Raw genomic sequence first — 57,671 nt, 5'->3', positions numbered from 1 at the left:
TGGTAAGTATTTGTTTGAAGAAGTAGTTGCAGGGATTGCTGGCTACGGAAACTGTATCGGTATTCCAACAGTAGGTGGCGAAATTCAATTCGATCCATGCTATGAGGGGAATCCACTTGTAAACGCAATGTGTGTTGGCCTAATCGACCATAAGGACATTCAGCGCGGAATTGCTGCTGGAGTTGGTAACACAGTGATGTACGTTGGTGCTAAAACAGGTCGTGATGGAATTCATGGTGCGACATTTGCATCGGAAGAACTGTCAGAAGCTTCAGAAGAAAAGCGACCAGCAGTTCAAGTTGGGGACCCATTCATGGAAAAACTTTTACTTGAAGCATGTCTAGAGGTTGTAAAGTCAGATGCTCTTGTAGGAATTCAGGATATGGGTGCAGCAGGTCTTACTTCATCGTCAGCAGAAATGGCTTCAAAAGCTGGTTCTGGCGTGGAAATGAATTTAAATCTAGTACCTCAACGTGAAACAGGAATGACAGCTTACGAAATGATGTTATCTGAATCACAAGAACGCATGCTACTCGTTGTGAAAAAAGGGCGCGAAGATGAAATCAAAGTGATTTTTGAAAAATACGGTTTAGATGCTGTAGCAATTGGCCGCGTTACAGATGATAAAATGCTTCGTTTATTACATAAAGGAGAAGTGGTTGCAGAGGTTCCTGCTGATGCGCTTGCTGAAGATGCACCAGTTTACAATAAGCCATCACAGGAGCCTGCATACTTTGCAGAGTTCCAAGCAATTGAAAATAGTGAACCAGAAGTAGTTAACTATAAAGATACTTTACTAGGATTGCTTCAGGCACCAACAATTGCTTCTAAAGAGTGGGTTTACGACCAATATGATTACCAAGTACGTACAAATACAATTGTTGCACCTGGATCAGATGCGGCTGTATTACGTGTTCGTGGTACAAATAAAGGTCTTGCAATGACAACTGACTGTAACTCTCGTTATATTTTCTTAGATCCTGAAATGGGTGGGAAAATTGCAGTAGCAGAAGCCGCACGTAATATCGTTGCTTCAGGTGGGCGACCACTTGCAATCACGGACTGTCTAAATTTTGGGAATCCAGAAAAACCAGAAATCTTCTGGCAAATTGAAAAATCAGCAGATGGTATCTCAGCAGCATGTACAGCACTGAATGCACCAGTAATCGGTGGGAACGTATCCCTTTATAACGAGCGTTCTGGTGAAGCGGTGTATCCAACACCAACAATTGGTATGGTTGGTTTAGTAGAGGATTTGGCACATGTAACTACTCAACAAGTTAAAGCTGCTGGCGATGTTGTTTACTTAGTAGGCGAGACGGCTACTGAGTTCGGTGGATCTGAGCTACAAAAGCTGGTCTACGGCAAAATCTTCGGTAAAGCACCTTATATTGATTTAGAGGTAGAAGCAAGCCGTCAAGAATCAATTTTAACTGCAATCCGTGAAGGGTTATTACAATCTGCACATGACGTTTCAGAAGGTGGCGTAGCAGTAGCTTTAGCTGAGAAAGCGTTTGGAGCAGCGGGCTTAGGTATAGACGTAACTTTAGAAGGCTCTGCTGTAACGGCTTTATTTAGTGAAACTCAATCACGTTTTGTTGTGACAGTAAAAGAAGAAAATGCAGCTGCATTTGAAAAAGTAATTCCTGATGCGAAGAAAATCGGTATTGTAACAGCTGATGCAAATATTACAATCAACGGTGATACTGGCGTTCTTTTAGAAGGTACAGTGGAGGAATTCCGTTCTGCTTGGAAAGGAGCTATCCCATGCTTGGTGAAATCAGAGGCTTAAACGAAGAATGTGGTGTATTCGGAATTTGGGGACATCCTGATGCTGCACAACTTAGCTACTATGGTCTACATGCACTTCAACACCGTGGTCAAGAGGGAGCAGGGATCGTCGTAACTGACGGTCACTCTCTTCGTGCGGTAAAAGGTGAAGGACTAGTAAATGATGTATTTAATGAGGCAAACATAAGTGCTGCCAAAGGTAACTCGGCAATTGCCCATGTTCGTTACACTACTGCCGGTGGTGGGGGAATTGAAAATGTACAGCCATTATTATTCCGTTCCTCAACTGGTACATTAGCGATTGCCCATAACGGGAATTTAGTAAATGCTAATCATTTAAAGCAGCATTTAGAGCGCTCGGGAAGTATTTTTCAATCTACTTCTGATACAGAAGTTGTTGTCCATTTGATCAAGAAAAGTAAAAAGCCAGGCTTCCGTGAACAAGTAAAGGAATCACTTTCTCTATTAAAAGGTGCTTTTTCATTCTTGATTCTTACAAAGGAAGGCATGATGGTTGCCCGTGATCGTAATGGTTTACGTCCTTTGTCTCTTGGTAAATTAGGAGATGCATATGTTGTCGCATCGGAAACCTGTGCATTTGATTTAATTGGTGCTGAGTTTGTAAGAGAAGTAGAACCAGGGGAGCTATTGATCATTACAGATAATGGTATTGAAGAGGATCGCTTCGTTCAAATGGAAAAACGTGCAATGTGTGCGATGGAGTATGTATACTTCGCTCGTCCAGATTCCAATATCGATGAAATAAACATTCATGCTGCACGAAAACGTATGGGGAAACAATTGGCGAAAGAGTGCTTTGGAATTGAAGCAGATGTTGTAACAGGTGTTCCTGATTCATCAATTTCAGCGGCAATTGGTTTTGCTGAAGAAAGCGGCATCCCTTATGAGCTTGGTTTGATCAAAAATCGCTATACTGGTCGTACTTTCATTCAGCCTACACAAGAGCTTCGTGAACGTGGAGTGAAGATGAAGCTTTCGCCAGTCGTACAGGTGGTTAAAGGGAAGCGTGTCATTATGGTGGATGATTCCATTGTACGCGGCACTACATCACGTAGAATTGTGAACATGCTAAAAGAGGCTGGGGCAACAGAAGTCCATGTTCTCATTTCATCACCGCCGATGAAAAATCCTTGCTTCTATGGTATAGATACGTCAACAAGCGAAGAGCTTATTGCGTCCAATATGAGTGTAGAGGAAATGCGTGAAGCCATTGGTGCGGATACGTTAACCTTCCTTTCAGCAGATGGACTGGTAGAAGCTACTGCACGTGCATTTGAGGACGAAACTCGCGGACTTTGCATGGCGTGCTTTACAGGGGATTATCCAACAGAGATTTTCCCAGATACAGTATTACCACATGTGAAGGAATTGCAGCATTAAACACTTGCCCTGATACTTCTACATCGCGGCGAAATGATTAAGAGGAGGATTCAACAGTCATGTCAAAAGCATATGAACAAGCGGGCGTTAATATTGAGGCTGGATACGAGGCCGTAAACCGAATGAAATCCCACGTAGAACGTACAAATCGTTTAGGTGTAATGGGTACATTTGGTGGCTTCGGAGGCATGTTTGACTTGTCCTCTTTAAACTTAAAGGAACCGGTTCTAATTTCAGGTACTGATGGTGTTGGGACAAAATTAAAGCTTGCATTTATGGTCGATAAACACGATACAATTGGCGTTGATTGTGTGGCAATGTGTGTTAACGACATCGTTGCTCAGGGTGCAGAGCCACTTTATTTCTTAGATTATGTGGCAGTTGGAAAAGCTGAACCTGCGAAAATTGAACAAATCGTAAAGGGCGTAGCAGATGGCTGTGTGCAAGCTGGATGTGCTTTAATTGGCGGGGAAACAGCTGAAATGCCAGGACTTTACGAAGAAGATGAATATGATCTAGCGGGGTTTGCAGTAGGGGCTTGTGAAAAAGCGAATGTCGTTACTGGAGAGAAAATTGCAGAAGGTGACGTTCTAATTGGTCTAGCTTCAAGCGGTGTTCATTCCAACGGTTATTCGCTAGTTCGTAAAATTGTCTTTACTGATAATGGATTCGCAGTTGACGAGGTTGTGGATGGCTATGAGGATCTTGGTCCAATCGGCGAAGCCTTGCTTGTACCCACTAAAATATATGCAAAGCCTGTGCTCGAAATCTTGAAGCAAGCAGATATTCACGGTATGGCCCATGTTACAGGTGGCGGTTTCTATGAAAACCTTCCTCGTATGATGCCTGAGGGATTAGCTACTGAAATCGAGCTAGGCTCTTGGCCAGTTTTACGTATATTTGATTTTTTACAGGACAAAGGTGCTTTAGCTGATAAAGATTTATATAACGTTTTTAATATGGGCATTGGATATGTTCTTTCAGTTCCAGCTTCCGAAGCGGACAAGGTTCTTGCCATTGCAGAAGAAAATGGTGAACAAGCTTACAAAATTGGTCGTGTCGTTAAAGGAGAAGGTGTCGTATTTAACGGGTCACATGATGGGAGCTTGAAATAATGACTACCAAAATTGCCATATTTGCTTCTGGTAGCGGGAGCAATTTTCAAGCAATCCAAACAGCTATCGAAAACGGGAAGCTAGATGCAGAGATTGGAGTCGTCGTAACGGATAAACCAGATGCTTACGTTGTAAAACGTGCAGAAAATTTTGGCATTCCAGTATTCTCGTTCGTTGCAAAGCAATATGAATCAAAAGCAGATTATGAGCAGGAAATTATTAATATTCTAAAAGAGCATGAAGTACAATGGGTAATTCTTGCTGGATACATGCGTTTAATAGGTAACACTTTACTGTCTGCTTATTCGAATCGAATTGTGAATATTCACCCCTCCTTACTCCCTGCGTTTCCGGGCAAAGATGCTATTGGACAAGCATTAGAGCATGGTGTCAAGGTTACGGGCGTAACGGTTCATTTTGTTGATGAGGGTTTGGATACTGGTCCAATTCTTAGTCAGGCGGCAGTAGATGTTGTAGAAGGAAATCGTTCTGCAACAGAAGCCAAGATTCATGCACTTGAGCATGAGCTTTACACAAGCACATTGCAAAAGCTGTTTAAAAAGGAAATTAAATTATTTCATTAATTTATAAAAGTTCCTAAGAGCTGTTAATTTCGAGCCGAGCTTCATTATTTGATGCTCCCGAAATACTGTACTTAATTTATTTACATAATTGGAGGTCTTTTTCGTGGCGAAACGTGCACTTATTAGTGTTTCTAACAAAGATGGTATTTTAGAATTTGCAAAAGAATTGGTAGCATTAGATTACGAGATTTTATCAACTGGTGGTACGAAAAAAATGCTGCAGGATAACGATGTACCTGTAACGGCTGTTGATGAAGTAACAAAATTCCCTGAGATTCTAGATGGGCGTGTAAAAACCTTGAACCCATTAATTCACGGGGGTTTGTTAGGCAAATTTGACGATCCTTCTCACCAAGCACAAATGAATGAACATGGTATCGAACCGATTGAAATTGTTTGTGTAAATCTGTATCCGTTTGTAGAAACAATTTCAAAACCGAATGTAACCTGGGATGATGCAATCGAAAATATCGATATCGGTGGTCCAACAATGTTACGCTCTGCAGCGAAAAACCATCAATATGTAACAGTAATCGTAGACTCAGATGACTATGCAAAAGTACTTGAAGAACTAAAAGCACAAGGGTCTACAGGTCTTGAAACACGTAAACGTTTGGCAGCAAAAGTATTCCGTCATACAGCAGCTTATGATTCATATATCTCGAATTACTTAACTGAAGAAGAGTTCCCTGAAAATTTAACAATGACATATGAGTTAAAACAAACTTTACGTTACGGGGAAAATCCACATCAAAAGGCTGCATTCTATCAAAAACGTTTAGGCTCTGATTTTTCATTAGCCTATGCTACTCAATTACACGGTAAAGAACTATCCTATAATAATATTCAAGATGGCAATGCGGCTCTACAAATCGTGAAGGAATTTGATATTCCTTCTGCTGTTGCAGTTAAGCATATGAATCCTTGTGGAGTAGGTACTGGTACGACTATTGAGGAAGCTTTTGATAAGGCTTACGAGGCGGATCCGACTTCTATCTTTGGAGGAATTATCGCCTTAAACCGTGAAGTAGATGTTGCTACAGCTGAAAAATTAAGCGGCATTTTCTTAGAAATCATTATTGCGCCTTCATTCACAGAGGAAGCTCTAGCAATTTTAACTCAAAAGAAAAATATTCGTTTAATGACTATTAACTTCGCACAGGAAAACCAAGACAAGTTAAAAGTGGTTTCTGTTGAAGGTGGTTTATTAGTTCAAGAAGACGATGCTTTCGGATTCGCGGAAGCAGACGTTAAAGTTGTAACAGACCGTGAGCCTACTGAAGAAGAGTGGGCAGCTTTAAAACTAGGCTGGGCTGTAGTTAAGCACGTGAAATCGAACGCAATTGTTGTAACGGATACTCAAATGACATTAGGTGTTGGTGCTGGTCAAATGAATCGCGTGGGCTCTGCAAAAATTGCTCTAGAGCAAGCAGGTGAAAAAGCAAAGGGTGCAGCTTTGGCATCTGACGCGTTCTTCCCGATGAACGATACTGTTGAAACAGCTGCTTCAGCGGGTATCACAGCAATCATCCAACCAGGAGGCTCTATCAAGGACCAAGACTCTATCGACAAAGCCAATGAATACGGAATCGCTATGATATTTACAGGTGTACGTCATTTTAAACACTAATTTAGAATAAGAGTATGAAGTGGTATTGAAACGCTCGGCGATGAGCCGGGCGTTTTTTAGGGGTAACTAGGTGTTTGTTGGCTTTGTGCTGGGAATAGGAAATAGGATGGTAGGGTGCCAGCAAACTATTTGAAGTGGCAAGTAACCTAACGAAAGTCGCAAGTATTCTCTTAAAACTCTCAAGTAATCGAGCAACCAAAGCGCAGCGCTCATAACTAAGTAAATTAAAAACATAAATATAGGAGGCATTTCACATGAACATTCTTGTAATTGGTAGTGGTGGACGTGAACATGCTATTGCAAAGAAATTTAATGACTCTCCTTCAGTTGAGAAGGTGTTTGTTGCACCTGGAAATGATGGGATGAGGCAGGATGCTGAAATCGTTGCTTTAGATGCGATGGATTTTGCAGGACTTGCTCAATTTGCAAAGGAGAATGAAATCGATTTGACGTTTGTTGGACCTGAGCAACCTTTAGCAGGAGGAATTGTAGACTTCTTCCAAGCAAGAGGGCTACAAATTTTTGGGCCAACAAAAGCGGCAGCTTTTATCGAAGGCAGTAAATCCTATGCTAAAGAAATTATGCAAAAATATAATGTCCCAACTGCTGCATATGAAACCTTTACGGATGTCAAAGAGGCTGTAGAGTATGTTCAACAGCAGGGTGCACCAATTGTTGTGAAAGCGGATGGATTAGCGGCAGGGAAGGGTGTTATTGTCGCTATGACGGAGCAAGAAGCAATCGATGCTATTAACGATATGATTGGCAATCAACGTTTTGGTGAGTCGTCATCTCGTGTGGTAATTGAAGAGTTTTTAGACGGGGAAGAGTTCTCCTTCATGTCATTTGTTCATAAGGGTCAAATTTATCCAATGGTAATTGCACAGGATCATAAGCGTGCTTACGATGGAGACAAAGGGCCAAACACAGGTGGAATGGGAGCATATTCACCAGTTCCTCAAATCACACAAGAGTATATTTCCAGAGCATATATCGAGATTGTTGAGCCAACTGTTAAGGCGATGGAAGAAGAAGGAGTATCCTTTACGGGAATCCTGTATGCAGGCTTGATATTAACGAAGCAAGGTCCAAAAGTAATTGAATTTAATGCCCGTTTCGGTGACCCTGAAACGCAGGTAGTTCTTCCACGTATGGCCTCAGACTTTGGTTTATTCATGAAAGCCATGATGGAGGAAAAATATTTTGATCTACAGTGGTCTGACGAAGCAATGTTAGGTGTTGTTATTGCAGCAGAAAACTATCCAGGTGATGTAGAAAAAGGGAATCCACTTCCGGACTTAAATAGTTTAACCGAAAATTATGAGGTTTATCATGCTGGAACTAAACTCGTAGAGAATCAATTTGTGGGCAATGGAGGCAGAGTTCTTTTGGTTGCAGCAAAAGCAGCTACATTAAAAGAAGCACAAGAACAAGTATATGAAGGCATTGAACAACAAAAATGGGATAAATTTTTCTATCGTAAAGATATAGGCTGGAGAACTTTCCAGGACTAATAAAAATGGCAAGAGGAATAGACGCCTCTTGCCATAATTTATCTTATCGGGCAAAAGCCAATACTAAAAATAATATATTAGCGTTAGCTCTTATCCGTTATTTTGAAGAGTGTGTATTTTTCCCTGAACCAGCACCGGCAGCAGTTTTTACCGCCTGTGAAGCAGTATTTTTTAAGGAGTCATTTTGCGTTGTATTCGATACGATTTGGCCAATGTCATTAGCCGCTTTTTCAATACTAGAGCCAGTGTTAGACTGACCACCGCTAGAATCTGAAGCTCCTGTACCCCATTTTTCTGTATAGAAGTCGTTATAGGCACTCATAAGGTGATCGCCATCTAAGTAATCATTAAAGGATGTTGCAACGGCTTCTTTTACATTAGAATTAATTAAAGCTTTTACGGGACAATAAAGGAAAATGCCTTCTGCCACCTTCATGGCACCTGCTGCGACGAAAAGAGCACCTATGCCACGATTACCGGATTCCTTTGAGAGGTGAGCAATTCCGCATGCTGTTAAACCTGTACCCAGAGCTAAACGGACAAAACCATTTCTTTCTGAAATATTCTCTTCCATGTAAAGTCACTCCCCTTATAAAAGTTATTGAGTAGCAAATTTAAATCTTTTCTTTAAAAAAATGCTGTGATACGATAAAAACACTATATTTTTTCTAAATACTCAATTAATATTTGAACATTTTTTGAGCAAAGTTAGTATGTGCGTATAAAAGTCGATTAACCAAAATAAATTTTATAAGTAATAGAAGGGAGTGTTAAAAATGCCAGAATCTACCTGGAGGATTCACGAAATTCGAAAACAAGTGGCTGTAATCGATGGAAAACTAGCACCATCAATGGTTTTAAAAAATGCTCGCTTTCTACATAGTGTGCTAAAAAAATGGCTAGTAGGAAACATATGGATTTTAGGGAATCGAATTGTATATGTAGGTAATGAGATGCCAATAGAGATGTCTAAAACGGAAGTCATTGATTTGGATGGAAAAGTAGTTGTACCTGGATACATTGAGCCACATGTACATCCAACACAATTGTATAATCCACATTCATTTGCAGATTTTGCTGCTCAAACTGGAACAACAACATTCATTGCTGATAACATGACATTCGCTCTTTCATTGTCAAATCAGAAAGCGTTTACAATTATGGATCAATTAAAAAAATTGCCGTTTTCATTTTACTGGTGGGCGAGATTTGATTCACAAACAGAGCTACAAAATGAAGATGAAATTTTTACTAATAAATCTGTTTTAGAATGGCTAGGGCGGGATGATGTGCTTCTAGGTGGCGAGTTAACTGGATGGCCACGTTTAGTTCGTGGAGATGATCTAATGCTAAGCTGGATTCAAGCGGCGAAAATGAAAGGGAAAAAGATTGAAGGTCATTTTCCCGGTGCATCAGAAAAGACAATCGCTCGTATGAAGCTTTTTGGAGCAGATAGTGATCATGAAGCTATGACGGTTGAAGAAGTAGAGAAAAGAATTCTGCATGGTTTAGATGTGACATTACGTCATTCTTCAATTCGTCCAGATTTACCGCAATTACTAAAAGGGATTTTAGATAAGGAGCTAGACATATTTGATCATTTAATGATGACGACAGATGGTTCTACTCCTGCATTCCATGAGGATGGTGTCATGGATAAATGTATTCGTATTGCACTAGAAGAGGGTGTCTCGCCAATTGATGCCTATAATATGGCTTCATACAACATTGCCCGTTACTATAATAAATCACATTTACATGGGTTAATTGCAACTGGGCGTTTTGCTACGTTGAATATTCTGAAAAATGAAAAGACACCAAATCCTGAATCGGTTTTATCTAAAGGCGTTTGGCTAAAAAGGGATGATAAAAAGGTAAATGCTCTTCCAAAAATTAAATGGGACCAATACGATACCTTTACAATTCCTTTTGATATTTCAGATGATGATTTTCAATTTTCAATGCCTATAGGAATTCATTTGACTAATGAGGTTATTACCAAGCCATATTCTATTAATCTTCAGTTTAGTAAAAAGGAGCTTCCTCTAGACAATGATGAAAGCTATCTTATGCTAATCGACAGAAAAGGCAAGTGGCGTGTTAATACTATGCTCAAGGGATTCGATACGCATATTAAAGGATTTGCTTCCTCTTATTCAAGTACTGGTGAAATTATTTTAATAGGAAAAAGCATAGAAGATATGAAGTTCGCATTTAATGAACTAAAGAGAATAAATGGTGGAATTGTTCTAGCAGAAAATAAAGAAGTAGTTGCATCAATCCCGCTTAAAATAAACGGCAAGGTTTTTGATGGTGAAGTAGAAGAGTTGATACAATATGAGAAAAAGCTATCAAAAGCTCTTAACGATAGAGGATATAGTCACTCAGATGCAATCTATACCTTATTCTTTTTACAATCCACACATTTACCATATATTCGTATCACTCCACAAGGTATATATGATGTCATGAAAAAGAAAGTGATGTTGCCTGCTGTGATGCGCTAAAGGAGCGAATTCTATGCGTGTAAATCAAGTTTTTCCAGTGCTTGCCTGTCTATGCTTATTAGCTGGATGTGGCGACAAAGAGAAAGTCGTAGAAGCAAACACAAACAATACTAGTGAAGAAGTAGTGCCTGTAACAGGAGAAGAAAGCACGTTCCCCTATTTTGCACCATTTACAGGCATGGGTGTTGCAAATGAGATTACCCAGCGCCCTATTCTAGCAACTATTAATAATTATCCTGATGCACGTCCACAATCAGGTTTAGAATCGGCTGACGTGATTTATGAAATGCTCGCAGAAGGTGATGTTACTAGATTACTAGCGTTATATCAATCGGAAATTCCAGAATCGATTGGACCAATACGTAGTGCGCGGGATTACTTTATTGAATTAGCTGCAGGGCTCGATGCCTTTTACATTGCCCATGGCTATAGCCCAGAAGCTCAGCAGCAATTAGTCAATGGGTTTGTTGACAATGTAAACGGTATGCAATATGACGGAATCCTATTTAAACGTTCGTCTGACCGTGTTGCACCACATAATTCTTACTTCCCTGGTGAAAATTTAGAAACTGCTGCGGATAAAGTGAACGCTTCACTTCTTTATCAGAAAAAAGTATCGTATACTTATTATAAAGAGGATGAAAGTGTTAAAATAGGGACTGAGGCAGAATCAGTAGCTATTACTTATAGTAATAATGACATGTTTAATAGCTTATACACTTATGATGGTGAAAGTAATACCTATACACGACAATCAGGAAATGCAGAAACAATCGATTATTTAACAAATAAGAAGGTAGAGCTTTCGAATGTCTTGTTTTTTGAAATGAGCCATTCCATTATAGACAGTGAAGGTCGTCGCGAAATTGATTTAACTTCTGGTGGGACTGCTTATGTTTTTCAGCAAGGCTTAATGCGGGAGGTACGCTGGGAAAATAGAGATGGCGTATTAAAAGCAGTTGAAGAGGATGGTAGTGAAGTGAAATTAACCCCAGGAAAAACATGGGTTCATTTCGTACCGACAAAACCAGGAATTACTACATCGGTAAAATATTCGTAGCAAATGCGAAAGGATGAAGATTATAAATGCAAATCGATAAAATTCGTGGGCATCAAACTGAACAATTATTTAAGGCTGTATTAGAGTTGAAGGATATAGAGGAATGCTATAAGTTCTTCGATGATTTATGTACGATCAGTGAAATTCAATCATTAGCACAACGATTTGAAGTAGCTCATTTATTGCGTCTAAAGAAAACGTATGAATCCATTAAAAAGGAAACAGGTGCATCGACTGCAACGATTTCACGTGTGCGACGCTGTTTTGATTATGGAAATGATACTTACGATGAAATGTTGGGACGTCTTTATCCAGACGAAAAACCGTTTCAGGCTTCAAAATAATAATCGATTAAATAAAAATAGGCTGTTTAGTTAGTCAAAGAACAAGACTTGCTAAATAGCCTTTTACCATTCTTTAAAGTAATACATAGGATAAAACTGCATGGATTTTAGAAGAATGAAAACTTTTTGATTTAGTGCACTTTACGTTATACTTGAAGACGAATATTAAGAGTCAAAACATATAAATATTAGGGTTGATAGGTGGGAAGTAAGGAATATGGAATATAAAAATTGGCGACATGTGTTCAAAATTGATCCTGCAAAAGAGCTGTCAGAGGAAGCATTAGAGATGGTATGTGAATCTGGAACTGATGTCATATTAGTTGGCGGTACAGATGATGTAACACTAGAAAATGTGATAGATATATTACTTCGTGTACGACGTTTTTCAGTACCGGTTGCACTGGAAATTTCCAATGTAGACGCAATTTTAGCTGGCTTTGACTATTATTTTATACCAAGTGTATTAAACAGTCAGGATACAAAATGGGTAAAGGATTTGCATCATGAAGCGATTAAAGAATATGGTGATATTTTAGTTTGGGATGAGCTGATTGCTGAAGGCTATTGTGTGTTAAATCCAGATTGCAAGGTAGCCCAGGTAACAGACGCGAAGACGGATTTAACGAAGGATGACGTGATTGCTTACGCACGCTTAGCTGAAAACTATTTTAAATTACCGATTTTTTATCTTGAATATAGTGGTGCTTATGGTGACGAAGAGATTGTTGCTTCTGTAAAGGAAGTTTTAGACGAGACTCGACTTTTCTATGGCGGTGGTATTACTGGTCCGGAGCAAGCGGCTGAGATGGCTCGTCTTGCAGATACAGTCGTTGTAGGGAATATTATTTATGATGATTTAAAACAAGCCCTGAAAACAGTTGAGGCGGTAAAGAACGTTACTATTTAAATATAAAATTCACAAGCTAAAAGAAATTCGTTATAATAAAAACAGAACAAATGTTTGTGTAGAAGGCGGTGCATCATGGAACAAATAACGAAAAATTTACTTAATGGAATGAATCCACAACAGGCTGAAGCGGTAAAAACAACAGATGGCCCATTGTTAATTATGGCGGGGGCGGGATCTGGTAAAACTCGTGTTTTAACGCACCGTATTGCTTATCTAGTTGTTGAGAAGGAAGTCTATCCTTCTAAAATATTAGCTATTACATTTACCAATAAGGCAGCTCGAGAAATGCGTGAACGTATCGATAACCTGCTTGGAAACGGTACGACACAAAGTATGTGGGTATCAACCTTCCACTCAATGTGTGTACGTATTTTAAGACGTAATATCGATCGAATTGGTATTTCAAAAAACTTCTCTATTTTAGATTCAAGTGACCAGTTAACTGTAGTGAAAAATGTGTTAAAAGAATTGAATATTGATTCAAAACGTTTTGAGCCTAGAGCTATCTTAAATGCTATTAGCTCTGCCAAAAATGAATGTATCACTGCAGATATGTACAAGGCTAACAGTAATCCTAGTAATCCATATGAAAAAGTAATTTCTCAGGTCTATGAAGGCTATGAGAAAAGACTGCGTCGAAACCAATCATTGGATTTTGATGATTTGATTATGACGACAATTACACTTTTTGAGCGTGTACCAGAGGTGTTGGAATTCTACCAAAATAAATTCCAATACATACATGTAGATGAGTATCAGGATACCAACCATTCACAATATAAGCTTGTTCAATTACTAGCACAAAAATTTAAAAACATATGTGTCGTAGGGGATTCCGACCAATCGATTTATCGTTGGCGTGGAGCAGATATCGGCAATATTTTATCCTTTGAAAAGGATTATCCAAAAGCTAAAGTCATTCTTCTTGAGCAAAACTATCGCTCGACAAAACGCATTCTAAAGGCTGCTAATGATGTCATTGAGCATAACGAAAGCCGTTATCCAAAGAAATTACGTACAGAAAATTTAGATGGTGAAAAGCTTGTTCATTACAAGGCTTCAAATGAGCAGGATGAAGCACAATTTGTCGTGCAGACAATCCAAAAGCTTATGGAAAAGGAAAACCGCTCATTAGATGATTTTGCGATTCTTTACCGTACCAATGCCCAGTCCCGTGTGATGGAGGAAGTGCTCGTTAAGTCGAATATGACCTATCAGATCGTTGGCGGAACTAAGTTCTATGACCGTAAAGAGATTAAAGACTTGTTAGCTTACTTACGATTGATAGCCAATAATGATGATGATTTATCTTTGGCAAGAATTATTAACGAGCCGAAGCGAAGCATTGGAGCAACTTCCTTTGAAAAGATTGCCTCTTACGCAATTGGACAAGACCGTTCAATTTTTGATGCCATGAAGGAAGTGTTATTCATGGGGATTACAGGAAGAGCGGCAAGCAGTGTGGAGAAATTCCATCAGTTAATAGAAGATTTCACTAAAATGCAGGACTATCTGTCAGTAACAGAGCTTGTTGAACAAGTTATCGAGAAATCTGGCTACCGAGCTATGCTGGAAAACGAAAAAACGATTGAAGCAGAAAGTCGTTTAGAAAATATAGAAGAGTTTTTATCTGTTACGAAGGCTTTTGAAGAGCGTAGTGATGACAAGTCGCTAATTGCTTTTTTAACAGACTTAAGCTTAATAGCAGACATTGACTCATTAGATAAAGAAGATACATCAAAAGGTACTATTATTCTAATGACAATGCACTCTGCAAAAGGATTAGAATTCCCAGTAGTATTTATTATCGGAATGGAGGAGAATATTTTCCCGCATTCACGTTCATTGGATGATGCCGCTGAGATGGAAGAAGAACGTCGTCTAGCTTATGTTGGAATTACCCGTGCTGAACAAAGATTGTATTTAACCTGTGCTGGTTCCCGAACATTGTACGGACGCTCAAGCTTCAATATGCCTTCTCGATTCCTGCAAGAAATATCAGAAGACATCATTGAACAAATTTCAAAATCAGGCAATCGCTTTGATGAGGATGAATTGCCATTTGGTGCAGGAAGAAGCCGTGCACAAAGCCAAAGACGTCGTACTATCGGTGATGTCCAAACGAAGCCTCAAATTGCAAGCCTACAAGCTACAGGTGGAAACCAAATGGAATGGAGAGCTGGCGATAAGGCGGTCCATGGTAAGTGGGGAACAGGTACTGTAGTAAGTGTTAAAGGTGAGAATGATGGCCTTGAGCTGGATATTGCATTCCCGAACGTAGGCATTAAGCGTTTATTGGCTAAATTTGCACCAATTACAAAAGGTTAATTAACAAAGTATTGATGTGATGATGGAGGAATAACATGAACGAAATCGAAAAACGAATTGCCGAGCTAAATAAACTGCTTCATGAGTATGGGCATGCTTACTACGTAATGGATAAACCACTTGTGTCAGATGCTGTCTATGATCAGCTTTTACATGAATTAATCGCTCTTGAAAAAGAGAATCCATCATTGATTTATCCTGATTCTCCGACAACTCGTGTTGGGGGCGCTCCACTTGGAGGCTTTAAAAAGGTAACCCATACTTATCCGATGCTCAGTTTATCGAATGCATTTGGTGAAGAGGATCTAAGAGATTTCGACCGAAAAATTCGCCAAGCAATCGGTGATGACTTTTCATATGTTTGTGAGCTGAAAATTGATGGGTTAGCCATTTCCCTGCGCTATGAAAACGGTGTGTTTGTACAAGGTGCTACGCGTGGAGACGGGACTGTTGGTGAGGACATCACGGCTAACCTAAAAACAATCCGTGCTATTCCTCTTCGTTTAAAGGAACCGGTAACAATCGAAGTGCGCGGTGAAGCTTACATGCCTAAAAAATCCTTTGAAGCATTGAATCAAGCCCGTAGAGAAAAGGGTGAAGAGCTTTTTGCCAACCCGCGTAACGCGGCTGCAGGCTCACTTCGTCAGCTTGATCCCAAAATTGCTGCCAGCCGAAATCTATCAACGTTTATTTACTCGATTGGTGGAGATGGTGAAGCATATGGAATTGATTCGCATGCGGAAATGCTAGATTATTTAGAGACATTAGGCTTCCCATCAAATAAAGAGCGTGAGTTTTGTGAAACAATTGAGGACGTACTGTCGTTTATAAATAAGTGGACAGATAATCGCCCTAGCCTTCCTTATGAGATTGATGGAATTGTCGTAAAGGTAAATCGCTATGCCCACCAAGATGAGCTAGGATATACGGCAAAAAGTCCTCGTTGGGCAATTGCTTACAAATTTCCTGCAGAAGAGGTTGTTACAACAATTACAGGAATCGAGTTAACAGTAGGACGTACAGGAGTGATTACGCCAACCGCTATTTTAAATCCTGTACAAGTAGCTGGAACAACTGTAGGAAGAGCTTCACTTCATAATGAAGACTTAATTCGTGAAAAGGATATTCGAATTGGAGATACGGTTATTATTCATAAAGCAGGTGATATTATCCCAGAGGTTGTAGGGGTAATCCTTGAACAACGACCTGAAGAATCTATTCCTTTTGAAATGCCGACCAATTGTATTGCATGTGGAAGCGAATTAGTACGTATTGAAGGAGAAGTAGCCTTACGCTGTGTAAATCCTACTTGCCCTGCACAAATCGCAGAGGGAATTAAGCATTTCGTTTCGCGTAATGCTATGAATATCGATGGACTTGGCGAAAAGGTAGTAGAACAGCTCCTTCGAGCAGAGTATATTCGTGATGTTGCTGACCTTTATCATCTAGAAAAGGAGCAGCTTGTAAAACTTGAACGTATGGGTGAGAAATCCGCTACCAATTTAGTAGAAGCCATTGAACGTTCAAAAGAAAATTCAGTAGAGCGTTTGCTATTTGGTTTAGGAATTCGTCATGTTGGAGAAAAGGCTGCAAAACTTTTAGCGGAACAATTTGAATCGATGGATGCTCTAATGCTCGCAAAAGAGGAAGATGTCACTGAAGTTCATGAAATTGGAGATAAAATGGCTGATTCCATCGTTACTTATTTTACTAGTGATGAAGTGAAAGAGTTAATCGAACGACTAAAAGCTGCTGGCGTCAATATGCTGTACAAAGGGAAAAAAGTACAGGTTGAAGCAGGCGAAAATCCATTTGCAGGCAAGACAATTGTTTTAACAGGTAAATTATCACAATTGACACGTAATGAAGCAAAGGCGAAAATAGAAGAGTTGGGCGGAACCGTTACAGGTAGTGTTAGTAAGAAAACAGACCTTGTAATTGCAGGCGAGGATGCCGGTTCAAAGCTAACAAAAGCAACAGAACTAGGTATCGAAGTTTGGGACGAAGACCGCCTAGTTGAACAATTACAACAGTAAAGGAGTTTCAAACGATGAACCGATTTCGCTGGATTCCGGCGGTGGTCGTTGTTGCAATGCTAGCAGGTTGTGTGCCTTCCTTTAAAGAAGATACAGAAGTGTTAAAAGATACAGATGAAACTGAAAGCGTAATTGAAACGACAATCATCCCAAGTATGCAATTGAATGATAATTATTATAGAACGCTAGTACCTTATAAGGAAAGTGCTAGCCGTGGATTAGTCGTGTCAAATTTATATACAAAATATGACATTAAAGAAGTAGAAGAAGGTTTAATGCGACTTTCACAAAACGTATATGATACAGATAACTATTACTTCCAGGAAGGTCAGTATTTAGATACGGATACGGTTAAAAACTGGCTTGCAAGAAGTAATCAAAATCAAGATCAATCAGAAGAGCTACGAGGGTTAAATCCTCCTGATGTGGATGCAAATGGAACAGCATTAGATCCTGTAACAAGAGCACAAGAAGCACCGATCTATTTGGCTCACGTGATTGAACAAAATTATCTAGTTAAAACAGATGATAATAAAGTAAAGCTTGGTGGGATATCCATCGGTCTAGCCTTAAATTCAATTTATTACTACCAAAAAGAGCAATACGGCGATACATTTGAAGAACCAATTCCGGATACAGAGCTTGAACAAAAGGGCAAAGAGATTGCTGAACAAGTAATTTCGAGACTTCGTCAACGTCCAGAGCTTCAAGATGTACCAATTGTGATTGGTCTATTTAAACAGGCAGCTAATAACTCAATCGTTCCTGGAAGTTATTTTTCATTTAGCGTTTCGGACAAAGGTCAAAATGCTTTAGGAGATTGGCAGGGTATTAACGAGAAGTATGTGACCTTCCCAATGTCTTCACCAGAAGCACTCTATCGTGATGTAAATGACAGCTTCCTGAAGTTTAAGCAGGATATCGATGAATACTTCTCAAATTATACGAGTGTAATTGGTAGGGGCTTCTATCAAAACAATACGCTTCGTAAGCTATCGATCGAAGTGCCAATCCAATTTTACGGAACGACCGAAATCATTGGATTTACGCAGTATATATCAGGTGTCATCATGCAACATCTACCTGTTGATGTAGATATCGAAGTAAGCATCACATCCATTAATGGAGCGGAAGCATTAATCATAAAAGAACGAAACGAACAAGAACCCTTCGTTCATATCTACGACTACTAAAAAAGTGTAGCCCAACGCGGCTACACTTTTTTTGTGGTGAATTGTTTGTGTGCCAGGTACGTGGATAATTCGGAATATTCGAAATGTAATATGTACCTGGCACACAAACAGCACACAAACAATTTCAAATTCATATGTTTGAATTTATGGAAGATAAGGCGATAATAGAGTTTGATTCAATGTATTAAAATGGCAGAGTGAATTAATTATTTCCTATTGTGACGGACATTGACAGATAACTTCGGGATTTATCAAATTTCATGATTTATTTCACTGATATGATATTAAATGGAGTATTTGGATATCGGTATAAGAAAAGCCTGATTTCGCTATAATTGGCGAAAATCGTGTTTTTCTAAAACTAAAAATGGTACAATTAATGATTATTGCCACGTAGAGATTATCGGAGGTGTAAAGTTATGGCGAAATTATCAAAAGAAGAAGTAAAACACGTAGCACATTTAGCTCGTCTTGCTATTACTGATGAAGAGGCGGAAAAATTTGCAGACCAATTAGGGAAAATTACTGACTTCGCACAAACATTAAATGAGCTGGATACTACTAATGTGGAACCAACATCACACGTTTTACCTATCGTTAATGTAATGCGTGAAGACGTTGCACAAAAAGGTCTAGACCGTGAAGTAATGATGCAAAACGTTAAAGAACAAGTAGATGGTCAAGTAAAAGTACCAGCAATCTTAGAAGACTAATATAAGAGCAAAGGGAGGTAGCCTCATGACGTTATTCAAACTTTCATCAAAAGAATTACAAGAAGGCTTACATAACGGCGAATTTAAGATCGCTGATTTAACGAACGAAGCATTTGCTCGTATCGAAAACCTAGATAACGATGTACAAGCTTTCTTAGCTTTAAATAAAGAAAAAGCAACGGAACAAGCTGCTCAAATGGATCAAGTGCCATTCGAACAACGTGGTCCATTATTTGGTTTACCAATCGGTGTAAAAGACAATATTGTAACAGAAGGACTTGAAACAACTTGTGCTTCTAAAATTTTAGAGGGCTTTATGCCAATCTATGATGCAACTGTAGTTAAAAAACTACGTGAAGCAGGCATGGTAACGGTTGGAAAGCTTAACATGGATGAATTCGCTATGGGTTCTTCAAACGAGAACTCTGCATATAAAACAACTAAAAACCCTTGGAACCTAAATCATGTACCAGGTGGATCTTCAGGTGCATCTGCAGCTTCAGTGGCAGCAGGAGAAGTACCATTCTCATTAGGCTCTGATACTGGTGGTTCAATTCGCCAGCCAGCAGCTTATTGTGGTGTTGTAGGAATGAAGCCTACTTATGGTCGTGTATCTCGTTTTGGATTAGTAGCATTCGCTTCTTCGCTAGACCAGATCGGACCAATTACACGCAACGTCTATGATAATGCACTTCTTTTAGAAGCAATCGCTGGTGTAGACCCTAGCGACTCAACTTCAGCAGACGTACCGGTACCTAACTATGCATCGAAGCTAAATGGCGACATTAAAGGCTTACGTATTGCAGTACCAAAAGAATACCTTGGTGAAGGTGTTAAAGAAGAGGTTAAAAATTCAGTATTACAAGCCCTTGAAGTACTAAAAGGCTTAGGTGCTACGGTTGATGAAGTATCACTACCTCATTCTAAATACGCTTTAGCAGCTTACTATATTCTTTCTTCTTCTGAAGCTTCATCAAACCTTTCTCGTTTTGACGGTATCCGTTATGGCTTCCGTGCTGAAAACGTGAAGAACTTAATGGAGCTTTATAAAGAAACACGAGCACAGGGCTTTGGTGACGAAGTGAAACGTCGTATTATGCTAGGAACTTACTCATTAAGTGCTGGTACTTATGATGCTTACTACAAAAAAGCACAACAAGCACGTACTCTAATCAAACAAGATTATGATAAAGTGTTTGAAAACTATGATGTTATTATTGGACCAACTGCACCAACAGCAGCGTTCGAAATTGGCGCAAATATTGATGATCCAATGACGATGTATGCAAACGACATCTTAACGATTCCGATTAACCTTGCTGGCGTTCCTGCGATTTCAATTCCATGTGGATTTGATAATGGACTTCCATTAGGCTTACAAATTATCGGCAAACATTTTGACGAGGAAACAATCTATCGCACTGCTTACGCTTATGAGCAAGCAACAGATTTCAATACTCAAACTCCTCAAATTTGGGAGGGTAAATAATTATGAACTTTGAAACAGTTATTGGTTTAGAGGTACACGTTGAGTTAAAAACAAATTCTAAAATATTCTCTCCAGCACCAAACCATTTCGGTGCAGAGCCAAATACAAACACTACAGTAATCGACCTTGGTTACCCAGGTGTATTACCTGTATTGAATAAAAACGTTGTAGATTATGCTATGAAGGCTGCTCTTGCACTTAACATGGATATCAACCAACAAACAAAATTTGACCGTAAAAACTATTTCTATCCTGACAATCCGAAAGCATATCAAATCTCGCAATTTGATAAACCAATCGGTGAAAATGGCTGGATTGAAATTGAAATCGAAGGTACAGATGGTCAACCAGGCTATACGAAAAAGATCGGTATTACTCGTCTTCATATGGAAGAAGATGCTGGTAAACTAACGCATGGCGATGGCTATTCATTAGTAGACTTTAACCGTCAGGGAACGCCACTTGTGGAAATCGTATCTGAGCCAGATATCCGCACAGCAGCAGAGGCATATGCATATCTTGAAAAATTAAAAGCAATTATTCAATATACAGGTGTTTCTGATGTACGTATGGAAGAGGGGTCACTTCGTTGTGATGCCAATATTTCGATTCGTCCTTATGGTCAAGAAGAATTCGGTACAAAAGCCGAGCTTAAAAATTTAAACTCATTCAACTTTGTACGAAAAGGTATCGAGCATGAAGAAGTTCGCCAAGCAGAAGTATTAATGTCTGGTGGCGAAATCCAGCAAGAAACTCGTCGTTTTGATGAGAAAACGGGTAAAACAATCTTAATGCGTGTTAAAGAAGGAACAGATGATTACCGTTACTTCCCAGAGCCAGACTTAGTGGACCTTAATATCGATGATGAATGGTTAGAAAGAGTTAGAGCTTCTATTCCTGAGCTTCCAGATGCTCGTAAAAAACGCTATGTTGAAGAACTTGGCTTAAATAACTACGATGCAAGCGTTCTTGTTGTTAACAAAGTCATTTCAGATTTCTTTGATGAAATGGTAGCACTTGGAGCAGACTCAAAGCTTTCTGCTAACTGGTTAATGGGTGACGTGTCAGCGTACTTAAACGCAGAACAAAAAGAGCTTGCTGATACACCATTAACACCTGAAAACTTAAGCGGTATGGTGAAGTTAATTGCAGATGGAACGATTTCATCTAAAATCGCGAAAAAAGTATTCACTGAGCTTGTGAAAAATGGTGGAGATGCTAACGAAATCGTAAAAGCAAAAGGATTAGTTCAAATCTCTGATGCATCTGTTTTACTTGGTTTAGTTACAGAAGTTCTTGATGCAAATGCTCAATCTATTGAAGACTTTAAAAACGGGAAAGACCGTGCGATAGGCTTCTTAGTAGGCCAAATCATGAAGGCTTCAAAAGGACAAGCAAACCCACCAATGGTGAACAAAATCTTGCTTGAAGAAATCAATAAAAGATAGAATCAATTACCGTTCTAAATAAGCCTCTATGAGCTAAAAAGTGAATTTAGCTTATAGGGGCTTTTCTCCGGTTACAAACAGAAAAATTGTATTTCTATAAAATCCAATGCAAAATGGAATTATTAAGGAAAAGGAGGTTCATTTATGAAAACTGAACAACAATATTTTGAAGAATCATTGACAATGGCTGAATACATGGAGCAAATGACGACTAAATTAAAGGAACCTAGCTTTAAGGTTTATGAAAGCTTCAACGTCAATTCAGAAGATGAAGTCATTCAATTATTACAAGCAAAAAAACCACATATTTTAGCAATAACTGAAGACTGGTGTGGGGATGCTATGTTAAACAACCCAGTAATCCGCAAAATTGCAGAAGCAGCTGAATTAGAAATTCGTTGTGCATTCCGTGATGCAGATACGGATTTAATCGATCGCTATTTAACGAATGGTGGACGAGCAATTCCAATTTATCTATTCTTGAACGATCAAGGTGAAGTAATTGCGAAATGGGGGCCTCGTGCACCAGAATTACAGCAGCTTGTAATGGAAATGCGTGCTGAGCTTCCAGAAAAAGACGACCCTTCATTTGAACAAAAACAAAAAGAGTTGTATACTAACTTGCAGGTGAAATTTGTAAAAGACCCACAATGTGCTACTTGGGTTTACGAAGATGTAAAGACGGTCATTTCGAAAGCGTTATTATAATATAGAGTTAGGTGAAGTTCTCTTCAATTTCAAAAATATTTTCTGCGATTGAAGGGAACCTTTTTACGCCTAAATATGTTTTTACATAATAAAAGGTATAGGATGGAAAAAATATGAGAAGAGCGAGAATCATTTATAATCCGACATCGGGGAGAGAGCTGTTTCGAAAGAATTTGCCTGAGGTATTAGAAAAACTTGAAATAGCAGGCTATGAAACATCTTGTCATGCAACAACCTGTGAAGGGGACGCGCGAGTAGCTGCTGCCCATGCTGTAGAACGTGGTTTTGATATTATTATTGCTGCTGGCGGTGACGGTACATTAAATGAAGTTGTAGCTGGAATGAGCCCTTATGAAAAGAGGCCAAAGTTAGGCATCGTACCAATGGGAACAACAAATGATTTTGCCCGAGCAATCCGAGTTCCTAGAAAAATTGACGAAGCAATCGATATTATTGTTAAAGGCGACACAATTCCAGTTGATGTTGGATTAATAAATGATGACCGCTACTTCATCAATATTGCTGCAGGTGGTCGCATTACTGAGTTAACTTACGAAGTACCAAGCAAAATGAAAACGATACTGGGACAGCTTGCCTACTACTTAAAGGGTATCGAGATGATCCCATCCATTAAAGCGACAACAATGCGAATTGAATACGATGACGAGGTATTTGAAGGTGAAGCCATGATGTTCTTATGTGGTCTCACGAATTCAGTAGGTGGATTTGAAAAAATCGCCCCAGATGCAAGTATTAATGATGGTCTCTTCACAATGATGATTCTAAAAAAATGTAACATCGCAGATTTTATAAGAATCGCATCACTGGCTTTACGCGGAGAGCATCTAAATGATCCAAACTTAATCTACAAAAAGGCAAGTGTCGTTAAAGTTACATCAACAATCGACGAAGAAGAGATTCACATCAATCTAGATGGTGAATACGGAGGCGATGCACCTGTAACCTTTACCAACCTAAAAAGACATATCGATGTGTTCGTCCCATTAGAAGACATCCGAGATTTAGATCGAGTGGAATAAAATAACAAATCTAACCCATATAGCAGTTGAGCGGCTCGGCTCACTGTTGTATGGGTTTTTAATTTTTGAGGAAACACACCGGGGTATTATCGGATGGTATTGGATGAAACGCATTGAGAAGGTGGGGTTTGGAGGAGATGCATTTCATAAGGTGGATGAACTGCGTTAGGGTAGTGAATTTTTGATTGAGATGCGTTTCATAGAGTGGTTGAAACGTGTTGGGAAGTGAATTTTTGGTTGAGGTGCGTTTCATAGAGCGATGAAACGTGTTGGGAAGTGAATTTTTGATTGAGATCCGTTTCATGAGGTGGATGAACTGCATTAGGGTAGTGAATTTTGATTGAGATGCGTTTCATAGATCAGGTGAAACGTGTTGGGAAGTGAATTTTTGAATGAGGTGCGTTTCATAGAGCGGTTGAAACGTGTTGGGAAGTGAATTTTTGATTGAGATCCGTTTCATGAGGTGGATGAACTGCATTAGGGTAGTGAATTTTGATTGAGATGCGTTTCATAGATCAGGTGAAACGTGTTGGGAAGTGAATTTTTGAATGTAATGCGTTTCATAGGGTAGATGAAACGCTGTAAGAGAGAGTTTTTTCTACCATGTGGAGCGACTTACGTTCTGAATCGTAGTAAAGAGACTGGCTTTGCTACAATGTAAAGTGGTTTGCGTTCTGAATCGTAATAAAGTGACTGTTTTTGCTACCGTGTGGAGCGGTTTACCGCTTGAATCGGAGTAAAGAGGCTGGCTTTGCTACCATGTGGAGCGGCTTACGTTCTGAATCGTAGTAAAGAGAATGTTTTTGCTACCATGTGGAGCGACTTACGTTCTGAATCGTAGTAAAGAGACTGGCTTTGCTACCACGTAGAGTGGTTTGCATTCTGAATCGTAGTAAAGTGACTGGTTTTGCTCACAGTTGTATGTTTTTTCTTCAAACTAAAGTTATTTTGCGCCTGCCGTAAGCTTTCGGCGCAGAAAAAAATTCAACTCAATTACTGTTGAGTGTTATTAAGTTAATAAATTTTTTATAATAGAATTCAACTTTTCATTAAAAGTTATTTTGCGCCTGCCGCAAGCTTTCGGCGCAGAAAAAGAACTCAACTCAATTACTGTTGAGTGTTATTAAGTTAATGAATTTTTTATAATAGAATTCAACTTTTCATTAAAAGTTATTTTGCGCCTGCCGCAAGCTTTCGGCGCAGAAAAAGAATTCAACTGAATTTACTTTTGAGTGTTATTGAATCAATGAATTCTTTAGGAAAGAGTTCACTTTTCATTTGTTGATTTTTTGCGCCTGCCGCAAGCTTTCGGCGCAGAAAGAGAATTCAACTCAATTACTGTTGAGTGTTATTAAGTTAATAAATTTTTTATAATAGAATTCAACTTTTCATTAAAAGTTATTTTGCGCCTGCCGCAAGCTTTCGCCGCAGAAAAAGAATTCAACTGAATTTACTTTTAAGTGTTATTAAATCAATGAATTTTTTAGGAAAGAGTTCACTTTTCATTTGTTGATTTTTTGCGCCTGCCGCAAGCTTTCAGCGCAGAAAAAGAATTCAACTCAATTACTGCTGAGTGTTATTAAGTTAATAAATTTTTTATAATAGAATTCAACTTTTCATTAAAAGTTATTTTGCGCCTGCCGCAAGCTTTCGGCGCAGAAAATAAATCCAACTCAACTTACTGTTGAGTTGGATTTATTTTTGCTACAATAGAGTAACTGAAATGGAGGACGGAAGATGGTAGCACCAGTTAAGAAGAATGATCGTATGACGGTATATATAGAAGATTTGACGCATGATGGGAATGGCGTGGCGAAGGTTGATGGGTATCCTTTGTTTATTCAAGGGGCATTACCTGAGGAAACGGTTGAAGTTCATGTGCTAAAAACGTTAAAGAACTACGGTTTTGCGAAAATCGTAGATATTATAAAAGAATCACCTGACAGAGTGAAGGCGCCTTGTATTTATTTTGGTCAATGTGGAGGTTGCCAGGTTCAGCATTTGTCGTATGAAGGGCAATTGAAGTGGAAGGAAAGTATGGTTCGCAATGTGATGCAACGAATTGGCAAGATAGATGCGCCTGTACTGCCTGTAAAAGGGATGCAGGATCCTTGGAATTACCGAAACAAGTCTCAAATTCCATTTTCAATGACCGAAACCGGTCCTATTGCAGGCTTTTACAAATCTAAGTCACATGAAATTGTGGATATGGAACGTTGTTTAATTCAGGTGAGTGAAGCAGATACCATGATGGCTACCTTGAAAAAAGAGCTTATGGAAATCGGATTGCAGCCTTATAACGAAGCTTCTCATCAGGGAATGCTGCGCCATGTGGTTGTTCGTAAAGGTCGTGCAACTGAGGAAGTAATGGTAGTTCTCGTTACAAATAAACATAAATTCTCTCAAAAAGATGAGGCAATTGCATTAATTCAAAAGCTTATTCCGAATGTAACTTCGATTGTTCAAAACATTAACATCGAAAAAACAAATGTCATTCTTGGAAATGAAACAGTGACACTTTGGGGGAAAGATTTCATCGAGGATACGATTGGCGACGTTCGCTTTGAAATTTCAGCTCGATCGTTCTATCAAGTGAACCCAGTTCAAACAGAAGTTCTATACAAGCAGGCATTAGATTATGCGCAGTTGACGGGAAATGAAAGAGTAATTGATGCTTACTGTGGCATCGGAACAATTTCTTTATTCCTAGCACAAAAAGCAAAATCTGTTATGGGTGTTGAAATCGTTGAGCAAGCTATTGAAGATGCAAAACGCAATGCGGAAATCAACGGATTCACTAACACTTACTTTGAAGCTGGACCAGCAGAAGAAGTAATCCCACGCTGGTACGCAGATGGGAAAGAAGCAGACGTTCTAGTAGTCGATCCACCTCGCAAAGGATGCGACGAAGCATTGTTATCAACAATCATCGAGCAAAAGCCAAAACGTGTAGTGTATGTATCGTGTAACCCAGGAACATTAGCCCGTGATCTTCGCTTCCTAGAAGACGGCGGCTATAAAACAATGGAAATCCAACCGGTGGACATGTTCCCTCAAACAACGCATGTCGAGTGTGTTGCGAAGTTGATTTTAGAAGAAAACTGAAGCTTAATAAAATATATTGAAATTTGAGACTCGAATACGATTATTGTATTCGAGTTTTTTTAGTGGTAAAAATGCTTTTGTACGTTGAATTGTGAGTTTAATGGGATTAAAAGGTTTCGCTCTCATAGATTGGGAGGGAAGATTGAGAGCCAGGTTTGTAAAATAGAAGGGAAAATTTCGCTTATTTAAAAAATATAGTGAAAAATAGTCTAAATAGCCGAAGAAAATTCCCTTAACGTCTTGAAAAATGAGGAAATGAGTGATTTTTCTTATGATAAGCGGAAAATATTCCCTTATTTACCTTCAAAACGAGTTTTATTCTGCAAATAACCGGAAAAATTACGCTTATTTACTTTCGCTAGTTACATTGTTACATATTTAAAATTCATTAAGCTTATTGAAAAAGAAATGAGATGGAAGGGTATCATTCAATCTGTTTGTTATCTTCATAGAAAACCTTATTAAATGCTCGCATCCAACTTTGCTGCTGAAATTTTAGGAACGATAGAAGATAAACTCTGTCATTGTATCAGATTGGAACGGTTTGTTTGAGTTTTTCAAGATGAATGTTCGGTCTGAAATTCTTGTTATTCACTCTCAAGATCTTTCTGAATATTGTTTCGGTAGTTTATCTACCGTCAGGAAGTAAACTTACTCAGTAGTGAGTATGTTCATCTCTTATTAGCTTGGTTTCTTAAATATCGTTGGGATAGATTTTTAAAGAGCATTCCAGAAATTTTGAGGCTTTTAGGAGGCATTTATTTCGTAGCTATTTTAATGATTAAAGAGAATAAATTTCCATTTTACCTCACAATGAATTTTGCTGTCAACAAGAAATTTGTAAAATCTTCAGAAAAATGTTATAATAGTCTTACAATTGTTTTATTCAATCGTATTCGTAATTCCGGTGTATTGAATTATGGATACGTTTTTTTATATCCATTTTAATATCAAAGAATAATTTAAACAGTTGTGTGCACTTGAAACGAAGTTAGTGGAATGAAATTATCAATTTACTATCAAAGTAACCGAATTTCTATTCTACAAGGAGGATTTTAATAATGAATCTAATTAATAAGAAAGTAACACACAAGCGTTTTGGCATGGGGAGTATAGTTAAACAAAATGAGTCTAGTATTGAAATAAATTTCGCAACGGAAAATAAAAAGTTTATTTTTCCAGATGTATTTGGAAAGCACCTACAATTACATGACAAAAATGTTGCGGACTCACTTGAAAAAATTATACAAAAAAAGGAAGTTGAACTAAGGGAGGAAGAATGGAGGAAGAGAGAGGAAAAAAAGCTATATCAAAAAAATAGGGAACTTCGCTTGGAGCATGAAAAACTTATGAAAAATCATAAACTCCATCCAGAATCACAAATGGTTTTTTGGTGTGACACAGAAGAACAGATTAGTTCTTTTTCTGAGTGGAAAGTTTTTTCAGGTGTAATAAAGAGCGGTAATAATAAGGGGAATACAGTCAAACCCATCCGCTTGTACCAAAATAGCGCCGTCCTGTTAACCGAAATTGATTCAAGCGGGACTGAAAAAAACAGACGTATTTTAGGTGTCTATATGGTAAAAGAAGATTTTATTGGTAAGCTTTGTAAAGATGGAAATATTCCTGCCCATTCAAAATACAGACTCAAGCTTTCAGAACAGGAATCGGATCAGATGCTTTTTTGGAATTATTACGTAAATGAAAAATCCCCCCACAAAATGACATGGAATACAGGTAAACACCGTTATTTTGATAATTTAAGGATGGCTCAAATTTTAATCGATATAGTTGAGTTGAAAAGTGACCCAAAGGAACGAGAACTTGCACAACAATTTTTAAAACATTTTTGTAAAATGAATCAGATATCAGTCCAAGACATACCGAAGCCGGATGGAGCATTGATGCATATTTAGCTATTAACATAAAAATTAATATGAAACATTCGAATCCAACCTATTGCATATTTTGCTATTTAAAAATAAAGACCATAAAATTTAGAACTTAACTCCGCCCCATATTGTTCTACCAAATGCAGGCTAGATACTGTGGAAGAGTTATAATTTGAATAGAAAAGCAGTTGTTATAGGCAAAAATCTATATCATCTGCTTTTTTGTTTAAAAAAATACCATTCAGAGCAGATTTTCGTTAAAATAAAGATTGCCGAATTTCGCAGCTTAGTTTTTTCGTAAATGATTTAAGTTTAAATAGAGTAAAACAATTGGTTTGGTATTTTTGGCAGATGGTTTAAAGTTTTCACCATAGTGAGAGGATTTGAGTTAGAAATGATAGATAATTTTTGGCGTGACTTGCCACGACCGTTTTTTGTACTTGCACCAATGGAGGATGTGACGGATGTTGTTTTTCGTCATGTAGTTAGTGCGGCCGGTCGACCAGATGTATTTTTTACAGAGTTTACAAACTCGGATAGTTATTGTCATCCAGAAGGCATGAAAAGTGTTCGTGGCCGGTTGACTTTTACAGAAGATGAGCAGCCAATGGTGGCGCATATTTGGGGAGATAATCCTGAATATTTTCGTCAAATGAGTATTGGTATGGCAGAGCTTGGCTTTAAGGGTGTTGATATCAATATGGGATGTCCTGTGCCGAATGTTGCCTCTAGAGGGAAGGGCAGTGGTCTTATTCTACATCCAGAGACTGCAGCAGAACTTATTCAAGCGGCAAAAGCGGGTGGACTTCCTGTCAGCGTGAAAACAAGACTGGGCTTTTATGAAGTTAGTGAGTGGGAAGAGTGGCTAACACATATCTTAAAGCAGGATATTGCAAACCTTTCTATTCATTTACGTACAAGAAAAGAAATGAGCCAAGTCGATGCCCATTGGGAGCTGATTCCTGAGATTAAAAAGCTTCGTGATCGTATTGCGCCCGATACGCTTCTAACAATCAATGGGGATATACCTGACCGTAAAACTGGGCTTGAGCTTGTTGAAAAGTATGGTGTTGATGGCGTTATGATTGGACGAGGTATTTTTAAAAATCCTTTTGCCTTTGAAAAGGAACCAAGAGAGCATAGCCCTGAAGAATACCTTGATCTTTTGAGATTGCAGCTTGATCTTCAAGATCAATATGCAGAAGAAGTGCCTCGTTCAATCTCTGGCCTTCATCGCTTTTTCAAAATTTATGTCAAAGGATTCCGTGGAGCTGGTGAATTAAGAAACCAATTGATGAACACGAAATCTACAGATGAAGTGCGAGCATTGCTCGATAATTTTAGAAAAGATGTAGATGAGACAGGAACAGTAGAATAACTTTTTTGCAAAATAGAATGGCTAGTATGGCAGTGGTTTCGAACTGACTCCTACTAGTCATTTTTTTTTGTAAATATAGTAAGAATATTCGAAACTTATACCGAAATATTCCGTCAATTAATGGGGAAACAATATGTTCAAGGGGGAATGGAATTGGTCGGTTTATTTAATCTCGGAAGTCTTATCTTAGGCTTGGTTGCTTGGATACTTCCGATTATAAATTTATTGAGGTACCAAAAGCATGAGAATAAAAATTGGTTTATTTTATCTATTGTGAGTGTTACTGCCTGTGCTTTTTCACTGAGTCTTCAAATTTTTTATAACTATCATTTAGTGAAAATTGAAGATTGGGCGGCGTTAATGGACACTACAGGTGGTGTAGTAATGGCAACCATAGTACTTCTTTTTTCTACAGTTATTTTAAACGCAGTAACCTTAATGGTATATCGTAATCGAATGGTTTAGTATACGGATATTAACTGGGAGGATAAAAAATACGTAAGCTATAATGCATTTACTAGTTATGGTAAAATTTAAAATAGGGAAAATGTTGGGAGTGATGGAGGGATGGACCTAGTTTTATTAAGTCTTGCTGGTTTGGGAGTACTTTATCTCATTATTTCATTTGCAGTTCGATTTGGCATTGATTCATCAAAGCAGGTGAGATCCTTGAGGAAAGAGCTGCACGAAATCAAAAAACAGCTAAAGGATATAGAAAGCTCTACAAAAGAGTAAATTACATAATGACAAACATGTGTACATCTCGTTTAGGATTTACGCATTTTTTATTTTAAAATAAAGTCCCAATTATATAAGGATTATTCAAAAGAAGGTATTCGGTTTGTGGAATACCTTCTTTTCGCGTTTGAAGGGTGTGTTTTTAAAGGAATAAAAAAATCATTAAAAGCCAATATAACCTTTAAGTAACGGAAAAATAAAATTATAGGGAGAGTGACTATGAGGAAATTTTTACGAATGACAATTGGTTTCATGTTAGTGCTTGGCTTATGTATAAGTGGAACGATTAGTACTAATGCTCAAGTGCAATCTGTTCCGAATGCAGGTGTGTTTATCAATGGAAAGGTTGTCAGTGGTATAAATCCGATTATTGAAAATGGTGTGTATTACTTACCATTTATAGATTTAGCTAAAATTTTAAATTACAATAGCATCAAGTTTGAAGAAAAAACAAAGACCTACGAAATAACGGATGGTTCTACGGTTATACGAATAACGATGGGTGGAACAAGAGCTAAAAAGGGAAATGAATATATAAATGTTGAGCCTCCACGATGGATTAATGAAACACCGTATGTTTCACTTCATACTGGTGGTGCGATATTTAACTCCTATATTACTTTTAAGAAAGAAAATGGTTCGATTCAAATTCAAAATCCAGCAACAAAATATATCGTGCATACAGGAGATACGCTATTTAACATTGCTCGCATTCACCATATTACGGTTGATGAGCTGAAAAAAGCAAACAATCTAACGACAAATATCATCCATGATGGACAAGTCTTAAATTTACCAAGCCCAGATGCATCTAAAGGGGAAATGGAGCCTGTAAAAGAGAAGGAGCCAGTCAAAAATGATAGCAAAGATACGGTTGCACAGCAAATAGCGTCAATTCTGGCAGATGCCAAGAAATACATTGGTGCAAAATACAAGTATGGTGCTACATTAGCAGAAGCGCCAAATATGTTTGACTGTTCTTCTTACACGCAGTATGTCTTTGGAAATTCCGGTATTCAGCTTCCGAGGGTTTCAAGAGATCAAGCTAGTAAGGGTGTATCAGTTGCGACGTCTAATCTAAAAGCTGGAGATTTAATGTTCTTCACTATGAAGGACACTTATACGGACGGACGTGTAGCCCATGTTGGTATTTATATGGGAGATGGTAGTATGATTCATGCTTCTACGTCGAAGGGTGTTATGATTTCGACGAATGTTTTACAAAATCCTTATTGGTCTAAGAACTATCTATTCTCTAAACGTGTGGTTCAATAATTAATTACAGGGAAGGGTAATAGCTCTTTCCTGTTTTTTTATATTGGTAAAAAAAATTGGATTACTCATTTTCTAAAGTTCTTCTAAGGGATTTTAGAATAATTTTTTGTAAAGGTGTCAGTCCGAGATGATTGATGCTTTTTTAGTTGAAATTATTTTTAAAGGGTATTTAAATCAGGAGGAAAAAATTAGCTGGCTTAAAGAAGGAGGAAATGACAAGAATAGAAAAACAATTAAATTGAAATAGATGAAGACATATGATAATCTTATAAGGATATATGTACTTTTATTCCAAAAAGGTAATATATTCCCTATTATTATTTTATATTATATTTATAAATTAGTCAACCATAAAGTTTGAAAAGGAGTGTTTGCTTTGAATTCGGAATTTCAGCAGGAGCAACAACGAGTTGACAGTGTGATGCAAACAATTGCAAATCAAATTCGTAACCTGGAAGAAGAGACATCTCGTAGACGGGATGAAGTGGTGAATATTCGCAGGCACTTTTGGGATGAAGTTAAGGTAAATACCGATACTTTCGATGATTATCTTGAAACAGTTATTGGATTGAGACAAGAAGCGCAAAATCTCTCCGTAACTCAGAGTACGCATAGACATGCTTCTAAGAGGCTATCAACACTGCAACGAATGCAGGAAATTCCTTATTTCGGTAGGATTGATCTCATCGAAGAAGGGCTATCAACACAGGAGCAAATATTTATAGGGATTTCTTCACTGACAGATGAAAGTGGCGATAATTTTCTTATTTATGACTGGAGAGCTCCGATTTCAAGTGTCTATTACGATTACCAGCCTGGGCCAATTCAATATAAAACCCCTGGTGGCATCGTTCGAGGTGACCTGAAGAAAAAGTGGCAATATCTTATTCGCGGTGGAGTTCTTCAATCCATGTTCGATACTAGTCTCACTATTGGAGATGAGATATTACAGCAAGTTCTGGGCAAGGGCTCTGACAAACATATGCATAATATAGTTGCAACAATTCAGCAAGAGCAAAACCAAATTATTCGTCATGATAGTGGGAAACTACTTGTTGTTCATGGAGCAGCTGGAAGTGGAAAAACATCGGCAGCACTCCAAAGAATTGCTTATTTACTCTATAAATATCGAGATACTCTAAAGGCCGATCAAATCATTTTATTTTCGCCGAATTCATTATTTAACAGCTATGTGTCAAATGTGCTGCCAGAGCTTGGTGAAGAGAATATGCAGCAGGTGACTTTTCAGGATTATTTGAATCAGCGATTGAGTAAGGATTTTAAAGTAGAAAATCCCTTCGAGCAGCTAGAGTATATTTTAACTGCAGAGCATTCAAGTCTATACAAAGCTAGGGTAAAAGGCATCCAATTCAAAGCATCTGTTACTTTTTTTGAGGCAATTGATGCCTATAGACAATCGCTAGAGCAATCGGGGATGTTATTCAAGGATATTGTATTTAGAGGGATGTCTATTGTGAGTGGTGAGAAAATTGCCTCCAGATTTTATAATACAGACACCTCACTCCGCTTCCATAACAGACTGGAAAAGCTAAAGGATTGGTTAATTCAGCAAATAAATGCTGCTGAAAAAGGAGAATTGCATAAACAATGGGTGCAGGAAGAAATTGAACTTCTTAGTAATGAAGAATATGAAAAGGCCCGTATCCACTTAGCTAAAAAACGAGGGTTTAAAAAAGAAGAAATAGCTGATTACGAGGTTGAGCCTGAAGCACTTGCAAAATTGATTGTTCGACAAAAATTTAAACCTATAAGAAATAGAGTGCAGGCATATCATTTCGTAGACATTAAGGGAATATATAAAAATCTTTTTGCTAATCCATTGCAAATAAAACAATTTATAGCAGAAGAAGTACCAGCAAAATGGGAAGAAATTTGCCGAGCTACAATAGAGCAATTGGAAAAGGGACGGCTTTCTTATGAAGATGCAACGCCCTATTTACTTATCAAAGAACTCATTCAAGGATTTCAAGCGAACCGTGCGATTAAACAAATACTGGTTGATGAGGCACAGGATTATTCACCATTTCAATTTGAGTTTTTAAAACGACTGTTTCCTTCTGCGAGGGTGACAGTGCTAGGTGATTTTAATCAGGCAATATTCGCCCATGCCAGTCAATCGATTGATTTTCAAACGTTATCAGGTATCTATGGAGAAGACGAAACAGAAGTGATTAACATGACTCGCAGCTATCGATCCACAAAGCCGATTATTGAATTTACGCGTAGGCTTGTCCCAAATGGAGCTAACATTATTCCTTTTGAGCGTGAAGGAGAGAAGCCTGTTCTGACACAAGTATCCAGCCACCCAGAATTACACAGCTGTATTGCTTTTAAGGTAGAGGCTTTGCGAAAGCTTCAATATAATAGTATAGCAATAATATGTAAATCAGCGGAGGAAAGTGAACGGGCATATGAGGCCTTATCTGATATTGAAAATATTAAGCTTTTGAAAAGTGGCTCTTTTGAATACGAGCAGGGTGTTGTTATAATCCCATCCTATTTATCCAAAGGAATTGAATTCGATGCTGTCATTATTTATGATGCATCAGAGGAAATATATGGTGACGAAAGCTTACGTCGAGTTTTCTACACAGCATGTACTAGAGCAATGCACTATTTACAGCTTTATAGTATTGGTGAACCGAGTGAATTTATGGAAAAGGCTTTAACAGAAGGCTTTATTGATGCTTAAAGCAAGAGATTTACTGAATTTAATCAAATAGAAAGCAAAAAGGAACCTAAATTGGTTCCTTTTTTGCATTATGGACTTGATATAGAAAGGCCAAAGGTAAGCTCGATAAAAATATTAATCTAGTATTGTCACTTTTAGTTGTTTAACCCCAAAATTAATCGCTTCTTGTTTTGATGGAATGAAGACATCGATTTTGTTACCTTTAATGCCGCCACCAGTGTCACCTGCAATTGCTTCACCATAGCCTTCAACAAAAACTTTACTTCCCAATGGAATAACAGTTGGGTCTACAGAAATCACTTTTGCATCAGGGTTTTCCAAAAGGTTTATTCCAGTAGAGGTAATGCCTGTACATCCCTCACAAGAAGCAGTATAAGCTGTAGCTTCGACCATAATTTCCTTTGCACCTTCAGTTTGGGCTGGAGCAGAAGATTCGGGAGCACTTTCTTTTACAGCTTCATTATTTGATACTGGCGCAGTTGCTTCACCTGTAGGTTGTGTAGTACTTGATACTGGAGCAGCTGTCTTAGGTGCATCATCGGAATTGTTTGTTGCTGGAACTGACTCTTTAGACTTTTGAGCAGGAGCAGCTACAGTTGAAGTTCCTTTAACAGCAGAAGCCTTTGCTCCTACATAGATTACTAGATTTAATCCAGGGTGAATAAGATCAGTCTGTAAATTATTCCAGTCTTTTATTTGAGAAACAGTTACATCATGCTCAATAGCGATATCCCATAAAGTGTCGCCGAGTTTAACTGTATGTTGTTTTTCTTTTGCAATCGTTAATAAATCCCCAGGGTAAATAAGGTCACTTGTGAGATGATTCACTGTTTGGATAGTCTCGACAGTTGTATTATTCTCACGTGCTAACCCCCAAAGAGTATCTCCCTTTTCTACGGTAATAGTTGATGCCTGTGCAGTCGCACCTACAGTTAAGAGTGCAGCTACTGGTACAATCGTTATGATTTTTTTAAACAATTATCCATCCTCCAAATTCTAGGTTGCTATTTTCGAGGATAATCGTAACATAGAATTTTTCGAGAAAAAGAACAAGCAGGTGTTAATTCGTTTACACAAATGGCAATTAGATTGCAGGAATGTTTCTTGGGTTAAACTGAATGCGGGGAAGCAATGAGGAGAAAAAATAAGTAAGTATGCTTTCATTTTAAATAGGAAGTAATTATATAAACTAATGGAAAACCTTTAGATTGTTTGAGATAATTGTTAAAAGATGGAATGTTAGGAGTGTATTAAATGCAAAGATTTGAAATGAATTTTAAAAATCCTGTTGTCAGGGTATGGTTTTATACAGTATTTCCGACCATTTTTATTGCAATTCTTTTATTATTAATACTTCCGGTTGAGTATCATAATAGCATCATCTTATTTAAAGCATTCGTTATTGTTGTGTTCTGGATATGGTATTTATTTAATAAGAAGAAAAGAGTAACACATTAAGGAAATAATATATATATATAATAGCTGCTTAACAAAAGGATTGAATTCGTTCTTTAGACGGATTCGATTTTTTTTTATGAAAAATCGTCAGCTAATGTGAAACTTTTAAGGGCATGTAAACGTTATGTTAATAATGTAAATGGTCATCTGTGAAAAGGATGAAAAACTAATGTGTATAAAGCCTATATATGTTTAGAGTCTTGAAATCTAGCCTATACTTGCATTTGTATAAATGTTAGTAGTAATAAGCCTTTGAATCTAAGTGGAAGTGAGAAGGAATTATAGTAAAATAATTTATTGCGATTTAATTATTAGACTACGCTCAAAGAAAACATAGGTTTTATCGGCTGCTTTATAGGATGATTTATCTATTTTGTATTAGGTCGATAGTGTGGAAAATAGTAATCTAGCTTGGTTAGGGTCTTGACAGAAGTATGTTGCAAGATGTAATGTAAGTAAGTTCTAGAAAAAGTTCTAGATGAAAAATAAATTATCTTATAATTTAACGATATAATCTTCAAATGTAAAACTTAAATGTTGTTTTTTAGAATAATAATTTAAGTACTATATTTTAGTCTATTAGAATAATAGGAAGGTGGAAAAATGAAAGAATTAAATCTTAAAAATAACAACTTTTTAAATAAATTTTTTGGACTTTATTCATTAGCAGTTATCATGCTATGGATTAAAACATATATAACGCAAGTAACGCAGTTTAACTTGGGGGTTGAAGGACCACTTCAACAATTCCTATTATTTATAAATCCTTTAGGCTCAGCAATGTTATTCCTTGGTCTAGCATTTTTATTTAGAGGAAAAGGACGATATGTATCACTAGTAGTGATTTACATCCTTATGTCCATCCTTTTATATGCAAACGCAGTTTATTACCGATTCTTCAGTGACTTTATTACATTGCCAACGATTCTTCAAACGCAAAACTTTGGAGATTTAGGTGGTAGCGTCGTTTCATTGCTGCAGCCTTATGATGTTTTATTCTTTGTAGATGTATTGGTATTAATTTTCTTATGTACTACTAAAAAGCTGCAAAAAGATACAACAAGAATGGGCTATAAAAAAGCTCTTGCAATGATTGCTTTTATCATTGGACTATCTGCAGTGAATTTAGAATTAGCTAATACTGATCGCCCAGAATTATTAACTCGTGGTTTTGATAGAAGTTATATTGTGAAGTATTTAGGAATGTATAACTACACTCTTTATGATGCTACTGAAACAGTTAAGGCTTCTTCACAAAGGGTTTTAGCTGATAATGATGATATGACTGAGGTTATTAACTATACAAAATCCAACTATGCAGAACCAAATCAGGATTATTTTGGTGCTGCAAAAGGTAAGAATGTTATCTATATTCACTTAGAGTCATTCCAAACCTTTTTAGTTGATTACAAGCTAAATGGTGAAGAGGTTACGCCGTTTATCAATTCGTTAACAAAAGATTCAAGCTCACTTTACTTTGATAACTTCTTCCATCAAACAGCTCAAGGTAAAACTTCAGACGCTGAATTTATGCTAGAAAACTCTTTATTTGGTTTGCCACAGGGATCTGCTTTTATTACAAAAGGTCAGAATACTTACCAAGCGGCACCTGCAATTTTAAGTGATAATGGGTACACATCTGCTGTATTCCATGGTAATAACGGTACTTTCTGGAACCGTAACAAGATCTATAAAGGCTTCGGCTATGAGCATTTCTTTGATACAAAATATTATGATACAAGCAACGAAATTGATATGGCTGAATACGGTTTACTGGACAAGCCTTTCTTTGAACAATCAGTACCATTGCTAGAAACATTACCTCAACCGTTCTATACGAAATTCATTACGGTTGGGCATCACTATCCATATAAAATCAATCAAGATTTAACAACGATTGGTAAAGCGGATACTGGAGATTCAAGTGTGGATGATTACTTCCAAACAGCTCGTTATGCTGATGAAGCGATCGAACAGTTCTTTGCTGATTTAAAAGAAAAAGGCTTATATGAAAACAGTGTGTTTGTTCTTTATGGAGACCATTATGGTATTTCTGCAAATCATAACAAAGCTATGTCTAAACTTTTAGGAAAAGAAATTAATTCTTACGAAAGTACAAACTTACAACGCGTACCTTTAATCATTCACGTTCCAGGAATGGAAGGCGGAGTGAATCATACTTTCGGAGGTCAAATTGATCTTCTTCCAACTTTATTACACTTACTTGGCGTTGATACACATAATTATGTTCAGTTTGGTACTGATTTATTATCAAAAGAGCATAATGAAGTAGTTCAGTTTAGAAACGGGGACTTTGTTAGTCCAACTATCTATTCTATTAACAACAAATATTATGATGCTAAAACGGGCTTACCACTTGATGAAAGCCTATTAGAATTAGCGGATGAATACAAAAAAGAAGTCGATTATAAATTGCAGCTGTCTGATCAGGTGGTTAATGGAGACCTATTGAGATTCTATACACCAGCTGACTTTACTAAAGTCGATCCATCTCAGTACAATTACAATCAAGACTTAACAAAAGTAAAAGAAACTATTAATGTTGTTGAATAAGGAATTTAAATAATGGGGTAGGATATGACAAATTGTTTGTTATATCCTGCCTCTTTTATAAATGATTCTAAAATTACTCACACCCCAAGCTCATTCTAGTATATAAAAATGAAAATTAACCAAACTACCTTCAAAAGTATGTGGAGGGATTACATGGCGGAGCAGCAAAAGCCAGATAACAGACTGAATAATGTCGAACGTTTACATGACATGATTGAAAATACGCAAAGTAAGCTAAAGGAAGCTGAAATTAGTATGGAGTTTGCAAGTCCAGAAGAACGACAAATGCTTCAAGGTAAAAATGAAAAGCGAAAACAATCAATTCAGGCAATGGAAGAAGAAATGCAGAATGAAATCGAAGCTCGAAAAAATAAAGAAATTTAGAAAAGGCACTCTTTTTGGAGTGTCTTTTTTTATGAAAACACCAAGTTAATCTAATTTTAAAGGGAATTGTAGTGTTAATCGGTAATTTTCTATCAATTCTAAATAAATAAAATTAGTAAAAAGTCCTATATTGCGTGTTATTATGGCATCAATGTTAATAATTTCAAATAGATGCAAACTATTGGAAAATAGGGACGCAGGAGCTAGGTTGGATAGATTTCAATTCTAAACAACCACTATTCTTTACGAGCATTTTGCATCCCTTAAAGGGATTTTTTTTATAGTTGAATTTCTCTGTTTGAAATATTTCCAATGTATTAAAAGAAAACCTAATAAAATCTTTAGTAATTGGAGGAATAACAATGGATTTTAAAAGTGTACAACAACTATTCCCGAGCGAGGATGGAAATAAACTACAGCAAGTAACATTCTTAAATTATATTGAAAATTTGATAGAGAACATTGATCTTTTAAAGGATCCAGACAAATCTACATTAGGTAATATTCAAGATAAAAACAACGATTTCTATAAAGAAATTATTGAAAATACATACACACCTCAATCTGGAATTGGGATGGACAAGGTTGTTCAAGAGTTGATTAACCTATCAGAAGGCAGCCCTTATCAAACGAGGAATTATGTAACTAACTCGATTCCGGTTGCGAGTATGGCAGCGATAATTGGTCAGCTAACAACTGCATTATTAAACTCAAACAGTCTATGGGATGTTTATGGGCCAGCAGCCACTGAAGCTGAAGTTCGAGTAATTTCTATGATGTCTAAATTAGTTGGCTATGACTTCACGAAAAGCTGGGGCTATACAACATGGGGCGGACAAGGTGCTGTCTTTAATGGATTGCGACTTGCTATTGTGAAGCAATTTCCTCATTCAAACGAAGAGGGGATTCCAAATAACCTTTACTGCTTTGCTTCTGAAAATGCCCATTACAGCTTATTAAAATCTGTAGAAGCAACAGGTATTGGCAGTAAGCATTTAGTGACAGTAAAGGCTGGTTCAGATCATTCAATGGACTTGGCTGATTTAAGAAGTAAATTGGAAGAGGTCATTCAAAAGGGTGGTATTCCAGTATATATTGCTGCAACAACAGGTGTAACAGACAGCTTTGGAATTGACGATGTAAAAGCGATTAAAGAAATCTCGACAGAATTAGAAGAAAAATATCAGCTAAAGCCGATTCATATCCATGCTGATTCTGCAATGGGTGGATTTTATAGCTTCTTCCGTGAATACGATTTCGCAAATAATCCACTTCAATTTGAAGAAAACGTCGTAGCGAGCTTAGAAAAAATTAATGAAAGAATGCAACATATTCATTTAGCTGATAGCTGCTGCTTTGACTTCCATAAACTAGGTCAAAATCCTTATAACGCAAGCTTGTATCTAGTGAAAAATGGTCAGGATTTTGGGTTGCTTGACCTTGAAGAATTTGACACACCTTATGTTGGAAATCGTGGGTACGGAAGCTATCATACAGGATATACATTAGAATGCTCGAGAATGGGAAGTGCTGTTTCAATTTATGCGTCATTATTAGCTTTTGGTGTTGAAGGCTATCAACAATTACTAGCTAACTATATTCGTGTAAATCTAGCCTTCAGAGAAAAATTAGTTTCAAAGATTCCTACAATCGGTATTACAAATAGCGAAACAATCGGACCGATTACAACATTTAGACTGTATGCAAGCGAAGCAAGCTGGCATCACGAAATTAGTGGACAAGCAACGCTTCAGGAAGTTGAAACGACAAACAGATTAAACAATTATTTATTTGAGATATTAGGTAAAAATCGTGAAGGTGTTTTCTTTGGAGATACAAAAAAACAATGCTTAGTAGATGTAGTTGATTCAAAGAATCGCTGTCCAATTTATGCGGCTAAGTTTTTCTCGATTTCGCCTTATACAACAGTCGAACATTTAGACCACATTATTGACGCGGTTGAAAAAGCCATTTCAGAGCTGGAGGAAGCAACAAGTGAAGTTTCTATCTAAATTCAAACATTCTATTTTAATGAAATATATTATGAGTTTTATTATTCCAATTGCTATTTTCTCAATTTGCTTTAGTGCGATTTTATATTTCTTCTCACAAAGTATTGTAAATAACCATGTATTAGGTCAATTTGAAAGAAACTTAGAGTTATTAGTGCAGGAAGCTCAAAGAGAAATTGACCCAGCTGTAGTAGAAGCGGCAGATAGTGGCGATAAAGAAACATATCAAGAGCTACTAAATACACTAAATCATTATGCAGACAAATATGAATCTGTTGAATTAGCTTATGTTCTTACAGAGAATAGCGGTAAAAGCTATATTGTTGCTGTAAATGGTGATGACTTATATGGAACAGAATATGCTTTAACCGATGAAATGAGGAAGACACTTTCTCAGGGCACAACTGAAATCAGTGATATCTATGAGGATGAATATGGAGTCCATAAATCAATTTCTGCCCCGATTGCAGGGACGAACATGATTGTAGGGATTGACCTAGATGCATCGTTTATTCAAAAGCTATATTCAACAATTCTAATGATTGCAATTGTGATTTCCTTAATCTTTATTATAATCGGAGCGATTATTGCCTTCGTTGTAAGTAAGAAGATTATTAATCCACTTATCCTTATCAAAAATTATGTTAACCGTGTAGCTAATGGAGACTTATCAGTGAGTGATCTTAACATCAAGGGTAAGGATGAGATTGCTCAACTATCTGATGGTATTCAGAGTATGGTACAAAACTTAAATCAATTGATAGCCTCTATTTCTCATAGTGGTGACCAGGTTGCGGCTACTTCTCAGGAGCTAATGGCAGGTGCAGAACAAACAAGCCAATCTATCAACCAAATTACTGAGGCGATTCAAGAAGTAACAAGTGGTATGGATAATCAGGCATCAAATATTGAAACGATGAATGATAGCGTAACGAATATTTCAGGTAGCATGCAACAGATCAATGACAATTTAAGCTTAGTTGCGGATAATTCTCAAAACACAACTGTAATAGCGGAAAACGGAAGCAAGATCATTGACGAAGCAGTGGAAAAGGTGCACTTCACTTATAAAACAATCCAAGAAACTTCAGATGTAGTTAATCGATTAAGTGATTATACAAAAGAAATCAGTGAGATTGTTTCCATCATTACTGAAATTACAGATCAAACAAACCTACTTGCATTAAATGCTTCAATAGAGGCAGCAAGAGCTGGCGAGCATGGAAAAGGCTTTGCTGTAGTAGCTGAAGAGGTTCGTAAATTAGCAGATCAATCAAAGGATGCTGCAAATCATATTAGAAATAAAATTGAATTGATTAAAGATGAAGCAAACAATGCTGTAAAATCCATGGCTGTTGGCTATGATACTTTAAAAGACAGTGTCTCTTCATTTGAACACGTTGGCGTTGACTTCGGAAATATTCTAGATTCAGTAAATAGCGTTAACAATCAAATTGTAGAAATAAATCGCGAAATCGGAGCAATGAACAAAGGCATCCACCATATCTCAACTTCGATGAACGATTTAAGTGCGATTTCAACTCAAACATCAGGAAACATCCAAAATGTAGCGGCTTCCTCAGAAGAACAATCCGCAACAATGGAAGAAATCACATCCTCTGCCAACGTACTATCCCAAATGGCAGAAAACCTGAACGAAGCAGTGAAGAAATTTAGATTGTAAAGTACCAGGTACATGTAATAGTGAGCTCAACCTCAGTCTCGATGAGGTTGAGCTTTTTTATATGGAGTTAAATAATCCAAAGGGTTATATAATATATTGTGTAAGAAAATAATATAATATATAGAGTCGATTTCAAATGAATTACGACAAAAAGTGGAAAAAGTATTGTATTTTGGAATTATATATTATAAAATCTGATTAAATAATATAATATTTTAGAGAGAAGTGCTGTCAATTGGTTATCGAAAAGGAACATGGAGAGAAGTCGGACTACGCATATAACCTGATAAAAGAAAAAATTTTCAGTTGGGAATACGGGCCAGGACAGAAGTTAAATGTAAGTAAAATGTCTAAGGAAATGGAAATTAGCCCGATTCCGTTAAGGGAGGCGTTATCCAGATTACAATCTTCAAAGCTCGTTATTTTGATTCCAAACAAGGGGTACCATGTAACGGATATTTTAGATGAGGTTTCGATGAAAAAAATGTCGGAGTTTCGATTGTTACTTGAATCCGAGGCGATAAAAAATATAATCCGAAATAATAAAATGGAATGTATAGTAAATTTGGAAAATATTAACATGAAAATTGAGCAGATTAAAATCACTAACTACAGAGAGATACTGGATTTTAATAATCTAGATAACATGTTCCATCTAGAATTAATTAAAAATTCAGAAAACAATTTTCTGATTGAGAGTTTTGAAAGTTTATTTTGCCACCTCCATATTGCAAGGTTTTACTATCGACGAGGTGCTGTAGATCAACAAGAAACAGTAAGAGAACATGAAAGAATTATAAAGAGTATTCAAATGAGAGATATGGATTACGCATTGGAATTTATTAAAGAACATATATTAGGTGCCTCAAATAGATTGCTAGAAAAAGATCCTAATAAATCATTTTAAATAAATTTAACATAGGGGTGTAGTGATTATGGAAAGATATGGCCACTTTATTAATGGGGAATGGATTGAAGCTGGTGAAGTTGTTTCAGTAATGAACAAATACACTGGGGAAACTTTTGGAGAAATTTATGAAGCAGACGAAGAGATTGTAAATAAAGCTGTTCAAAATGCTTATGACTCTTATGAAACATCCGAACTTTCTGCAGATGATCGTTTTAACATAATAATTAAAGCGGTTACATTAATCGAAAAAAGAAAAATAGAGTTAGCAGAAGTACTAATATATGAGGCTGGGAAAACAAGAAAGGATGCGGTAACTGAGATTGAGCGCGGAATTTCTACTCTTAGAGCTTCAGCAGAGGAAGCGAAAAGAATTACAGGGCAAGGGGTTGCTCTTCCAAATAGTACTGATTTAGGAAAGCTTGCATTTACTGTTCGTGTTCCGGTTGGGGTAGTAGTAGCCATAACCCCATTTAACTTCCCATTCAATTTAACTGTACACAAAATTGGGCCGGCCTTGGCAGCTGGGAATGCAGTGGTATTAAAGCCAGCTGAAATGACTCCATTAATTGCGTGTAAATTAGTCGAAATATTCAAAGAAGCAGGATTACCTGATGGCTTGTTCAATTTGGTGAATGGTAGAGGAACACACACTGGGGATTATTTATTAAAAAATGACTTAGTTGATATGTATACGTTTACAGGAAGTCCTAAAGTAGGCCAGCTTATCAAAAGTAAAACAGGAATTAGAAAAGTTGCTCTTGAGTTAGGAAATAACTCCCCAAACATCGTGCATAAAGATGTGGCTGATTTAAAAAGAGCAGCTGAACTTTGTGTAACAAGAGGCTTTTCAAATGCTGGTCAGGCATGTATTTCAGTGCAAAGAATCTATGTACACGAGGAAGTCTATGAACAATTTATAAGTTATGCTACTGATTTTACGAAGTCACTAGTTCCATGCAGTGAAGATAATCCAGATGGTGATGTTGGACCGGTAATTTCTGAGAGAGAAGCACTACGAATTGAGTCGTGGATTGATGAAGCAGTTCAACAAGGTGCAAAACTTGTGATTGGTGGTCAAAGAAAGCGTACGCAATTTGAACCGACAATTCTAGCGGATGTAACACAATTGATGAGAGTGGTTTGTGAAGAAGTATTTGGACCGGTTATTACAATTCAAACTTATAGCAATATTGATGAAGTGCTCCAAAAAGCAAATGATTCAACGATGGGGCTGCAAGTGGGAATATTTACCTCTAATATTCAGATTATTATGAAATCTATCAGAAAATTGAAATTTGGTGGCGTAATAGTAAATAATGTTTCAACTTATAGAGAAGATGCTATGCCATATGGAGGTGTGAAAAATAGCGGAATTGGCAAAGAGGGTCCAAAATATGCAGTATTGGAAATGACAGAAGAAAAGCTGATTGTTTTAGATGCATAAGCAAAAGTGGGTAAAGGGAAAATATTTTTCAAACTAGGGGGATAAAAAGATGAAAAGAAGATGGAAAATTGGGGCAATTTTTTTAGCGATATGTATGTTAGTCTTGACTGCTTGTAGCGGTAATGAGAATGATACCGAAGCAGCATCAAGCTCGGGGGAAGTTACAAAATTAAGACTGGGTCATATTTTCCCGACAGATAGTGTAAAAGATCAAGCATCCAAATTATTTGCAAAGCGTATCGAAGAAGAAACAAATGGAGCAATTCAAATCTCGGTTTTCCCTGCTTCACAATTAGGTGGGGATGAGGTAATGGCACAAGATATTTCACGAGGAACTCTAGATATGTCATTCATCAATCAAGGTTCATTGTCTGGATTAGATTCGTTATTGGATTTCCATTACTTACCCTATATTGTCACATCTTATGAACAAGCCGATAAAATTTTCTATGGTGAAGGTGTTATACCAAAATTAATGGTGGACACATTAGCAAAACATAATATGACTACTTTAGGATTCTTCGAAAACGAATTTCGCGGAGTTTCCAATTCTAATAGAAAAATCGAGAAAGTAGAGGATTTAAAAGGTTTAAAGTTACGGGTTCCGGGATCTCAAGCTATCAAAGGTTTCTTTGAAGAAGCAGGGTCACAAGCATTAGTAATGCCATTTAACGAGCTGTATTTAGCATTACAACAAGGTACAGTTGACGGGCAAGACAATGGGCTACTATTAACTGGTGATAGCAAATTCCAAGAGGTAAATAAGTTTTACACTCAATTAAATCATGTTTATGCATCAGGTTCAATTGTCATTAATACAAGTAAATTTAATTCATTAACTCCAGAACAACAAGAAATCTTCAAGGCGGTAGGTGAAGAAGTGCAAGCGTGGCAGATTGAAAACAATCGAGAAGCTACTAAAAACTATATTAAAATGTTTGAAGATGCAGGCGTAGAAGTAACAGAACTAACAGAGGAACAGATCAAAGAATTCCAAGAATTTGGTTTAAGTCAATGGGATAACTATGAGTCAACTTATGGTGCAGATTTAATTCAATCACTTAAAGATGAATTAGCCGAGATTAATAAATAATTATTAGGATTAATGGGACAGAGAAATCTGTCCCATTAAGTAAATAAGGAGTGAATAAAATGTGGCATAAGTTTGAAAAAGGCTTATATAAGACACAAGAATTCTTAATTGCCATTGCACTAATAGTTATTATGATTGCTGTTATCCTTCAAATTGTGGGACGATTACTTGGATGGCATTCTTTAGGTATGCCAGAATATGCAGCTATAGGAATGACGACGATTACATTTTTAGGTGCAAGCGCAATTACCTATACAAGAGAATATATATCTATTGAATTAAGTCAAATGATTAAAATTAAAAACATACAAACTATTATGAATTTGATAGTTGACATTATACTTATAATTTTCGTTGTAGTATTTTTCAATATCGTCTACTCATTCTTAAAATTTGTAGGGGAGAGCGGTGAAAAAACGTTAGAAGCAGGAATTCCTTTATCCATTATATATGGAATTATTGTATTATCCATTGTAGTGATGGGTTTGCACTGTGTAAGTAATATCTTTAAGGGGATACAAAAGTTGCGAAAAGGAGGGGATATTTAATGTTAGTAATTGTGGTAGTTCTAATTGCTATTTTAATGATAGGTGTACCAATTGGAGTAACATTTGCAATTAGTGCATTATTAGGGGGGCAATTACTAGATATCCCATTTGCTTCATTTGCCTCACTATCAAATCAAGCTGTATCTTCTTTTTCCTTATTAGCGATTCCCTTGTTTATTTTAGCAGGACAAATTATGAACCAAGGCAGTATTATTTCACAGTTAATTCAGTTATCAGAGAAGTTGTTGAAAAAAATTCATGGCAGTTTAGGGTATGTAACTGTGTTAGCAAGTGCCTTTTTAGGGGCTATTACAGGTTCCTCTGTTGCGACGGTATCTGCAATAGGAAGTTCAATTGGTCATAAAATGGTTGAAAAAGGTTATGATCGGGGATATACTGCTTCACTAATTGCTGCTGCCGGATTATTAGGTGTATTCATCCCCCCTTCAATCCCATTAATTTTGTATGGGGCGACAGTAGGTGCATCAATTTCTGATTTGTTTATTGCATCAATTGTTCCTGGTATTGTATTTGTTTTAGCTTATCTTGTACTTCATCGTATTTTATTGAAAAAAGTATATCATCCAGAAAATGCCTCAATTTCTGAAGAAACAAAGCAACTTGAAAAACAAGCAGCTACTGAATCGTTAGGAAGAACTTTTTTAAAAACGATTCCAGCTTTAATTATGCCAATCATTGTACTGGGAGGAATCTACAGTGGGATATTTACACCCACTGAAGCAGCAGCAGTAGCATGTGTATATGGTTTAGTTCTGGCAGTTGTGACTAAAAAGATTAAATTCAGCAATTTATTTTCACCATTCAAACTGGCTGCTATCTCATCAGCAGCCATTCTAGGAATTATTGCATTTAGTAATCTATTTAATTACATGATTACTTTGGAACAAATTCCTCAATTGGTATCAGAGGCAGCAATGAATTTAACAGATAACAAATTCCTATTTTTACTATTATTAATCCTTATTTTGTTTGTAGTAGGAATGTTTATGGAAACAAATGCAGCAGTATTACTGATGGCGGTTTTATTAGCTCCAGCAGCACAAACATTTGAAATTAACCCAATACATTTTGGGATTATATTGGTTACTACTATTGAAATCGGGTTACTGACTCCTCCGATGGCTGCAAACGTCTTTGTTTCAGCAAAGGTTAATAAAAGTTCCGTATTAGAAATGATGCCACATACATTAAAGTTTTTGCTAGTTTCAATAATCGTGTTGTTGATTGTTGCATTTGTGCCTTTCTTAACAACTTGGTTTTTATAGATTCAAATAATACTAGATTGGGTAGGTGGAAGATTTGAAGACATATTGGCAATATAACTTTCCTGGGAACATCTATTTTGGGGAAAATTCATTAGATGAACTAAAAAATATCTATGCAGCCTCTGATAAACCAAAGACCCTTGTGATAACAGATCAAGGCATTAAAAATAGCGGGGTATTAAATGTACTCAAAGAGAAGTTGGACGTATTTGACATACCTTATGAAATTTTTGATCAGGCAAAGCCAGAACCTACAGTTAAAGATGTTGAAGAAGTATTAGGTACTTATAAAAATAAGGAGATTGACATTTTAATCGGTCTAGGTGGAGGGAGCTGCATAGATTTAGCGAAGATGATTGCATTTATGCTAAAAACGGAGCAACCGATTAGTTACTTTTATAACAATAAAATAGATTTCGAAACAACTACTATCATCGCAATTCCTACGACGGCTGGTACCGGATCAGAAGTAACAGGGGTTGCAGTTGTAAATGATGAAGAGCGTAATCTCAAAGTTGGAATCTCTAGCAACTTCTTAAAACCAAAGTATGCGATACTTGATCCACAATTGACAGTAGGAATGCCTCCAAGAGTTACTGCATGTTCTGGTATTGACGCACTAGTACATGCAGTTGAGGCGTATACTTCTAAAAACTTTAATCAATTCGATACTGATTATCAAGCGGATTTTAGAGGATCTTCAATCTTAACCAATTTATTTGCAGAAAAGGCAATTAGGCTAATAACTGCAAGTCTAGTGGATGCTTTTAAAGATGGAAAAGACATTCAGGCGAGATCGAATATGTTGTTAGGAAGCTTATTAGCAGGGCTAGCATTTTCAAATGCTGGCACGTCAATCTCACATGCAATGGCCTATGCAATTGGAGGAAGGGTTCATTCCCCGCATGGAGAAATTACTGGCTTAATGCTGCCTTATACAGTGAAGTATAATTATCAATCAAACGAAGAGAAATTCGATAAATTATATGATTTATGCTTGCCGGGTCAAAAATTCTCAAATCAAGAAGAAAAAGAAAACCAACTTTTCGACTATTTCATTGAGTTACTGAAATCTATCAATCTACCAACAAAGCTTTCAGAACTGCATGTGGATGAAAGAGATTTAAAAGCAATGACAATGGAGACTCTAGACATTTCACGACTAATGAATATAAATCCTAGATTGGCAACAGAAGTAACTTTATTCGAAGTATTCCAAGCAGCTTATTAAAAGTGTAATGATATTAAATATCTAAGTAGCAAAATTTTCATAGAAACCTACTTAGATATTTATTTAAGCAAAAGTGTATACAGTTATACAATTAGGGAGGATTTTATGGAAAAATTTCATGGATATTTCATAAATAATGAGTTTTTAGAAACTGAAAACTATACAAAATTAGTTAGCCCAATTAACGGAGAATTTTGGGCGGAAATTCCAGATTGTACAGAACATGAAACAACTCAAGCGATATTGGCTGCAAGGAAGGCATTTGAAAATGGGTGGAGTGAAACAGATGTTACTAAGGTTAGTAAATTACTCCGTAGATTAGGAGATTTAGTTTTAAAAAATAAGGAACGGTTAGCGACTTTAGAGTGTAAAGGAAATGGAAAATTATATATTGAACTAATTGAAAATGAAATACCTGCAGTTGCTGAATGGTTTTACTTTTACTCAGGCGTTGCAGCCCAATTAAGGGGGGAGTATGTTGAAATTTCCAAAAATGTATTTAGCTATATTAAGAAAGAACCAATTGGCGTAGTAGGAGCAATTGTACCATGGAACTCCCCCTTACTAATGCTTGCTTGGAAAGTTGCGCCTGCACTAGCAACTAGAAATACAATTGTATTAAAACCAGCTATCCAAACCTCGGTTTCAGCATTGGCTTTTGCAGAATTAATAGTGGAGGCGGGCATTCCAGCAGGAGTTGTAAATATTGTTACGGGAGATTTACCAGTTGCGAAAACACTAACAACACATCCAGAAATAGATAAATTAGGTTTTACAGGTTCTACCAATACAGCTATTAGTATTGCAAAACAATCGAGTGACACATTGAAGAAATTAACATTTGAACTAGGGGGAAAAGCACCCCATATTATTTTTGAAGACGCCGATATGGAAAAAGCCACAAATGCAGCAGTACGGGGAATATTCATAAACGCGGGACAAACATGTGCAGCAGGGTCACGTGTTTTTATAGAAGAAACTATCTATGAAGAGTGCTTAGCAAAAATTATTGAACAGACAAAGAAAATAAAAGTAGGCGATCCTTTTGAAGTAGATTCTGTCATGGGACCAATCTCTATTGCAGAACAATTAGATAAACTACAGACCTTTATAGAATCAGTAAAAGCTGATGGCGGTTCCATTATTTATGGTGGTGAGCAAATAAATTTAAACAATGGAGGCTTCTATTTTTCTCCCACAATTGTAACAAATTTAAATAATGACTCTTATTTATGCAGGGAAGAAGTCTTTGGGCCAATCTTAGCCATTATCCCTTTTAAAAATGAAGATGATGTAATTAAGATGGCGAATGATTCAAAGTATGGCTTAACAGCTGGAGTTTGGACTAAAAATCTAGCAAGAGCCCACCGTATCTCAAATAAATTACAGAGTGGTACAGTCTGGATTAATAATTATAGGAAAATACATTGGAGTGTTCCATATGGCGGCTATAAGATGAGTGGTTATGGTCGGGAGAATGGTTTGGAAGTAATAAATGAATTCACTGAAATAAAAACAATAATGATAGATATTACAAGTGATGATGAATGAGTCAAAAAGTGAAAAGGGGATGGCGACAATGGAGATACCTAAACTTTCAAGAGCAGCAGTGTTAAGAAATTTTGGAGAAAAGTTACAAATTGAAAATGTAGAAATACCTCAAACAATAGAACCAAGAGCGGTTCTGGTGAAAAATCAAATGTCTTCAATCTGTGGAACGGATGTTCACTTATGGCAGGGAGAGCTAAATTTAAAGGTAAATTTACCAGTAATATTAGGTCATGAAATGGTTGGTGAAATTGTAAAGCTTGGTGAAGAAGTTAGTGTTGATTCAATTGGTAATCCATTAAAAGAGGGAGATCGAGTTATATGGTCTCATGCTGATTGTGGAAATTGCTATTATTGCAATGTCGAAAAGCAACCAACCCTCTGTTTAAATAGACGTAGTTACATGTATGAAACAATGGAAAAGTATCCGTATTTAATGGGAGGATTTAGTGAATACGGATATATTCTCCCTACATCAGGAAGAGTGAAAGTACCCGATACTGTAAGCTCGGAATTAGCAAGTCTATGTAGTTGCGCATTTAGATCTGTAATGAACAGTTTTAACCAATTAGGAAGCATTTCATCTGAAGATATTGTGGTAGTACAAGGGACAGGGCCATTAGGTCTATTAGCTATATGTGTAGCTAAAAAAGCAGGTGCTAAGAGTGTAATCGCAATTGGAGGACCAGAGGAACGTTTAAGTTTAGCAGAGGAAATGGGAGCAGATATCATAATCAATATTTCTATTGAGAAAACAATGGAAAGTCGAAATGCGATAATTAACAATCTGACAAATGGTCTAGGTGCAGATATTGTATTGGAATATTCTGGTCATCCAAGTGCTTTTGAGGAAGGGTTAAATTATATTCGGAAAAACGGACGGTATGTAGTTGTTGGACAATTAGGAACAGGAAAAGTTGAAATCATGCCATCACTTATTACTGCAAAAAATTTAAAATTAATTGGTTCATTTTCAGGTGGTATAGGGAATTATTATCAAGCATTAAAATTTATTGAAAAATATCAGTATGAAGTTCCATTTAACAAAATGATTACAAATATATATTACCTTGAAGAAATTAACGAAGCACTTGAAAGTATGAAAGACTTTAAAGAAATTAAACCAATTATCAAGCTTGCATAAAAGGGGATGTGTTTGTTGCCATTACAGGGTATAAGAGTGGTCTCTATTGAGCATGCAGTTGCAGCGCCTTTTGCAAGCAGGCAATTAGCTGACCTTGGAGCAGAGATTATTAAAATTGAGAAACCTGGTGTCGGTGATTTTGCAAGGAGCTATGACGAGGCAACTCACGGATTGTCAGGTAATTTTGTTTGGTTAAATAGAGGAAAGAAATCAGTAGAGTTAGATTTAAAGAAGCAAGAAAATGTTCAATTGATATTTGATATCCTGCAAGATACCGATGTCTTGTTAAATAATTTAGGACCAGGAGCATTAGATAGGCTAGGTTTCAATCCAGAAAAGCTGCATGAAATATTTCCACATTTAATTATTTGTAGTATTTCTGGTTATGGAAAAGAAGGTCCTTATAGCAACAAAAAAGCTTATGATTTATTAATTCAATCGGAAGCTGCCGTGCTACAAATTACCGGTTCTCCTGATGCCCCAGCGAAAACGGGGCTGGCAGTGGTAGATATTGCTAGCGGAATGTATGCTTTTTCTTCGATATTAGCAGCAATCATCCATCGTAATAAAACAAAAATAGGAACCATAATAGAGATTTCAATGCTAGAAGCAATCGCAGAATGGATGAGTTTTCCTATTTACTATACCTATGGTGGAACAGAACCTGTAAGAAGTGGAACAGATCATGCCACAATATATCCGTATGGTCCATTTTTAACTATGAATAAGGAGCAATTATTTATCGCCATTCAAAATAATCGAGAATGGGAGATTTTTTGTAGGGAGATTTTGAAAGATGCCTCGCTCATTGTTAATCCAAGATTTAAGACTAATATTCTTCGCGTGCAAAATAAAATGCTTTTAAAGAAAATTATAGAAGATGTAACGGGTGAAATTGATCGGGCAGATTTGGCAAATTTACTAGATGAGAAGAAAATAGCAAATGCTTATTTCAATGATATTAATGGATTAATTAATCATCCACAACTCCAATTTTATCAAAAATGGAAAAATGTCAATTCTGAAGTGGGAAAAATCTCGATGTTGCAATCCCCTATGAATTTTAATAATATTTCATGCCATTGGGGAGATATTCCATTATTAGGAGAACATACTGATGAAGTATTATCGCCATATAAAAAGAGGAGGAGTAATTATTAGTTGTTGGTTATTTGTGCCGGGAAATAATACAAGGGCATTAGAAAAGGTTAGGTCTGAGTTGAATCCAAATTATATTATTATAGATTTAGAGGATGCCATACCATCGGGCGAAAAATTAAATACAAGAATTCAGGTTAATGATTTTTTATCAAATTATAACAGTACAACCCCAATCTATATTAGAATAAACGATACTAAATGTGAATTTTTTGATGATGATTTAACAGTTATAAACTTTGAAAAAGTAGCGGGTATTATTTTACCGAAATGCGAACACGTAGAGGAAATAAGTAAAGTTCAGCAAGGAATTCAAAAGATACCTGCTAGTTTGGAAATCATCCCTCTAATTGAGACAGTAAATGGATATTATGAATTAGAAAATATACTTGTCTCAAGTGTGGTTAAGAGAATTGCTTTTGGCGCTGTAGATTTAGCCAGAGATCTATCTGTAAATGAAGAGGATATAGTGGATAATCCATTAATTCAGCATATAAGAATGCAAATATCTTTATTATCTAAGAAATTTAAAAAACTTCCTCCTATAGATGCACCATGCATTTATTTAAAGGAGATGGATTTATTGCAGAAAGAAACGGTTCAAGCAAGAAAACTCGGTTATAATGGAAAGCAAGCTATTCATCCGAAACAAATCGAATGTATTCAAGAAGTATTTAAAGTTCATGAAAGTGAAATTGTTTTGGCAAAAGAAATCGTAAATTTTTTTGAGACGAATAATTTTAAGACCTTGGCATATCAAGACATGATGATTGATATGCCAGTGTATCTTAAAATGAAAAATTTGTTAGCCTCATTAGAAAATTAAAAGCATAAGGCAGGAGGAATAATGAAGAAATTTGAAGTAGTCAACTCGAGCTCTTCCCTATCTGAAACAATATTCAATTCAATAAAACTAGAAATCTTAAAAGGGAATTTAAAACCAAATCAGAGCCTCAGTCAAAAAGAAGTAGCTGATAATTTCAATGTAAGTAGAATTCCTGTTAGAGAAGCTTTTGTTAAATTAGAAAGTATGGGCTTTCTTCAAAAAAGAATTAATAGTCGTTATTATGTTCAGGCATTCTCTGTAAAAGAAATTGAAGATTTATATGATACCCGATTGATTTTAGAGTTGGAAGGATTGAAGATGGCATTTCCACATTATTCAAAGATAGATATTATTTTATATGACGGAATGGTACAGCAAATGGAGCATATAACGGATAGTGGAGATTATATTATTTTAAATGCAAAGTTTCATGAATTGTTGTTAGAAAAGTGCCCTAATAAGCAGCTTGTGGCGTTTATTAATCAATTATGGGATGGTGTAGCACTTTATTCGCCATCTATTATAACGAATCAAAGTCATTTTCCTAACCATGAACATAAAGAATTGATTAATGCAATAAAGCAGAATGATTTAAATACAGCTTTAAGTGTGTATGAACAGCATATAGTAAATGCTAAAAAAAGACTGTTAAAATATATCCAATAGAAGTACCACCTCTACAAATAACTTTGAATTATTTGTGGGGTGGTATTTTTTTGTTATTTCAAGATAATAAACTCAATATTATTTCCATAGATATTATGATAAAATTGATATAAATTATACCGATGTATAATCTTACGATAAAGGCAAACCTATTGAAAGGTAGGGACGCAAAGCTACAGACCTAAGACGTTTTGTTATGGTGGCTGGGTTGCCGAAAAAAGATGGCTTTCAATTATTGAATCCACCTTTTTTTAGGGTGGATTTTTTCGTATTTTTCTTTAAAAAATCACTTAACGATAGGAGAATAACCAGTGAAACTAGTATTTAAAAATACGATAGTTATTAGTATTTTAATAACAATTTCTATGATAAGTATTTCGGCTTTTGGGTACTTGAAGGCGAAGGACTTTCTATATGAAAGATTTGAAGAGCAGGCATTCGGTGAGCTAGAATCCATTAAAGCGAATATCGATATATGGATACAAGGTAAGCAGGAAACAATGGCATACATAGCTGAAGCTGATGAATTAAAGTCGGTTGATACGGAAAAAGCAGATGCTTTAGGAGCTAGAATTGCCGAAAAAACAGGGAATCCAGATGGTTTTGCCTTTATGGATGCGAACGGTTTTTTATATTTAGGTGGCTCCCAAATTCCAGTTGCTGAATTTGAGCATTATCAAGGCGGTATGAAGGAGCTAACGAAAACCTATAATCCAGTACCTTCTTCTTCACCAAGTGTGAATGGTGCTCCAATTGTTTTAACTTCCGCTCCAATTTATGGTGAAAATGGAGAAGTAGTAGGGGTAGCTTCAGGCGGAAACCAAATTGAAAGTCTAATAAATATTATTACTCAAAATACAATTGGGGATAGTGGGTACGTTACAGTCTTTACTAATGACGGGACAATAGTAGCAGGCAAAGAGAAGGAAGATACTCTTAATAAGACTATTGCAGATTATGACAATGCCGATTTAAATAAATTGGTAGATGAAAGTATGGCGGGTAAAAGTAGTGTTATTGAAACAAAATTCGAAGGAGAAGACAGCTTAGTCTTTTATAGCAAAGCAAGTGAAATGGATTGGGGAATTATGATCACAATCCCGACTAAGGAAGCCTTTGCAGATGCTCAATCCTTATTGAACTATTTTATTATTATGACAATTGTCTTTATTTTGATAGGCGCATTGATAAGCTATATTGTTAATCGCCGTTCGTTAAAGCCTATTCAACAGGTCAATGACAAAATTGAAGAACTGGTAACTAATAATGGAGATTTAACACAAAGACTTGCTATCAATAGAAAAGATGAGGTTGGTATGCTGGCAAATAACTTCAACTCCTTATTGGAAAGCTTGCAGGAATTGATTCGAGATATCCTCCATAAGGGGGAAGTAGTTTCTGATAGCACAACTGCCCTTTTAGATCGAGCAGAAGAAATGGTTCATTTATCAGATGGTGTCACTAAAAACGTTCAGCATTCAGCAGAAATTTCTATTGAACAAGAAACTGGCAACAAAAATAATCTACAATCGATTCATGTAATCACGCAAAGTGTTTCAGAAATAAAGGATCATTCCTCTTTAGTATCGAACAAAACGAAGGATGCCTATAAAGAGGTTGAGAAGGCAAATGAAGAAGTAAAAGCGTTGATGAATCAAATGAAAGATATCCAAAATTCAGTCCGTAGCTCATCAGAGACGGTAAAGAAATTAGGGAATCGTTCATCAGAAATTGGCAATATTGTTGGAATGATTACTAGTATTACAGAGCAAACAAATCTTCTTGCTTTAAATGCTTCTATCGAGGCAGCTCGAGCTGGTGAACACGGAAAAGGCTTTGCTGTTGTGGCAAATGAAGTGAAAAAATTAGCTAGCCAATCTGCTCAGTCAGCGGCACAAATCTCAGAGCTCGTAAATCAAATATTAACCGAAACTTCAAGTGCAGTTATAGAGATTGAAGCAGGAACAAATCAATTCGGAACAGGTATGGAAAGACTGCAAGGAGTTAATGGCATTTTACAAAATGTCTATCACTCCACTAAAGCATCTTCGAGTGAAGTGGATTTGATCTTTGATGAAATCGAAACACTTTTAGCGAAAGTTAAAGACGTACAACAAGTAATAAATGATAATTTAGATCGCTCTGTTGAATCTTCAAAATATATTCGAGAAGTAGCCTCTTCCTCAGAGGAGCAGCTTGGCTCAATTCAAGATATCACAGCATCGATTGATAAAACTGCACAATTTGCAGACGAACTAAGAGAGCTATTAAATCGATTTAAAATATAAAGTTGAAAAGGAACTGCCCCTCATCCTGGTGATGGAGGGCAGTTTTTTTGTTGGATGGAAGGGAGAAGGGGGCGAAATCTAGTTTAATAATTTTGGATGAAATGCGTTGTAGAGTGAAAAGTAAATCGGGAAGCAGTTCATAAGCGGGATGAAGTGCATTGCAGGGGGAAAATTGGTTCGGGATGCAGTTCATAAGATAGATGAAGTGCATTATAGAGAGAAAAGCGAATAGAGAAGCAGTTCACAATCCAAATGAAATACATTGCAGAAGGAAAACCAAATCGTAATGTAGTTCATAAGCCAAGTGATGACATGCATCCCAAAAGAAAAATCAAGTCAGCCGCCACCAGATTCATTAACAAACAAAAAAACAAATGGAGGGAAACGAAATCGTTTCTCTCCACTTGCTTGTGCGCCCGGCATGCGCATGAACTATAGGGTGTAAGTCCCGAACCCCGAAGACAGAAGTAGAGGTTAGCCAAGAGCAAGGGTGTCCGTGGCG

The 57,671-nt window shown here is 36.9% G+C and carries 45 protein-coding genes and 1 riboswitch (1 of these 46 running past the window's edge); of the genes, 43 read left to right on the top strand and 2 right to left on the bottom strand.

Going from position 1 to position 57,671, the window contains the following annotated elements:
* The 6 genes from purL to purD all read left to right on the top strand — a co-directional run.
* Window positions 1-1,792 carry the 3' portion of a phosphoribosylformylglycinamidine synthase subunit PurL gene (gene purL / locus BJ095_RS13200; RefSeq protein WP_107935913.1) on the top strand. Its footprint begins 437 nt before the window's first position, so the window shows 1,792 of its 2,229 coding nt (coding positions 438-2,229); the start codon falls outside the window, past its left edge; it ends in the stop codon at window positions 1,790-1,792.
* Window positions 1,768-3,192 (top strand): amidophosphoribosyltransferase, encoded by a 1,425-nt coding sequence (purF, locus tag BJ095_RS13195; protein ID WP_107935910.1) that lies wholly within the window; start codon window positions 1,768-1,770, stop codon window positions 3,190-3,192. Before purL ends, purF begins: the two co-directional genes overlap by 25 nt.
* A gap of 59 nt (window positions 3,193-3,251) precedes the next feature.
* Window positions 3,252-4,307: a phosphoribosylformylglycinamidine cyclo-ligase gene (gene purM / locus BJ095_RS13190; protein ID WP_107935908.1), complete on the top strand. Its 1,056-nt coding sequence runs from the start codon at window positions 3,252-3,254 to the stop codon at window positions 4,305-4,307.
* A complete protein-coding gene (purN, locus tag BJ095_RS13185; protein WP_107935906.1) occupies window positions 4,307-4,891 on the top strand; it encodes a phosphoribosylglycinamide formyltransferase in 585 nt (194 codons plus the stop codon). Before purM ends, purN begins: the two co-directional genes overlap by 1 nt.
* A 103-nt stretch (window positions 4,892-4,994) precedes the next feature.
* A complete protein-coding gene (purH, locus tag BJ095_RS13180; protein ID WP_107935904.1) occupies window positions 4,995-6,521 on the top strand; it encodes a bifunctional phosphoribosylaminoimidazolecarboxamide formyltransferase/IMP cyclohydrolase in 1,527 nt (508 codons plus the stop codon).
* 254 nt (window positions 6,522-6,775) lie between these two features.
* Entirely contained in the window at window positions 6,776-8,035 is a 1,260-nt protein-coding gene (gene purD, locus BJ095_RS13175; protein ID WP_107935902.1) for a phosphoribosylamine--glycine ligase, read from the top strand.
* A gap of 97 nt (window positions 8,036-8,132) precedes the next feature.
* Here the strand turns inward: purD and BJ095_RS13170 are convergent, their stop codons facing one another.
* Window positions 8,133-8,609: a YgaP family membrane protein gene (locus tag BJ095_RS13170; RefSeq protein WP_107935900.1), complete on the bottom strand. Its 477-nt coding sequence runs from the start codon at window positions 8,607-8,609 to the stop codon at window positions 8,133-8,135.
* A 202-nt stretch (window positions 8,610-8,811) separates the two neighbouring features.
* On the opposite strand from BJ095_RS13170, the gene BJ095_RS13165 reads away from it, so the two are divergent.
* From BJ095_RS13165 to helD, 19 genes are all read left to right on the top strand, one after another.
* On the top strand, window positions 8,812-10,542 hold the full coding sequence (locus tag BJ095_RS13165; RefSeq protein WP_107935898.1) for an adenine deaminase C-terminal domain-containing protein: 1,731 nt from the start codon (window positions 8,812-8,814) through the stop codon (window positions 10,540-10,542).
* A gap of 13 nt (window positions 10,543-10,555) precedes the next feature.
* On the top strand, window positions 10,556-11,602 hold the full coding sequence (locus tag BJ095_RS13160; RefSeq protein WP_107935896.1) for a DUF3048 domain-containing protein: 1,047 nt from the start codon (window positions 10,556-10,558) through the stop codon (window positions 11,600-11,602).
* Between the two features lie 26 nt (window positions 11,603-11,628).
* Entirely contained in the window at window positions 11,629-11,946 is a 318-nt protein-coding gene (locus BJ095_RS13155) for a YerC/YecD family TrpR-related protein (RefSeq protein ID WP_107935894.1), read from the top strand.
* Window positions 11,947-12,163: 217 nt separating this feature from the next.
* Entirely contained in the window at window positions 12,164-12,856 is a 693-nt protein-coding gene (pcrB, locus tag BJ095_RS13150; protein WP_107935892.1) for a heptaprenylglyceryl phosphate synthase, read from the top strand.
* Window positions 12,857-12,931: 75 nt separating this feature from the next.
* Complete coding sequence (pcrA, locus tag BJ095_RS13145) at window positions 12,932-15,187, top strand: DNA helicase PcrA (protein ID WP_107935889.1); 2,256 nt, start codon at window positions 12,932-12,934, stop codon at window positions 15,185-15,187.
* Between the two features lie 35 nt (window positions 15,188-15,222).
* Window positions 15,223-17,223, top strand: coding sequence for an NAD-dependent DNA ligase LigA (ligA, locus tag BJ095_RS13140; RefSeq protein WP_107935887.1), 2,001 nt, complete (start codon window positions 15,223-15,225; stop codon window positions 17,221-17,223).
* 14 nt (window positions 17,224-17,237) lie between these two features.
* Complete coding sequence (locus BJ095_RS13135) at window positions 17,238-18,416, top strand: CamS family sex pheromone protein (protein ID WP_107935884.1); 1,179 nt, start codon at window positions 17,238-17,240, stop codon at window positions 18,414-18,416.
* Between the two features lie 419 nt (window positions 18,417-18,835).
* Window positions 18,836-19,129: an Asp-tRNA(Asn)/Glu-tRNA(Gln) amidotransferase subunit GatC gene (gene gatC / locus BJ095_RS13130; protein WP_107935882.1), complete on the top strand. Its 294-nt coding sequence runs from the start codon at window positions 18,836-18,838 to the stop codon at window positions 19,127-19,129.
* 25 nt (window positions 19,130-19,154) lie between these two features.
* Window positions 19,155-20,618, top strand: coding sequence for an Asp-tRNA(Asn)/Glu-tRNA(Gln) amidotransferase subunit GatA (gene gatA, locus BJ095_RS13125; RefSeq protein ID WP_107935880.1), 1,464 nt, complete (start codon window positions 19,155-19,157; stop codon window positions 20,616-20,618).
* 2 nt (window positions 20,619-20,620) lie between these two features.
* On the top strand, window positions 20,621-22,066 hold the full coding sequence (gene gatB / locus BJ095_RS13120; protein ID WP_107935878.1) for an Asp-tRNA(Asn)/Glu-tRNA(Gln) amidotransferase subunit GatB: 1,446 nt from the start codon (window positions 20,621-20,623) through the stop codon (window positions 22,064-22,066).
* Between the two features lie 144 nt (window positions 22,067-22,210).
* Window positions 22,211-22,774 (top strand): thioredoxin family protein, encoded by a 564-nt coding sequence (locus BJ095_RS13115; RefSeq protein WP_107935876.1) that lies wholly within the window; start codon window positions 22,211-22,213, stop codon window positions 22,772-22,774.
* 113 nt (window positions 22,775-22,887) lie between these two features.
* Window positions 22,888-23,814, top strand: coding sequence for a diacylglycerol kinase (locus BJ095_RS13110; RefSeq protein WP_107935874.1), 927 nt, complete (start codon window positions 22,888-22,890; stop codon window positions 23,812-23,814).
* Between the two features lie 1,737 nt (window positions 23,815-25,551).
* On the top strand, window positions 25,552-26,919 hold the full coding sequence (gene rlmD, locus BJ095_RS13105; RefSeq protein WP_107935872.1) for a 23S rRNA (uracil(1939)-C(5))-methyltransferase RlmD: 1,368 nt from the start codon (window positions 25,552-25,554) through the stop codon (window positions 26,917-26,919).
* A gap of 1,061 nt (window positions 26,920-27,980) precedes the next feature.
* Window positions 27,981-28,835: a malate synthase gene (locus BJ095_RS13100; protein ID WP_107935870.1), complete on the top strand. Its 855-nt coding sequence runs from the start codon at window positions 27,981-27,983 to the stop codon at window positions 28,833-28,835.
* Between the two features lie 370 nt (window positions 28,836-29,205).
* Window positions 29,206-30,189 carry a tRNA dihydrouridine synthase gene (locus BJ095_RS13095; RefSeq protein WP_107935868.1) on the top strand — a complete coding sequence of 328 codons (984 nt, stop codon included), beginning with the start codon at window positions 29,206-29,208 and terminating at the stop codon, window positions 30,187-30,189.
* A 153-nt stretch (window positions 30,190-30,342) separates the two neighbouring features.
* Window positions 30,343-30,654, top strand: a complete 312-nt coding sequence (locus BJ095_RS13090; protein ID WP_107935866.1) for a hypothetical protein — start codon at window positions 30,343-30,345, stop codon at window positions 30,652-30,654.
* 102 nt (window positions 30,655-30,756) lie between these two features.
* Window positions 30,757-30,924: a hypothetical protein gene (locus BJ095_RS19090; RefSeq protein WP_181418069.1), complete on the top strand. Its 168-nt coding sequence runs from the start codon at window positions 30,757-30,759 to the stop codon at window positions 30,922-30,924.
* A gap of 222 nt (window positions 30,925-31,146) precedes the next feature.
* Window positions 31,147-32,202 (top strand): LysM peptidoglycan-binding domain-containing C40 family peptidase, encoded by a 1,056-nt coding sequence (locus tag BJ095_RS13085; RefSeq protein ID WP_107935864.1) that lies wholly within the window; start codon window positions 31,147-31,149, stop codon window positions 32,200-32,202.
* A 376-nt stretch (window positions 32,203-32,578) separates the two neighbouring features.
* Window positions 32,579-34,915: an RNA polymerase recycling motor HelD gene (gene helD / locus BJ095_RS13080; RefSeq protein ID WP_107935862.1), complete on the top strand. Its 2,337-nt coding sequence runs from the start codon at window positions 32,579-32,581 to the stop codon at window positions 34,913-34,915.
* Between the two features lie 114 nt (window positions 34,916-35,029).
* Here helD and BJ095_RS13075 read toward each other — a convergent pair whose 3' ends face one another.
* Window positions 35,030-35,893, bottom strand: coding sequence for a LysM peptidoglycan-binding and 3D domain-containing protein (locus tag BJ095_RS13075; protein ID WP_107935859.1), 864 nt, complete (start codon window positions 35,891-35,893; stop codon window positions 35,030-35,032).
* A 276-nt stretch (window positions 35,894-36,169) separates the two neighbouring features.
* Between BJ095_RS13075 and BJ095_RS13070 the strand changes: the two genes are divergently transcribed.
* The 18 genes from BJ095_RS13070 to BJ095_RS19085 all read left to right on the top strand — a co-directional run bounded on the left by BJ095_RS13070 (window position 36,170) and on the right by BJ095_RS19085 (window position 57,614).
* Window positions 36,170-36,373, top strand: coding sequence for a hypothetical protein (locus BJ095_RS13070; RefSeq protein ID WP_107935857.1), 204 nt, complete (start codon window positions 36,170-36,172; stop codon window positions 36,371-36,373).
* A 603-nt stretch (window positions 36,374-36,976) separates the two neighbouring features.
* Window positions 36,977-38,947 carry an LTA synthase family protein gene (locus tag BJ095_RS13065; protein WP_107935855.1) on the top strand — a complete coding sequence of 657 codons (1,971 nt, stop codon included), beginning with the start codon at window positions 36,977-36,979 and terminating at the stop codon, window positions 38,945-38,947.
* A gap of 153 nt (window positions 38,948-39,100) precedes the next feature.
* Window positions 39,101-39,331 (top strand): small acid-soluble spore protein Tlp, encoded by a 231-nt coding sequence (locus tag BJ095_RS13060; protein WP_107935853.1) that lies wholly within the window; start codon window positions 39,101-39,103, stop codon window positions 39,329-39,331.
* A 362-nt stretch (window positions 39,332-39,693) separates the two neighbouring features.
* Window positions 39,694-41,343: a pyridoxal phosphate-dependent decarboxylase family protein gene (locus BJ095_RS13055; RefSeq protein WP_107935851.1), complete on the top strand. Its 1,650-nt coding sequence runs from the start codon at window positions 39,694-39,696 to the stop codon at window positions 41,341-41,343.
* Window positions 41,327-43,027 (top strand): methyl-accepting chemotaxis protein, encoded by a 1,701-nt coding sequence (locus BJ095_RS13050; RefSeq protein ID WP_107935849.1) that lies wholly within the window; start codon window positions 41,327-41,329, stop codon window positions 43,025-43,027. Before BJ095_RS13055 ends, BJ095_RS13050 begins: the two co-directional genes overlap by 17 nt.
* Window positions 43,028-43,262: 235 nt before the next feature.
* Complete coding sequence (locus BJ095_RS13045; protein ID WP_107935847.1) at window positions 43,263-43,934, top strand: GntR family transcriptional regulator; 672 nt, start codon at window positions 43,263-43,265, stop codon at window positions 43,932-43,934.
* A gap of 28 nt (window positions 43,935-43,962) precedes the next feature.
* Window positions 43,963-45,381 (top strand): aldehyde dehydrogenase family protein, encoded by a 1,419-nt coding sequence (locus BJ095_RS13040; RefSeq protein WP_107935845.1) that lies wholly within the window; start codon window positions 43,963-43,965, stop codon window positions 45,379-45,381.
* Window positions 45,382-45,430: 49 nt separating this feature from the next.
* On the top strand, window positions 45,431-46,474 hold the full coding sequence (locus tag BJ095_RS13035; protein ID WP_107935843.1) for a TRAP transporter substrate-binding protein: 1,044 nt from the start codon (window positions 45,431-45,433) through the stop codon (window positions 46,472-46,474).
* Window positions 46,475-46,533: 59 nt separating this feature from the next.
* Window positions 46,534-47,022 carry a TRAP transporter small permease gene (locus BJ095_RS13030; protein WP_107935841.1) on the top strand — a complete coding sequence of 163 codons (489 nt, stop codon included), beginning with the start codon at window positions 46,534-46,536 and terminating at the stop codon, window positions 47,020-47,022.
* Window positions 47,022-48,308: a TRAP transporter large permease gene (locus BJ095_RS13025; RefSeq protein WP_107935839.1), complete on the top strand. Its 1,287-nt coding sequence runs from the start codon at window positions 47,022-47,024 to the stop codon at window positions 48,306-48,308. Before BJ095_RS13030 ends, BJ095_RS13025 begins: the two co-directional genes overlap by 1 nt.
* A 34-nt stretch (window positions 48,309-48,342) precedes the next feature.
* On the top strand, window positions 48,343-49,539 hold the full coding sequence (locus tag BJ095_RS13020; protein WP_181418068.1) for an iron-containing alcohol dehydrogenase: 1,197 nt from the start codon (window positions 48,343-48,345) through the stop codon (window positions 49,537-49,539).
* 105 nt (window positions 49,540-49,644) lie between these two features.
* A complete protein-coding gene (locus tag BJ095_RS13015) occupies window positions 49,645-51,090 on the top strand; it encodes an aldehyde dehydrogenase (protein ID WP_107935835.1) in 1,446 nt (481 codons plus the stop codon).
* Between the two features lie 28 nt (window positions 51,091-51,118).
* Entirely contained in the window at window positions 51,119-52,231 is a 1,113-nt protein-coding gene (locus BJ095_RS13010) for a zinc-binding dehydrogenase (RefSeq protein ID WP_202973776.1), read from the top strand.
* A gap of 6 nt (window positions 52,232-52,237) precedes the next feature.
* The gene (locus tag BJ095_RS13005) at window positions 52,238-53,392 is read left to right on the top strand and encodes a CaiB/BaiF CoA transferase family protein (RefSeq protein ID WP_235867666.1); all 1,155 of its coding nucleotides are present in this window, start codon (window positions 52,238-52,240) and stop codon (window positions 53,390-53,392) included.
* Window positions 53,349-54,215 carry an HpcH/HpaI aldolase/citrate lyase family protein gene (locus BJ095_RS13000; RefSeq protein ID WP_107935831.1) on the top strand — a complete coding sequence of 289 codons (867 nt, stop codon included), beginning with the start codon at window positions 53,349-53,351 and terminating at the stop codon, window positions 54,213-54,215. The genes BJ095_RS13005 and BJ095_RS13000 overlap by 44 nt, the downstream gene beginning before the upstream one ends.
* A gap of 21 nt (window positions 54,216-54,236) precedes the next feature.
* Window positions 54,237-54,881 carry a GntR family transcriptional regulator gene (locus BJ095_RS12995; protein WP_107935829.1) on the top strand — a complete coding sequence of 215 codons (645 nt, stop codon included), beginning with the start codon at window positions 54,237-54,239 and terminating at the stop codon, window positions 54,879-54,881.
* A gap of 132 nt (window positions 54,882-55,013) precedes the next feature.
* Window positions 55,014-55,097: riboswitch (cyclic di-GMP riboswitch) on the top strand.
* Between the two features lie 95 nt (window positions 55,098-55,192).
* On the top strand, window positions 55,193-57,169 hold the full coding sequence (locus BJ095_RS12990; protein WP_107935827.1) for a methyl-accepting chemotaxis protein: 1,977 nt from the start codon (window positions 55,193-55,195) through the stop codon (window positions 57,167-57,169).
* Window positions 57,170-57,473: 304 nt separating this feature from the next.
* Entirely contained in the window at window positions 57,474-57,614 is a 141-nt protein-coding gene (locus BJ095_RS19085; RefSeq protein WP_181418067.1) for a hypothetical protein, read from the top strand.
* Window positions 57,615-57,671: the final 57 nt, after the last annotated feature.

The sequence above is a fragment of the Ureibacillus chungkukjangi genome, assembly GCF_003217295.1.
GTDB classification, from domain to species: Bacteria; Bacillota; Bacilli; order Bacillales_A; family Planococcaceae; genus Ureibacillus; species Ureibacillus chungkukjangi.
This window is presented reverse-complemented; position numbering and strand designations above follow the sequence as displayed.

Excerpts from the sequence above, each read along its gene's own strand:
- purF (WP_107935910.1), top strand. The coding sequence starts at position 1,768 with ATGCTTGGTGAAATCAGAGGCTTAAACGAAGAATGTGGTGTATTCGGA.
- purM (WP_107935908.1), top strand. The coding sequence starts at position 3,252 with ATGTCAAAAGCATATGAACAAGCGGGCGTTAATATTGAGGCTGGATAC.
- purN (WP_107935906.1), top strand. The coding sequence starts at position 4,307 with ATGACTACCAAAATTGCCATATTTGCTTCTGGTAGCGGGAGCAATTTT.
- purD (WP_107935902.1), top strand. The coding sequence starts at position 6,776 with ATGAACATTCTTGTAATTGGTAGTGGTGGACGTGAACATGCTATTGCA.
- BJ095_RS13170 (WP_107935900.1), bottom strand. The coding sequence starts at position 8,609 with ATGGAAGAGAATATTTCAGAAAGAAATGGTTTTGTCCGTTTAGCTCTG.
- BJ095_RS13165 (WP_107935898.1), top strand. The coding sequence starts at position 8,812 with ATGCCAGAATCTACCTGGAGGATTCACGAAATTCGAAAACAAGTGGCT.
- BJ095_RS13160 (WP_107935896.1), top strand. The coding sequence starts at position 10,556 with ATGCGTGTAAATCAAGTTTTTCCAGTGCTTGCCTGTCTATGCTTATTA.
- BJ095_RS13155 (WP_107935894.1), top strand. The coding sequence starts at position 11,629 with ATGCAAATCGATAAAATTCGTGGGCATCAAACTGAACAATTATTTAAG.
- pcrB (WP_107935892.1), top strand. The coding sequence starts at position 12,164 with ATGGAATATAAAAATTGGCGACATGTGTTCAAAATTGATCCTGCAAAA.
- pcrA (WP_107935889.1), top strand. The coding sequence starts at position 12,932 with ATGGAACAAATAACGAAAAATTTACTTAATGGAATGAATCCACAACAG.
- ligA (WP_107935887.1), top strand. The coding sequence starts at position 15,223 with ATGAACGAAATCGAAAAACGAATTGCCGAGCTAAATAAACTGCTTCAT.
- BJ095_RS13135 (WP_107935884.1), top strand. The coding sequence starts at position 17,238 with ATGAACCGATTTCGCTGGATTCCGGCGGTGGTCGTTGTTGCAATGCTA.
- gatC (WP_107935882.1), top strand. The coding sequence starts at position 18,836 with ATGGCGAAATTATCAAAAGAAGAAGTAAAACACGTAGCACATTTAGCT.
- gatA (WP_107935880.1), top strand. The coding sequence starts at position 19,155 with ATGACGTTATTCAAACTTTCATCAAAAGAATTACAAGAAGGCTTACAT.
- gatB (WP_107935878.1), top strand. The coding sequence starts at position 20,621 with ATGAACTTTGAAACAGTTATTGGTTTAGAGGTACACGTTGAGTTAAAA.
- BJ095_RS13115 (WP_107935876.1), top strand. The coding sequence starts at position 22,211 with ATGAAAACTGAACAACAATATTTTGAAGAATCATTGACAATGGCTGAA.
- BJ095_RS13110 (WP_107935874.1), top strand. The coding sequence starts at position 22,888 with ATGAGAAGAGCGAGAATCATTTATAATCCGACATCGGGGAGAGAGCTG.
- rlmD (WP_107935872.1), top strand. The coding sequence starts at position 25,552 with ATGGTAGCACCAGTTAAGAAGAATGATCGTATGACGGTATATATAGAA.
- BJ095_RS13100 (WP_107935870.1), top strand. The coding sequence starts at position 27,981 with ATGAATCTAATTAATAAGAAAGTAACACACAAGCGTTTTGGCATGGGG.
- BJ095_RS13095 (WP_107935868.1), top strand. The coding sequence starts at position 29,206 with ATGATAGATAATTTTTGGCGTGACTTGCCACGACCGTTTTTTGTACTT.
- BJ095_RS19090 (WP_181418069.1), top strand. The coding sequence starts at position 30,757 with ATGGACCTAGTTTTATTAAGTCTTGCTGGTTTGGGAGTACTTTATCTC.
- BJ095_RS13085 (WP_107935864.1), top strand. The coding sequence starts at position 31,147 with ATGAGGAAATTTTTACGAATGACAATTGGTTTCATGTTAGTGCTTGGC.
- BJ095_RS13070 (WP_107935857.1), top strand. The coding sequence starts at position 36,170 with ATGCAAAGATTTGAAATGAATTTTAAAAATCCTGTTGTCAGGGTATGG.
- BJ095_RS13065 (WP_107935855.1), top strand. The coding sequence starts at position 36,977 with ATGAAAGAATTAAATCTTAAAAATAACAACTTTTTAAATAAATTTTTT.
- BJ095_RS13060 (WP_107935853.1), top strand. The coding sequence starts at position 39,101 with ATGGCGGAGCAGCAAAAGCCAGATAACAGACTGAATAATGTCGAACGT.
- BJ095_RS13055 (WP_107935851.1), top strand. The coding sequence starts at position 39,694 with ATGGATTTTAAAAGTGTACAACAACTATTCCCGAGCGAGGATGGAAAT.
- BJ095_RS13040 (WP_107935845.1), top strand. The coding sequence starts at position 43,963 with ATGGAAAGATATGGCCACTTTATTAATGGGGAATGGATTGAAGCTGGT.
- BJ095_RS13035 (WP_107935843.1), top strand. The coding sequence starts at position 45,431 with ATGAAAAGAAGATGGAAAATTGGGGCAATTTTTTTAGCGATATGTATG.
- BJ095_RS13030 (WP_107935841.1), top strand. The coding sequence starts at position 46,534 with ATGTGGCATAAGTTTGAAAAAGGCTTATATAAGACACAAGAATTCTTA.
- BJ095_RS13025 (WP_107935839.1), top strand. The coding sequence starts at position 47,022 with ATGTTAGTAATTGTGGTAGTTCTAATTGCTATTTTAATGATAGGTGTA.
- BJ095_RS13015 (WP_107935835.1), top strand. The coding sequence starts at position 49,645 with ATGGAAAAATTTCATGGATATTTCATAAATAATGAGTTTTTAGAAACT.
- BJ095_RS13010 (WP_202973776.1), top strand. The coding sequence starts at position 51,119 with ATGGAGATACCTAAACTTTCAAGAGCAGCAGTGTTAAGAAATTTTGGA.
- BJ095_RS13005 (WP_235867666.1), top strand. The coding sequence starts at position 52,238 with ATGTGTTTGTTGCCATTACAGGGTATAAGAGTGGTCTCTATTGAGCAT.
- BJ095_RS13000 (WP_107935831.1), top strand. The coding sequence starts at position 53,349 with ATGAAGTATTATCGCCATATAAAAAGAGGAGGAGTAATTATTAGTTGT.
- BJ095_RS12995 (WP_107935829.1), top strand. The coding sequence starts at position 54,237 with ATGAAGAAATTTGAAGTAGTCAACTCGAGCTCTTCCCTATCTGAAACA.